Origin of the sequence: Rothia mucilaginosa ATCC 25296 (genome assembly GCF_000175615.1) — a bacterium.
Taxonomy (GTDB): Bacteria; Actinomycetota; Actinomycetes; order Actinomycetales; family Micrococcaceae; genus Rothia; species Rothia mucilaginosa.
Genome location: NZ_ACVO01000007.1, coordinates 1 through 57,671 on the forward strand (window position 1 = coordinate 1; position 57,671 = coordinate 57,671).

At 59.3% G+C, this 57,671-nt stretch carries 46 protein-coding genes (1 of these 46 running past the window's edge); 5 read left to right on the forward strand and 41 right to left on the reverse strand.

What is annotated here, in order from left to right; all coding sequences use genetic code 11:
• Positions 1 to 752 precede the first annotated feature (752 nt).
• From tyrS to infC, 16 genes are all read right to left on the reverse strand, one after another.
• Entirely contained in the window at positions 753 to 2,057 is a 1,305-nt protein-coding gene (gene tyrS, locus ROTMU0001_RS02025) for a tyrosine--tRNA ligase (RefSeq protein ID WP_005507861.1), read from the reverse strand.
• Positions 2,058 to 2,223: 166 nt separating this feature from the next.
• The gene (locus ROTMU0001_RS02030; protein ID WP_005507863.1) at positions 2,224 to 4,518 is read right to left on the reverse strand and encodes a HelD family protein; all 2,295 of its coding nucleotides are present in this window, start codon (positions 4,516 to 4,518) and stop codon (positions 2,224 to 2,226) included.
• 226 nt (positions 4,519 to 4,744) lie between these two features.
• Complete coding sequence (locus ROTMU0001_RS02035) at positions 4,745 to 5,320, reverse strand: adenine phosphoribosyltransferase (protein ID WP_005507865.1); 576 nt, start codon at positions 5,318 to 5,320, stop codon at positions 4,745 to 4,747.
• 133 nt (positions 5,321 to 5,453) lie between these two features.
• Positions 5,454 to 7,076 (reverse strand): AMP-binding protein, encoded by a 1,623-nt coding sequence (locus ROTMU0001_RS02040; protein ID WP_005507866.1) that lies wholly within the window; start codon positions 7,074 to 7,076, stop codon positions 5,454 to 5,456.
• Positions 7,077 to 7,229: 153 nt separating this feature from the next.
• A complete protein-coding gene (locus ROTMU0001_RS02045; protein ID WP_005507867.1) occupies positions 7,230 to 7,790 on the reverse strand; it encodes an arginine repressor in 561 nt (186 codons plus the stop codon).
• Positions 7,791 to 8,188: 398 nt separating this feature from the next.
• On the reverse strand, positions 8,189 to 8,965 hold the full coding sequence (locus ROTMU0001_RS02050) for a hypothetical protein (RefSeq protein WP_005507868.1): 777 nt from the start codon (positions 8,963 to 8,965) through the stop codon (positions 8,189 to 8,191).
• A 192-nt stretch (positions 8,966 to 9,157) separates the two neighbouring features.
• A complete protein-coding gene (pheT, locus tag ROTMU0001_RS02055; RefSeq protein WP_005507869.1) occupies positions 9,158 to 11,728 on the reverse strand; it encodes a phenylalanine--tRNA ligase subunit beta in 2,571 nt (856 codons plus the stop codon).
• A gap of 3 nt (positions 11,729 to 11,731) precedes the next feature.
• A complete protein-coding gene (gene pheS / locus ROTMU0001_RS02060) occupies positions 11,732 to 12,859 on the reverse strand; it encodes a phenylalanine--tRNA ligase subunit alpha (RefSeq protein ID WP_005507870.1) in 1,128 nt (375 codons plus the stop codon).
• A 238-nt stretch (positions 12,860 to 13,097) separates the two neighbouring features.
• Entirely contained in the window at positions 13,098 to 13,619 is a 522-nt protein-coding gene (locus ROTMU0001_RS02065) for a hypothetical protein (RefSeq protein ID WP_005507133.1), read from the reverse strand.
• Between the two features lie 313 nt (positions 13,620 to 13,932).
• Positions 13,933 to 14,415 (reverse strand): (deoxy)nucleoside triphosphate pyrophosphohydrolase, encoded by a 483-nt coding sequence (locus ROTMU0001_RS02070; protein WP_044142241.1) that lies wholly within the window; start codon positions 14,413 to 14,415, stop codon positions 13,933 to 13,935.
• 16 nt (positions 14,416 to 14,431) lie between these two features.
• Positions 14,432 to 15,247, reverse strand: coding sequence for a DUF421 domain-containing protein (locus ROTMU0001_RS02075; RefSeq protein WP_005507872.1), 816 nt, complete (start codon positions 15,245 to 15,247; stop codon positions 14,432 to 14,434).
• Between the two features lie 18 nt (positions 15,248 to 15,265).
• Complete coding sequence (locus ROTMU0001_RS02080) at positions 15,266 to 16,186, reverse strand: cation diffusion facilitator family transporter (RefSeq protein WP_005507873.1); 921 nt, start codon at positions 16,184 to 16,186, stop codon at positions 15,266 to 15,268.
• 101 nt (positions 16,187 to 16,287) lie between these two features.
• Positions 16,288 to 17,289 (reverse strand): TrmH family RNA methyltransferase, encoded by a 1,002-nt coding sequence (locus tag ROTMU0001_RS02085; protein WP_005507874.1) that lies wholly within the window; start codon positions 17,287 to 17,289, stop codon positions 16,288 to 16,290.
• A 118-nt stretch (positions 17,290 to 17,407) separates the two neighbouring features.
• Positions 17,408 to 17,788, reverse strand: a complete 381-nt coding sequence (gene rplT, locus ROTMU0001_RS02090) for a 50S ribosomal protein L20 (protein ID WP_005507127.1) — start codon at positions 17,786 to 17,788, stop codon at positions 17,408 to 17,410.
• 114 nt (positions 17,789 to 17,902) lie between these two features.
• Positions 17,903 to 18,097, reverse strand: a complete 195-nt coding sequence (rpmI, locus tag ROTMU0001_RS02095; protein WP_004006287.1) for a 50S ribosomal protein L35 — start codon at positions 18,095 to 18,097, stop codon at positions 17,903 to 17,905.
• 197 nt (positions 18,098 to 18,294) lie between these two features.
• Positions 18,295 to 18,996 carry a translation initiation factor IF-3 gene (gene infC, locus ROTMU0001_RS02100; RefSeq protein ID WP_005507875.1) on the reverse strand — a complete coding sequence of 234 codons (702 nt, stop codon included), beginning with the start codon at positions 18,994 to 18,996 and terminating at the stop codon, positions 18,295 to 18,297.
• 293 nt (positions 18,997 to 19,289) lie between these two features.
• Here infC and ROTMU0001_RS02105 point away from each other — a divergent pair, with 293 nt between their 5' ends.
• The gene (locus ROTMU0001_RS02105; protein ID WP_005507876.1) at positions 19,290 to 19,712 is read left to right on the forward strand and encodes a DUF1844 domain-containing protein; all 423 of its coding nucleotides are present in this window, start codon (positions 19,290 to 19,292) and stop codon (positions 19,710 to 19,712) included.
• 103 nt (positions 19,713 to 19,815) lie between these two features.
• Here ROTMU0001_RS02105 and ROTMU0001_RS02110 read toward each other — a convergent pair whose 3' ends face one another.
• The 3 genes from ROTMU0001_RS02110 to ROTMU0001_RS08955 all read right to left on the reverse strand — a co-directional run bounded on the left by ROTMU0001_RS02110 (position 19,816) and on the right by ROTMU0001_RS08955 (position 22,093).
• Positions 19,816 to 20,598: a HisA/HisF-related TIM barrel protein gene (locus ROTMU0001_RS02110; protein WP_005507877.1), complete on the reverse strand. Its 783-nt coding sequence runs from the start codon at positions 20,596 to 20,598 to the stop codon at positions 19,816 to 19,818.
• Positions 20,598 to 21,350: a type 1 glutamine amidotransferase family protein gene (locus ROTMU0001_RS02115; protein ID WP_005507878.1), complete on the reverse strand. Its 753-nt coding sequence runs from the start codon at positions 21,348 to 21,350 to the stop codon at positions 20,598 to 20,600. Before ROTMU0001_RS02115 ends, ROTMU0001_RS02110 begins: the two co-directional genes overlap by 1 nt.
• Positions 21,351 to 21,469: 119 nt before the next feature.
• Positions 21,470 to 22,093: a LysM peptidoglycan-binding domain-containing protein gene (locus ROTMU0001_RS08955; protein ID WP_005507879.1), complete on the reverse strand. Its 624-nt coding sequence runs from the start codon at positions 22,091 to 22,093 to the stop codon at positions 21,470 to 21,472.
• A gap of 838 nt (positions 22,094 to 22,931) precedes the next feature.
• Between ROTMU0001_RS08955 and lexA the strand changes: the two genes are divergently transcribed.
• The gene (gene lexA / locus ROTMU0001_RS02125; RefSeq protein ID WP_005507880.1) at positions 22,932 to 23,606 is read left to right on the forward strand and encodes a transcriptional repressor LexA; all 675 of its coding nucleotides are present in this window, start codon (positions 22,932 to 22,934) and stop codon (positions 23,604 to 23,606) included.
• 197 nt (positions 23,607 to 23,803) lie between these two features.
• Here lexA and ROTMU0001_RS02130 read toward each other — a convergent pair whose 3' ends face one another.
• Positions 23,804 to 25,876 carry an ATP-dependent DNA helicase gene (locus ROTMU0001_RS02130; RefSeq protein WP_005507881.1) on the reverse strand — a complete coding sequence of 691 codons (2,073 nt, stop codon included), beginning with the start codon at positions 25,874 to 25,876 and terminating at the stop codon, positions 23,804 to 23,806.
• 6 nt (positions 25,877 to 25,882) lie between these two features.
• Complete coding sequence (gene hflX, locus ROTMU0001_RS02135) at positions 25,883 to 27,595, reverse strand: GTPase HflX (protein ID WP_005507882.1); 1,713 nt, start codon at positions 27,593 to 27,595, stop codon at positions 25,883 to 25,885.
• A 143-nt stretch (positions 27,596 to 27,738) separates the two neighbouring features.
• On the opposite strand from hflX, the gene ROTMU0001_RS02140 reads away from it, so the two are divergent.
• The gene (locus ROTMU0001_RS02140) at positions 27,739 to 28,362 is read left to right on the forward strand and encodes a class I SAM-dependent methyltransferase (RefSeq protein ID WP_005507883.1); all 624 of its coding nucleotides are present in this window, start codon (positions 27,739 to 27,741) and stop codon (positions 28,360 to 28,362) included.
• A 138-nt stretch (positions 28,363 to 28,500) separates the two neighbouring features.
• On the opposite strand, the gene dapF is transcribed toward ROTMU0001_RS02140, so the two are convergent.
• From dapF to miaB, 4 genes are all read right to left on the reverse strand, one after another.
• On the reverse strand, positions 28,501 to 29,436 hold the full coding sequence (gene dapF, locus ROTMU0001_RS02145) for a diaminopimelate epimerase (RefSeq protein WP_005507884.1): 936 nt from the start codon (positions 29,434 to 29,436) through the stop codon (positions 28,501 to 28,503).
• 162 nt (positions 29,437 to 29,598) lie between these two features.
• Positions 29,599 to 30,747, reverse strand: coding sequence for an acyltransferase family protein (locus tag ROTMU0001_RS02150; RefSeq protein WP_005507886.1), 1,149 nt, complete (start codon positions 30,745 to 30,747; stop codon positions 29,599 to 29,601).
• Positions 30,748 to 30,824: 77 nt separating this feature from the next.
• Positions 30,825 to 31,733, reverse strand: a complete 909-nt coding sequence (gene miaA, locus ROTMU0001_RS02155; protein ID WP_005507887.1) for a tRNA (adenosine(37)-N6)-dimethylallyltransferase MiaA — start codon at positions 31,731 to 31,733, stop codon at positions 30,825 to 30,827.
• Positions 31,734 to 31,817: 84 nt separating this feature from the next.
• Positions 31,818 to 33,332 carry a tRNA (N6-isopentenyl adenosine(37)-C2)-methylthiotransferase MiaB gene (miaB, locus tag ROTMU0001_RS02160; RefSeq protein ID WP_005507888.1) on the reverse strand — a complete coding sequence of 505 codons (1,515 nt, stop codon included), beginning with the start codon at positions 33,330 to 33,332 and terminating at the stop codon, positions 31,818 to 31,820.
• A gap of 35 nt (positions 33,333 to 33,367) precedes the next feature.
• On the opposite strand from miaB, the gene ROTMU0001_RS02165 reads away from it, so the two are divergent.
• The gene (locus ROTMU0001_RS02165; protein WP_005507889.1) at positions 33,368 to 34,750 is read left to right on the forward strand and encodes a hypothetical protein; all 1,383 of its coding nucleotides are present in this window, start codon (positions 33,368 to 33,370) and stop codon (positions 34,748 to 34,750) included.
• 211 nt (positions 34,751 to 34,961) lie between these two features.
• Here the strand turns inward: ROTMU0001_RS02165 and ROTMU0001_RS02170 are convergent, their stop codons facing one another.
• The 11 genes from ROTMU0001_RS02170 to dapB form a co-directional block, all read right to left on the reverse strand.
• Positions 34,962 to 36,779 carry a regulatory protein RecX gene (locus ROTMU0001_RS02170; protein WP_005507890.1) on the reverse strand — a complete coding sequence of 606 codons (1,818 nt, stop codon included), beginning with the start codon at positions 36,777 to 36,779 and terminating at the stop codon, positions 34,962 to 34,964.
• A 226-nt stretch (positions 36,780 to 37,005) separates the two neighbouring features.
• Positions 37,006 to 38,109: a recombinase RecA gene (gene recA, locus ROTMU0001_RS02175; RefSeq protein ID WP_005507111.1), complete on the reverse strand. Its 1,104-nt coding sequence runs from the start codon at positions 38,107 to 38,109 to the stop codon at positions 37,006 to 37,008.
• Between the two features lie 390 nt (positions 38,110 to 38,499).
• Positions 38,500 to 38,721 carry a DUF3046 domain-containing protein gene (locus ROTMU0001_RS02180; protein ID WP_005507110.1) on the reverse strand — a complete coding sequence of 74 codons (222 nt, stop codon included), beginning with the start codon at positions 38,719 to 38,721 and terminating at the stop codon, positions 38,500 to 38,502.
• 167 nt (positions 38,722 to 38,888) lie between these two features.
• Complete coding sequence (locus ROTMU0001_RS02185; RefSeq protein WP_005507109.1) at positions 38,889 to 39,296, reverse strand: helix-turn-helix domain-containing protein; 408 nt, start codon at positions 39,294 to 39,296, stop codon at positions 38,889 to 38,891.
• Between the two features lie 284 nt (positions 39,297 to 39,580).
• Positions 39,581 to 40,171 carry a CinA family protein gene (locus ROTMU0001_RS02190; RefSeq protein ID WP_005507891.1) on the reverse strand — a complete coding sequence of 197 codons (591 nt, stop codon included), beginning with the start codon at positions 40,169 to 40,171 and terminating at the stop codon, positions 39,581 to 39,583.
• A gap of 100 nt (positions 40,172 to 40,271) precedes the next feature.
• Positions 40,272 to 40,919: a CDP-diacylglycerol--glycerol-3-phosphate 3-phosphatidyltransferase gene (pgsA, locus tag ROTMU0001_RS02195; RefSeq protein ID WP_005507892.1), complete on the reverse strand. Its 648-nt coding sequence runs from the start codon at positions 40,917 to 40,919 to the stop codon at positions 40,272 to 40,274.
• Positions 40,920 to 41,119: 200 nt separating this feature from the next.
• The gene (locus tag ROTMU0001_RS02200; protein WP_005507893.1) at positions 41,120 to 44,314 is read right to left on the reverse strand and encodes an FtsK/SpoIIIE family DNA translocase; all 3,195 of its coding nucleotides are present in this window, start codon (positions 44,312 to 44,314) and stop codon (positions 41,120 to 41,122) included.
• 246 nt (positions 44,315 to 44,560) lie between these two features.
• Positions 44,561 to 46,276 (reverse strand): ribonuclease J, encoded by a 1,716-nt coding sequence (locus tag ROTMU0001_RS02205; protein ID WP_005507894.1) that lies wholly within the window; start codon positions 46,274 to 46,276, stop codon positions 44,561 to 44,563.
• Between the two features lie 389 nt (positions 46,277 to 46,665).
• Complete coding sequence (gene dapA / locus ROTMU0001_RS02210; protein ID WP_005507895.1) at positions 46,666 to 47,601, reverse strand: 4-hydroxy-tetrahydrodipicolinate synthase; 936 nt, start codon at positions 47,599 to 47,601, stop codon at positions 46,666 to 46,668.
• A gap of 193 nt (positions 47,602 to 47,794) precedes the next feature.
• On the reverse strand, positions 47,795 to 48,457 hold the full coding sequence (locus ROTMU0001_RS02215) for a tetratricopeptide repeat protein (RefSeq protein ID WP_005507896.1): 663 nt from the start codon (positions 48,455 to 48,457) through the stop codon (positions 47,795 to 47,797).
• 9 nt (positions 48,458 to 48,466) lie between these two features.
• The gene (gene dapB, locus ROTMU0001_RS02220) at positions 48,467 to 49,237 is read right to left on the reverse strand and encodes a 4-hydroxy-tetrahydrodipicolinate reductase (protein ID WP_005507897.1); all 771 of its coding nucleotides are present in this window, start codon (positions 49,235 to 49,237) and stop codon (positions 48,467 to 48,469) included.
• 252 nt (positions 49,238 to 49,489) lie between these two features.
• Between dapB and ROTMU0001_RS02225 the strand changes: the two genes are divergently transcribed.
• Positions 49,490 to 51,436, forward strand: coding sequence for an acyltransferase family protein (locus ROTMU0001_RS02225; protein ID WP_005507898.1), 1,947 nt, complete (start codon positions 49,490 to 49,492; stop codon positions 51,434 to 51,436).
• A gap of 191 nt (positions 51,437 to 51,627) precedes the next feature.
• Here ROTMU0001_RS02225 and ROTMU0001_RS02230 read toward each other — a convergent pair whose 3' ends face one another.
• From ROTMU0001_RS02230 to ROTMU0001_RS02250, 5 genes are all read right to left on the reverse strand, one after another.
• A complete protein-coding gene (locus ROTMU0001_RS02230; protein WP_005507899.1) occupies positions 51,628 to 52,959 on the reverse strand; it encodes a M16 family metallopeptidase in 1,332 nt (443 codons plus the stop codon).
• Positions 52,960 to 52,984: 25 nt separating this feature from the next.
• Positions 52,985 to 54,031, reverse strand: a complete 1,047-nt coding sequence (locus ROTMU0001_RS02235; protein WP_162013008.1) for an acyltransferase family protein — start codon at positions 54,029 to 54,031, stop codon at positions 52,985 to 52,987.
• Positions 54,032 to 54,178: 147 nt separating this feature from the next.
• Entirely contained in the window at positions 54,179 to 56,398 is a 2,220-nt protein-coding gene (locus ROTMU0001_RS02240) for a polyribonucleotide nucleotidyltransferase (RefSeq protein WP_005507901.1), read from the reverse strand.
• Positions 56,399 to 56,804: 406 nt separating this feature from the next.
• The gene (gene rpsO / locus ROTMU0001_RS02245) at positions 56,805 to 57,074 is read right to left on the reverse strand and encodes a 30S ribosomal protein S15 (protein WP_005507098.1); all 270 of its coding nucleotides are present in this window, start codon (positions 57,072 to 57,074) and stop codon (positions 56,805 to 56,807) included.
• A 290-nt stretch (positions 57,075 to 57,364) separates the two neighbouring features.
• Positions 57,365 to 57,671, reverse strand: the end of a protein-coding gene (locus tag ROTMU0001_RS02250) for an amino acid permease (RefSeq protein ID WP_005507902.1). It continues 1,103 nt past the right edge of the window; 307 of the gene's 1,410 nt are visible here — the last part of the coding sequence; its start codon lies beyond the right edge, outside the window; the stop codon is at positions 57,365 to 57,367.

Genomic DNA, 57,671 nt, shown 5'->3' on the forward strand with positions numbered 1-57,671 from the left:
TTGACCCCTTCATTCGAAGGACGTCTTACCGTTGAACGGTCATTCATGTTATTTCGTTATCACCACGTTCCCGCGGCAACTCAATCAACTATACCAGCGTTTTGTGTGTCATGCAAATCCGTTTTCCGTGATTCACACCACAAAGTTTCTTTCCTAAACTCCTCCAACATCACCATTCAGATGACCAAGAATCTTCTAAGCAAGAAACCAAAACACTATACAATTGAAAGACAGTCAAACCGCTTCTGACTAGGAGAAACACCGAAGAAGTTCTTCGTTTTTTCCTCCTCGCCGCGGCGACTCATACAACTATACAGATGCCGAAATGGGTCTGCAACCCGAAATAGGGTGAAGTGGGACACAAACAGGGCCTCGAAAGGGTCCCAAACACCCTCACAAACAACAAACTACCTAGTCAGTGCGTTTTATGGGTGCTAAAAAATCTTCAAAAAACTTCCAAAAAACCTCAAAAATCTGCGAATTCCCCTCTCGGGAGCCCCAAAACAGGGTCGAAAGGCGTTTAAAGCCCTCGCCAACAAAGACAAACCACGAAAACCCAGAGCCAGAAGAGGGCAGCAGAACGATACAAGAAGAGCCCCTCCTGACGGAGGGGCTCTCTGTGCATATAGGGAACGTATATCGGGAACAGAAAAGGAGGGGCACTCCCCCACCGAACATTCAGTAATGAATACTTCAGTAGAGAAGAACCCCTCCCCATCTATATGTATCGAGAAGACTAAATCAGCTCTGTATTAGATCAGCTCTACAGCGCCCTGGTTCTTCTTGCCACGGCGAACCATCGCAAAACGACCGTGTAGCAAATCATCCTTAGAAATAGCTGCGTCCTCGCCCTGAACCTTCACACCGTTCACCGAAGCGCCGCCCTCCTTCAGAATGCGACGAGCCTCAGAGTTAGACTTCGCAAAGCCCAGCTCAGTCAGAACAGAAATCATATCCAGGCGGTCCTCGGACAGCTTAGCCGAAGGAAGCTCAGCAACCACAGACTCCAAGGTAGCCTCATCCAGAGCAGCGAAATCGCCCTTACCGAACAGAGCCTCCGAAGCAGCCACAGCCTGATCAGTAGCCTCAGTACCGTGAACCAGCGAAGTCACCAGGTACGCCAGAGTCTTCTGAGCCTCACGCTTAAACGGCTCCTTCTCAACCTTCTCCGCAAACTCAGCAATCTCAGCACGAGTCAAGAAAGTGAACACCTTCAGGCGATCCAGCACATCCGCATCCGCAGTGTTCAGCCAGAACTGGTAGAAAGCGTACGGCGAGCACATCTGCGGGTTCAGCCAAATAGCGTTACCCTCGCTCTTACCGAACTTAGTGCCATCAGAGTTAGTAATCAGCGGAGTACCAATAGCGTGAACGCTCTTACCCTCCACCTTACGAATCAGCTCAGTACCGCTCGTCAGGTTACCCCACTGATCAGAACCACCGGTCTGCAGAGTACAACCGAAACGACGGTTCAGCTCCAAGAAGTCCAAGCCCTGCAGAATCTGGTACGAGAACTCGGTGTACGAAATACCCTCATCAGAGTTCAGGCGCTTCGCAACAATCTCCTTCTTCACCATGGTGCCCACGCGGAAATGCTTACCAACATCGCGCAGCAGCTGCAGAGCAGACATCTGACCGCTCCAGTCCAAGTTATTCACCATGCGGGCAGCGTTCTCACCCTCGAAAGACAGGAAACGCTCAATCTGAGCACGCAGAGACTTAACCCACTCAGCAACAACCTCAGGAGAGTTCAGCACACGCTCAGAAGTCTGACGCGGATCACCAATCAAACCGGTGAAACCACCCACCAGACCCAGCGGCTTGTGACCAGCCAGCTGCAGACGACGCATCACCAGCAGCTGCACCAAGTGACCCAGGTGCAAAGAAGCCGCAGTCGGATCATAACCCGTATAGAAAGTCAGGCTCTCCTCGCTCAGCGCCTTCTCCAGAGCAGCCTCATCAGTGCTCACGTGCACCAGGCCGCGCCACTTCAGCTCCTGCCAAATATTCTCGAAGGTATCGTCATTATGCTGCGCGTTGAGGATCTCGGCAGACATGCTTCTCCCATTCACAAGGTAACAACGCCCGAAGGCGCTCGAACAAAATATGTAACAAGCCTAGCACCGCACCAGCCCAAACGCTCAGAAAAACCCAAGCGAGCGCTCAAACCGGTGCGGCACCGGCTCAAAGAAATAACAGATAGAGGCTACACAAGCCACAAGGCTACAGACCCGCGGGCATCCGCGAACCCACCATGTGCAGGCGCTGAGTCGGACGAGTCATCGACACGTACAAATCGCCCACAGCACCATCAGCATCATCAATCAGCTGCTGTGGCTCAACAATCACCACGACATCAAACTCCAGGCCCTTCGCCTCCCACGGAGTCAGAACCAGCACCTGATTCTCCAACGCAGTCTGCGCGGTACCCGTACGATCAGCATGAGCACGAGCCACAGCCTGAGCCGTCTGAACATACAGGCTCGGCGGGCACACCACACCAATCAGAGCGCCGCCCGAATGAGCGACCTCCTCGCTGACCACAGACACGGTCTGCTCCACCACAGACTCGGCGGCAACCTCATGAACCAGCGGAGGCCACTGGCCCTCACGCACCGCACGAGGCGCAGACACCTCATAACCAGCAGCCTGAGCAACCGACACCGCCGCCTCAGCAATCTGAGCCGGAGTACGGTAATTAATCGTCAGCTCCTCCAGAGTGAAACGCTCACCCACAAACGGCTCCAACGCCTGCGACCACGAAGAAGCAGCCGCAGCAGAAGACGCCTGAGCAATATCGCCCACAATCGTGAACGACTTCATCGGGCAACGACGCATCAGCAGACGCCACTGCATGGGCGAGAGCTCCTGAGCCTCATCCACCACAATATGGCCATACGCCCACGTACGATCAGCAGAAGCCGCAGCCGCAGCAGTCATACGTTCGCCACGAACCTCATTCATCATCGCAATCTGCTCAGGAGTAATCACGCCATCAGCGCCAATATCCTCCAGCGACTGGTGAACATTCTCCAGCGCCTTCGCCGCATTCTCAAGGTTCGCGCGATGCTCCGCCGCAGCACGAGCCGCAGCAGCCGCACCGGTCACCTTCGAAAAATCGCCCAGAAGCTCAGCAGCCTCATCCAGCAGCGGAACATCAGCCTCCGTGAAGGGGGCATCCGCCGGGCGAGCCAGCAGCTCACGCTCAGCCTTCGACAACTCACGAGTCGCAGACTCCAGATAGTGCGGCTTCGAAAACAGCGAGCGCAACAGAGTCTCAGGCGACAGCGGCATCCACGCCAGGTTCAAGGCACGGCGCACATCCATCGAAGCACGCACGTCATCCTGCAGATACGGACGCTCCACCACACGACCCGCCGCACGGTTCAGCTGATCATCCAGCTTCGCGGTCAACTCCTTCAACAGAATCTTCACGAACGTCTCACGAGCCTCATTATGCGGCTTACCCGTCGAACGAGCACGAGAACGAGCCGAACGAACCATCTCCGGAGTCAGCTCAACATCGGTACCCTCAACATTCAGACGCTGAACCTGAGCCGGCACCTTCTGACGATCCGCCACCGCACGCTTAATAACCTTCACCATGCGCAAATCGCCCTTCAGGGCGGCAACCGCACGGTCCTTCTCAGGCACAGCACGCAGACCCGGGTACAGGGTCGCCAGCGAAGACATCACCACGCCGGTCTCACCCAGCGAAGGAAGCACACGCTCGATATACCACATGAACGAATTCGACGGACCAACCACCAGCACGCCAGCCTTCGACAGGCGCTCACGGTTCGTGTACAGCAGGTACGCCGCACGATGCAGCGCCACAGCAGTCTTACCGGTACCCGGGCCACCCTGCACAACACGCACACCCGGCAGCTCCGAGCGGATAATCGCATCCTGCTCAGCCTGAATAGTCGCCACAATATCGCCCATGCGGCCGGTACGCTTCTTATTCAACGCCGCCAACAGAGCACCCTCACCGTGGAGGGTGTCCTCATCCTGCAGCATCTCCGAATCGAAGACCTCATCCTCAATATTTACGACAGTGCGGCCCTCAAGCATCAGGTGACGGCGGCGGCGCACACCCATCGAGTGGAAAGCAGTCGCCTGATAGAACGTACCCGCCTCCGGGGCACGCCAGTCCATCAGCAGACGCTGCTGATTGCTATCCGTAATACCAATACGACCGATATAACGCACCGCATCAGCGCCCTCACGGTCCATATCCAGTCGGCCAAACGTCAGACGAGAATCCACAGCATTCAGCTGCGCCAAACGATCCTCATAGTGAGTAGCAAAAGAGTCACGCTCCGAACGGTTCTGATGACCGCCCACCGCCTGATTCTTACGCACAGCAGCCAGCTTCTCAGCCGTCTCCTCACGGAGCTCATCCAGGCGAGCATACACGCGAGCAACATACTCACGCTCCGCAGCCATCTGCTCAGCAAACAGCTTCTCAGCCGCCGAAGAATCAGCAGACTGCTGGGGTAGAGATTCAGATGACACGTAAGCTCCTTAAACCTATGGTGTCTCAAAGACAGGGTGCGACAGACACCCAAAAATACGGGTCACTATTTTACAGGACAGGCTCCGAAGGGCAGAAATATTACCCCCGTAGAAAACCCGCACCGGCCCATACAGAAAAGTGCCCCACCGGCTCAACCGGCAGGGCACCCCTCATCACTATCAGCTACACACGCCCAACCGGCGGTACACCTCAAACTCTATAAAACTACTTCGACGGCAGCGGGTACTCAGACACCAAGCTCAGCGTCTCAAGACGGTAACCGTCCAGCGCCTCACGACCGCCCAGACCCTCCAGCTCCAGAAGAGCACCAACGCCGGCAACCTTCAGGTTCGCACGCTCCACCAGCTTCGCGGCAGCCACCAGGGTACCGCCAGTCGCCAGCAGATCATCCAGCAGAAGCACACGAGTACCCGGAGCGAAATCATTACAGTGAATCTCAATCGCCGCGCTACCGTACTCCAGCGCATACTCCTCACGGTACGTCTCACGCGGAAGCTTACCCGCCTTACGAACCGTCATCACGCCAGTGCCGGTAGCGTACGCGAGCGCAGAAGCCAGCAAGAAACCGCGAGCCTCAACACCAGCCACCACATCAAACTGACCCTCAAAACGAGTAGCCAGCTCATCAATGCACGCCTTGAACACCTCAGCATTAGCGAAGAGAGTGGTCACATCGTAAAAGAGGATACCCTCATGCGGGTAATTCGGAATCGTAGCGCAAGCAGCCGGAATCAACTGCTCAATAGGGGTTCGCGAAGCCTCAGAAGCGGGAACGCTCATGCTCTCTCTTTCGTGAAGGGGATAGTCCCGAAAAAACACCCGGGAACAATAACGCGGTAGAAGCCGCCTACAAAATTCTACCCTCTTCACCCGCGCTTGTCCTCAGATGAGCGACAAGAACCATCTGCCGGGATTAGCCTCTCTGAATCACAACCCGCAAGTCACGCTTAAGAATCTTGCCGGTCGGCCCCAGCGGCATGCTCTCCACCATCACGTAGCGGCGAGGATACTTATACGCCGCCAAACGAGTACGCGCCAACGCATTCAACTCCGCCTGCAGCACGCCCTCATCAGCACCCGGACGCGGCATCACCACGGCGACAATCTCCTCGCCCACGCGCTCATCCGGCACGCCCAACACAGCTACCGACTGCACCTGCTCATGGGTATAGAGAACATCCTCAATCTCACGCGGATACACCGAATAGCCGTTACGCAGAACCATGTCCTTAATACGGTCCACAATAAAAATATTGCCCTGCTCATCAACACGAGCAACGTCGCCGGTCGCAAACCACTCGCCGTCAAAAACCTCAGCAGTAGCCGCAGGATTATTCCAGTAGCCAGCCATCACATTCTCGCCGCGCACCCACAGCTGACCGCTCACACCCGGCGCGCACTCGGAACCCTGCGGGCAACGGACCTGCACCTGCACGCCCGGCAACACACGACCCACCGAACCGAGCACCATGCCAAACTCCGCCTGATTAAACGAAACCACCGGCGACGTCTCACTCAAACCGTAGCCCTCATACACCGGGCACTCAATCAGCGTTTTCAACGCAGAATGCACCGGCGCAGGCAGCGGCGAACCACCCGAAATACCGAAGCGGATGCGACCACGCAGCGAGCGCGCACGCTCAGGCTCAGCCTCCAGTGCCGCCACCAATGACACATACATGCTCGGGACCGCAGCCAACACCGACACCCCGGCACGCTCCATCAGATTCAGCGCGCCATCAGGGGTAAAACGTGGCAGCAAAGCCACCGTAGCCGACGCCGCAAACGCCGCGTTCATCGACACCGTCTGACCAAACGCATGGAACAGCGGAAGACCACCAAAAATGACATCCTCAGCGGTGAATCCAAAAACACTCACACAGCTACGAGCATTCGAGAGGATATTCGCATGAGTCAGCGTTGCGCCCTTAGGTTTGCCCGTAGTACCCGAAGTGTAGAGAATAATCGCCGGATCACTCGCCGCCACCGGGACAGGCTCCAGAACAGCAGCTGACGGAACAGCATCCGACAGCGCACTATCGGCAGGCGCATCAAAAGGAGCCACCGGTGAACCCTCTCCCCCGGTGAAAATCTCGCAACGAACCGAACCGTTCTTCACCGGCACCGTCGAAAGTGCCTCCGACGCCAGACGAGTACCCGCAAAAGCAAAAAGCACCTTCGCCCCGCTATCGCGCAGATGATACTCCAGCTCAGCACCCGACAACAGCGGATTCAACGGAACACAAATAGCACCCGCAGCCACAATGCCGTAATACAACGCCGGCATCAACGCCACATTCGGCATAGACAACGCCACCCGGTCACCACGCTCAACGCCCAGCCCCACCAGATGACGCTGAGCCTGCGTAGCAGCAGAGGCCAACTGCACGTAGCTCACCACCTGCATATCAGCAGAGTCAGAAGCCGGAATCGCCAAAGCCGCCTTAGCCCCAGAATCAGAAGCAGAACCGGAATCAGAAGCAGCCTCCGCCAAAAGGTAGGCAATATTGTTCGCTGAATCGTGCATTTCAGACATGATAGAAAACTCTCACAACAGAAAAATCGGTATATCTAGAAAAAGAGAAGCCAAGCTAGAAGCCCGCAAAAAGAGCCCGAAGACAGCAGAAGGGCGTACCTTCAACCGCTCTCCCGAAACTTCAGAAGAACAGCGCAAGATACGCCCCAACTACTACTGAGCAGCAGACCAATCCAAGAAGCTCTCGGCAAGCGCAGCCCCACCATTGGGGTCACGAGTAATCACTATTACCGTATCGTCACCGGCAATAGTGCCCATAATCGCTTCAAGACCGCCCTGATCAATAGACGAAGCCAAGAACTGTGCAGCACCCGGAGGAGTACGCAGAACCGTAATATTCGCCGAACCCTCAGCGGTAATCAGCAGCTCCTTAAACAGGGAAATCATACGGGCATCAGGTGCAGTCCTGGGCGTTCGGCAGTTCGCTCTTGATTGCCGCGGCGCCTTAAACAGGGAAATCATACGGGCATCAGGTGCAGTACCGCCGCCACGACGAGCAGGGTAATTCGGCACAGCATAAATCAAGCCGGCGCCTTCATCACGGATGCGCTCAGCGCCAATTTCAACAAGATCACGGGAAAGGGTCGCCTGAGTAACCTTCATACCATCATCGGTCAGGTACTGCGCCAGTTCAGCCTGGGAGCGGACACGTCGGGTCTGCAGCAATTCAACGATGCGTGCCTGACGCGCGATCTTGGTCGAGGGGAAAGGCATAATATCTCTTCTTCCTACGGTGCCAATCACGAATTCAGAACGGAGCTGCCCAACGGTGGCGCAGCGCAACATTCTTTACTACCCAAGATAATACATATGCACATAAATATGCGCGCCAAATATGGATTATTCCAAGATATGGGGGAAATTTCAGGGTTTATCTCACCAGCTGTCACACAAAACGCCGCGAATGTAGCGTGTATCTACACATTCGGGCGCATAACCTCGCAATGAATGCATAGCGTGCAAGAACATTGTGGGCTGACGCGTTACGCCGGTCAAGAGACCTTCCGGCAGGCGAGCGCGAAAAAGGAGCCCGCCTCCAGCAACACCACGTGCGCCAGAAACAGGCTCCTCAACAAAACGTCAACCGGTCAATCCTCAAGATTCAGAAACGCCTAGCGCTCATCCTCCACCAGACCATCCAGGTCCTCATACTCGACATCACGCGAACGGCGGTTCAGCCACACAGCAAAACCCAGACCCAGCAGAAGCACCAGCACCGCACCAACAATACTTGCGATACCGGCAAAACGCTCAGCATTCACGCTGTCCTCAGTCACAGGCTTCAACGTGCCCTTCTCAGCAGTGTAGACGACCTCAAGAGTGCCGCCCTTCTCCACCAACAGGCCATCCACCTCACGCGGGAACTCGGAAGGAACGTCACCAGTCTGCGAACCACGGAACTCAATCGGAGCACCCGAAGTCACTTGATACTTATCCTTCAGGTTCGACACATACGTCTTACCGTTCAGCGCGTCATCAGCCGGCAAGTTGCCCTTATAACGAGCAACATTGCCCTTCGTAATCAGGTCAGGAGTCAAATCCTGGTAGGTGCCCTGAATGACCCAGCTCTTACCGGCATACTCGGCGTTATTATTCACCGACGCAAAAGCACGGACACCCGCAATAGCCAAAACAATGGAAAGAATAACCGCGACAGCAGCAGAAAGAACCGACAGCCAGTTCACGCCCGGACGGTCATCCAGCTCTTCCTCACTCATCGCGAAAAGGGAGGAGTTCTCTTCCTCATCGTCGTAATCCTCGTACTCGTCGTACTCGTCGTACTCCTCATATTCAGAATCCTCGTACTCAGAATCCTCAAAGTAGGTTTCTTCGACCTCAGTAGACTGCGACAGCTCATCCTGTTCGCGCGAGTTCTCTCGATTAGCCATTACTCTCTCCCTCACTTCATCTATCTTCTAGGGTACCCATAACCACATGAGTTCACCACTGAAAGCGCTTATCAACGCTTCATAAACCAACCCAACAGGTATACCCACGACGCAACACCAAAAGCTATGGGGTGGGAGCCAGCGACTCCCACCCCGTCAGCACTAGGCATTACGCCATAGGGTTAGACCCGGTTAGACACGCGGTTCCGCACCCAGCTGCTCAATAGTCGCAGCCACAGCAGCCTCACGAGCAGCCGACGCCTCATCAGCAGTCAGCGTACGATCCGGCGCGCGGAAACGCAGTGCAAACGCCAGGGACTTCTTCGAGTCATCAATGCCGGTACCGCGGTAATCATCGAACACGCGGATATCCTCCAGCAGCTCGCCAGCGCCCTCACGCAGAACACGCTCCACCTCAGAAGCAGGCAGATTGCGGTCCACCAGAAGCGCCACATCCTGAGTAGCAGCCGGGAAAGTCAGCACCGGAGTAGCCTGACGCGCCTCAACACGACCAGCGAACAGCGCCGAGAAATCCAGCTCAAACGCGCAAGTACGCTCAGGCAGGTTCAGCTCCTGCAGAAGCTTCGGGTGCAGCTCACCAGCAAAACCAACACGCTCACCGGCAACGTTCAGAACCTCAGCCACACGGCCCGGGTGGAACGCAGTGTGCACACCGTTACGGACCTGAATCTCAGCCGAAACAGCGGCAGCCACCAGACGCACAGCGTCCAGAGCGTCACGCCAATCGAAAGCGCGCGGAGCAGCGCCCGGCATCACCTCATGCTCAGTACCTGCAAACAAGCCAGCAATAAAAGTGGGCTGCTGCGGAATACCGGCATTCAAATCAGCCAGAACCTCATCCGACGGGCGAGCACCCAGCGGCGGAATAGACTCCGAACCCAGCTGCTCACCCGGAATGAACACGTGACCCGCCTCAAAAATAGCCAGGTTCTTGAAACCGCGAGACAGGTTACGCTTCAGAACCTCAACCAAGCCCGGCAGTAGCGAACGGCGCATCCAGCCCTCAGCCGAAGAAATCGGGTTCTCCAGGCGAACCGAAGGAACCTCAGTCACCGGGTTCTCAGGGGTGCTCACCCACGGAGCCGACCACAGGTTGTTCGCATCAGCCGACACGAAGGGGTACGCGAACACCTCAGTCAGACCGGAAGCCGCCAGCGCATTCAGCGCACGACGCTTACCCGCCTGCTCCGGAGTGTAACCGCGTCCCGCAGGAGCCACCGGCAGAGTCGAGGGGATGTTCTCGTAACCGTCAATACGTGCGATTTCCTCAGTCAGGTCCTCCTTCGCACGCAGGTCAGTACGCCACGACGGGACAGTCACCGCGTAACCAGACTCGGTACGCTCCACCGAGCAACCAATCTCACGCAGGCAAGACTCAATCTGCTCCGGCGAGTAATCCACGCCAATACGACCAGCAGTGTAATCAGCAGGCAGATCAATCACGACCGGCTCATAGCCGAGCGACACATCAGTAACGCCCGGCTCAACCTGAGCACCAGCCAGCCCAACCAGCAACTCAACCGCACGCTGAGCAGCCGCAGCCTGAATCTGCGGATCCACGCCACGCTCAAAACGCTTCGAGGACTCAGAAATCAGCTTGTGACGGCGAGCAGTACGAGCCACCGATACCTCATCAAAACGAGCAGACTCCACCAGAATGCGGGTAGTCGAATCGGTCACCTCAGTCGAGGCGCCACCCATCACACCGGCAAGACCAATCACGCCGGAATCATCAGCAATGACGATATCCTCGGGGTGCAGAGTACGCTCAACACCATCCAGGGTCACCAGCTTCTCGCCAGCAGCGGCGCGACGCACCACAATCTCACCCTGAACCTTGTCAGCATCGTAGAAGTGCAGCGGCTGACCGGTCTCCAGCATCACGTAGTTCGAAATATCCACCGGAAGCGACAGCGAGCGCACACCCGCCAGACGCAGACGCGAAGACATCCAGGTCGGAACCGGCGCATCTGCCTTCACGCCCGACACCTCACGCATCACGAAACGCACGCAACCCGGGTTACCGTGAATCGGGGCGTCATCACGCAGAACAACCGGGTGACCGGCGTCGTTAGCCTCCGGGGCGCGCTCGCCGTACGCCAGCACAAAATCCTCGAAGGAAGAACCGGTAGCGTGGCACCACTCGCGAGCAATACCGCGCAGAGAGAACGCGTAACCGCGGTCCGGGGTCACGTTCACCTCGGCAGCCTGATCGTACAGACCCAGCAGCTCCATCGCATCGGTGCCAAGCTCCGGGTCCAGGCCCAGGGTCGAAAGCACCAGGATGCCGCCGTGATCATCGCCAATACCCAGCTCACGAGTCGAAGCAATCATGCCAGCCGACTTGTGACCGTAAGTCTTACGAGCGGTAATCTCAAAACCACCGGGCAGAACAGCGCCGGGCAGGGTCACAACAACCTTGTCGCCGGGCTTGAAATTGTGGGCACCACAAATAATGCCCTGAACGCCGGAAGGCTCAATGCCCTTACCGGTCAGAGTCTGCTCCTGGCCCTCCGGAACCACACGCACCTGGCACCAGTTCACGGTCTTGCCGTTCGAGTGGGTCTCCGGCTCCATGGAGAGCACCTGACCAACCACAATCGGGCCGGACAGCTCATCAGAGGGGCGGTGAACGTCTTCTTCTTCCAGGCCAACCTTCACCAGGGTTGCCATCAAATCTTCAGCCGAAGCATCCTCAGCTACAGGCACGAACTCGCGCAGCCATGACAGGGGTACACGCATAATTTAGATCTCCATCCCGAACTGCTCAGAGAAACGGATGTCGCCTTCAACCATGTCATGCATGTCAGCGACGTTGTTACGGAACATGAGGGTACGTTCAATACCCATACCGAAAGCGAAGCCCGAGTACTCCTCAGGATCAATACCCGCAGCACGCAGAACATTCGGGTTCACCATGCCGCAGCCGCCCCACTCAATCCACTGCGGGCCGCCCTTAGCGTTCGGGTGCCACAAATCCAGCTCAGCGGAAGGCTCAGTGAACGGGAAGAAGTTCGGGCGCAGGCGAATCTTAGCGTCCTCACCGAACATGGCGCGTGCCATGTACTCCAGGGTGCCCTTCAGGTCAGCCATCGTCAGGCCCTTATCCACGGCAAGGCCCTCAATCTGGTGGAAGACCGGGGTGTGGGTCGCGTCCAGCTCATCGGTGCGGTACACCTGGCCCGGGCACACAATGTACAGCGGCAAATCACGCGAAAGCAGCGAGCGCATCTGCACCGGCGACGTGTGAGTGCGCAGCAGCAGGTGAGCGTTCTTCGGCTCAACGTAGAAAGTATCCTGCATTTCGCGTGCCGGGTGGTCCGGCTTAATGTTCAGAGCGTCAAAGTTGTACCACTCAGACTCCAGCTCCGGGCCGTCAGCAACTTCCCAACCCATACCGACGAAAATGTCAGTCAGGCGCTCCTGCATCAGAGCGATCGGGTGGCGGCCGCCCAGAGAACGGCGAGGCGAAGCAGCAGAAACGTCCACAGCCTCCTCAGCCAGGATGCGAGCCTCACGCTCAGCCTCCAGCTCAGCGGTACGAGCCTCAATAGCCTCAGTCAGGGCTGCACGAGCCTGACCCATCAGCTTACCCACCGGGCCCTTGTGCTGGTTCTGAAGATCACGCATCTGGCGGTTAGCGATGCTCATGATGCCCTTCTCACCGAAGAAGCTCAGGCGCACCTCCTTGAGGCTGTCAAAGTCCTTAGCCTTCTCGCGAATCTCATGCTTGGCACGCTCATGCTCAGCCTCAAAAGCCTCACGGATAGCGTCCAAACCGTTCTCGGGGTTCTCCTCCAGAACCTGCGCAATGCGGGCGAGAACCTGAGCCGGGCCGTTAAGACCCTCGTGTTCCTGCACGGAATCGGTCATTGTCACTCTTCTCTGCATACCACCGGCACTATGCCGGCTGGCTCGTTATACACCTTAGGTAGCACCGTCTGCTCTCCCCCGGCTACCCACACAGGGTGCGGAACAGGGGGGAAGGCGACGGGCGCATATCCTATCCATTTTAGACCAGAGAAGGAATCGTAAACAGCAGAACGCCCGGATAGTCCATCCGGGCGTTCTAGAGTATATCTTTTCAATAACAGGGTTGAAGAGAGCGCTTCTACTTCAGAGCCTGCTTCACAGCCGGGTCAAAAGAAGCACGAATCCACAGCACGTTCGCAATGAACCATGCCGCGTACAGGGGCACGAAGCCGTAGCGCTGAGCGTCAATGACATTACCAATCAGAGACATAATCGCCACGAACGCACCCAGAATTGCAAAAATCAGACCAACGGTCAGGCCCAGACGCTTGCCCTTCTGAATCGTGAAGTACACCCAAATGTACACAACCGCAGAAACAACCAGCAGGCCGATACCGCCTGCAACGCCGAACTCCGGCAGACCCTTCAGCGGGGACAGGTTATCCGGTGCGAACGAGGAAATAACACCGTGGATCAAGCAGAGCAGCGCGGAGACAATCATAATCTCCTGCAGACGCAGAATCTTCGGGTGCTTGGTCGGCGAGTGGAACAGAATTCCGCGCGGCTCAGCGCCGCCTTCCTGAATATAAATAGCTTGAGTGTCCGAGGGAACCGCGTCGGAGCGGTAGGCACCCGGATCAAACGGGGGTTGAGCAGTCATCATTGTCTCCCAATACGTATGTGATTTCTCCCTCAATACTACCCGCCTACCGATTGGTTTCCAAAGTATGTATCCGTGTCGAACCCATATATGACAAAATCCTCTCCCCAACAAATACACAAGTCAAAATCATATGGCGCATAAATCGCCCTCAAAATATGAATAAAGGCGGGACTCCCCACAGGGAATCCCGCCTTCAAACAGTGTCAAAAAAGATAGAGAAAATTTATCCTGTTACCGCCGCGAACGTGTCACACAACGGCGAATTAGCCTCGCAACGAACTAGCGCAGAGCATTAGGTCAGACCTTGGGTCTAGGCCTCACCAGTGCCAGTGTCCTGCAGCTGCTGCAGAAGAGTCACAACAATCGGCAAATCCGCCGGAATCCACGGCAAACCCAGCAAATCATCGTACGCCTGCGCGTCATCCTTAGACTTCGGCAACGGCATCCACCGCAGCGCGCTGTGATCTTCCAAAGTATCCGGAGTACCCGAAAGAATCTCCGCAAAGAACACGCGCATCGCCAGACGCTCGCTCAGACGCCAGCCCTGCGGGTACGCGCCGGGCACCTCAGCACCCAAACGCGCCTGCACGCCCAGCTCCTCCTTCAGCTCACGCACCAGCGCCTGCTCGCAGCTCTCCCCCGGCTCGACCTTACCGCCCGGGAACTCCCACATGCCGGCAACAGTCTGCGGCTCAGAACGCTGAGCCACCAGCATACGGGTCGGAGCCTCCAAAGAATCAACCACGGCGGCGCCAACCACCTGAACCTCAAACGAGGGCGACACTTCACTCATCTTTCTCTACCTTCTTCTACGCTTTAGAATCCTTCGTCGGATGCGCATCCTCAGCAGCGTGCTCCGCTACTTCCTTCTTAGCATCCTCAGTATCCTCCGGCTCAGGAGCTTCCTCCACGCCTTCCTGCCACTCTTCTTCCGTATTATTCATGTTCGAGGCCTCAGCCACCTCACGGCGAATATTAGTGCCGTCATTCAGCAGAATCAGAAGGCGGTTACCGTTCTTGAACTCCATGAGGAAGACATCCTCAAGCTCGACCTCAGCGGCACGCAACTGTAGGTACACCCAATCCTCGGTCTTGTGCGCATCCGCGATATCGCGAGTGACCAAGCTACCCTTCACAATCAGAGCAAAGTTCGGCACACCGTCACCCTTACGGATCACGCTCAGCGCACCGTTCGGTTCAATCTGAGCGAACTCAATGTCTTCCAGGTCGTAAATACCCTGCGCACGAAGGTCAGCAATCAGGCGCATCGGATCAAGAACCACATCTGCCTGCTGGAAGCTCTTAATATCGATATCACCATCCGTAATGACCGGCACGCGCTGCTCACGCACCGCCATATGCAGAAAACGAATCTTCGTGGTCGCCACGTTCAGCAGCTGAATCATGCACAGCGTAAACACCATGTAGATGACAAAGTAGAACAGGCTAATCTGCTTGCTGTACAACACGCCACCGAACACACCACCGATGACAAAGTTACCGATGGTATCAATCGGGGTCTGGTGCCCCGCCTGAGAACGGTGAGTCAGACGCAGGTACACCAAAAGAATGATCAGGCCAACGAAAATCTTTAGCAAACCATCAACGATCATCTCAACGGTCATAACAAAAATCTCCTAGAGCTAGGCCCGGAAAATATCCGGTTCCAGATAAATGATGCGTGCCGCAGGAACAGCCTCGCGAATACGAACCTCAGCCGCGTCAATCTCATCAGCCACAGCGCGGCCGGTGTCGGCATCGTGAATACGAATCTTCGCCGCCACCAGAATCTCCTCGGGACCCAAGTGCACGGTCTTAATGTGGATAATGCGCTCGCTATCGCCATCCTCAATCGCCGCACGAATCTTCGCCAAATCCTCCGGAGAAGCCGCCTCACCCAAAATCAGAGACTTCATCTCCACCGCAAGGAACACGGCAATAAAGACCAGCAGCACGCCAATAGCCAGGGTGCCGAATGCATCCCACAGACCATTACCGGTCAACAGAGTCAGACCCACGCCAAAGAGCGCGAAAATCAGACCCAGCAGCGCACCCGCATCCTCCAGCAGAAGCACCGGAAGCTCCGGGTTCTTCGAAGTACGCAAGAAACGCATCCAGCTCTGCTTGCCCTTCAGATCACGCGACTCCTTCACCGCCACGCGGAACGAATTACCCTCCAGCAGGATCGAACCAACCAGAACAGCCACCGGAACCCACTGCCACTCAGTAATACCGTGCGGGTCATGTAGCTTCTCATAACCCTCATACAGAGCGAACAAGCCACCCAGGGCAAAGATAATAATCGAAACAATAAACGCGTAAATATAGCGGTTACGGCCATAACCAAACGGATGTTCCTCATCAGCCTGCTTCTGCGAAGCGCGACCGCCCAGAAGAAGCAAAAGCTGATTACCCGAGTCAGCCACCGAGTGAATAGCCTCCGCCAACATCGACGAAGAACGAGTCAGCGCAAAAGCCAAAAACTTCAGCACCGCAATACCCAGATTCGCACCCAGCGCGGCAATAATCGCGCCCGAACCCGAATGACCAGAAGGAGCAGACATATTTTCCCTTTCTCAGCCCTAAACTAAAACTCTAAAACCTATGAGGCTAAGGCGGCCCGCCGCTATGCCACAGCCGCGAACCGCCCAAAACCTAGAAAAATCTAGCGAGAAACGCCGCGCTGAGCCATCGCCGAAGCATACAGGCACACAGCAGCAGCCGTACCCACATTCAAAGACTCAGCCGAACCATAGACAGGAACAGCCACGCGCATCGTGGCGGCAGCCTTCTCTTCAGCGTTCAAGCCCTGCGCCTCATTACCGAAAAGCCACATGGTCGGCTTAGAAAGATCAAAATTACCCTTCACACCGGACGGGGCACTCGCCTCCACACCGGCACGACGAGCCGCAGTGTACTCACTCAGCTCCTGCAGATTCACCGCACCATAGCCGTCAGCAGCCAGCACAGCAGTACCCTGAGACTTCACATCCTCCGCGAAATCCTCCAGCTGCACGCCCTGAATAATCGGCACATGGAATAGCGAACCCGCGGTAGAACGCACCGTCTTCGGGTTATACAAATCCACCGAACCCTTAGTCGTAATCACCAAGTCAGCACCGGCCGCATCAGCCACGCGAAGAATAGTGCCCGCATTACCTGGATCCTGCACGCGAGACAGCACAGCAATCAACTTCGGGTTCAACGCGCCCTCACCCCACAGCAGCGAGAACGACGCATCCACCATAAAGGAAACCGCAATAATACCCTGCGGGCTCACCGAATCAGCCATCGCCTCCAGCACCTCATCGGTCACCACACGCATAAAGACGCGGCGACCCTCCTCCGGGGTAGGAGTGCCGTACACCTGCTCCAGCAGCTCAGCAATATCCTCATGACGGTCAAAAGCCGCCTCCGTAACGTAGACAGCATCCAGAATCGGCTTCTTCAGATGCGCCTTCAACGCCTCACGCACAGCCTGCGGGCCTTCCACCAGGAACTGGCCCTTCTTCGTGCGAGCAGCGCGGGTACGCAGCTTCGCAATATCGCGCACACGATCTGCCTGCGGATTGGACATCACAACGGGGGTACTAATACGTTCAAAAAAGTTCACTCTTAAAGGGTACAGGCAAAGGCACACCCAAAAACGCAGAACAGCCACAAGCACAATCCCCAGATACGCAGAAAGCGGCCGCCCACACTCAAAAGTGCAGACGGCCGCTCACGACGCTTAAGCATCCTACCCCGAACCTAGATCTTCGAGGTAAGAACACAACCTAGGCTAATTAAGCCTTGGGAGCCGAGGTGTCCTCGGGCAGGTTGTTCTTAGCAATCTCAACCAGTGCGTTGAAGGCAGCGGGCTCGTTAACAGCCAGCTCAGCCAGCATACGGCGGTCAACCTCAACACCAGCAGCCTTCAGGCCCTGGATGAAGCGGTTGTAGGTCAGGCCCTGTGCGCGGGAAGCAGCGTTAATACGCTGAATCCACAGGCGACGGAAGTCACCCTTCTTCTTACGACGGTGGTCGTAGCTATAAACCAGCGAGTGAGTGACCTGCTCCTTAGCCTTACGGTACAGGCGAGAACGCTGACCGCGGTAGCCGGATGCACGATCGAGAATAGTACGGCGCTTCTTGTGCGCGTTAACCGCGCGCTTCACACGTGCCACGTGTGTCTCCTTCGTCTTATGTCCTGAACAGCTCACATATCACGCTGAACAGGAGCGAGTCTTTAATCAGTGCGCACCACTATCAGTGCGCCAGGTGCAGAGAGTAAGCGTTGCTTACTTACCCAGCATCTTCTTGACAACCTTTGCCTGGCCGCCGGTAACGATCTGGTCAGAAGCCAGACGACGGGTCAGACGAGAGGACTTGTGCTCCAGGTAGTGGCGACGGTTCGCCTGCTGGCGCTTAACCTTGCCGCTACCGGTGAGCTTGAAGCGCTTCTTAGCACCAGAGTGGGTCTTCTGCTTCGGCATAGCTGCCGTTCTCCTTACATTCATCCCCCGCCACAACAGCGGGGTAGCTTAGTGGGGTTGAGCGATACACGCATCAGCCCCAAGGACCAAAGGTGAGGCACCCCTGACGAGGTGCCTCGGAACCGGCACCGGGTGAACCCGCAACACCCACCCAACGGTGGAGGCACGTGCCCATCCTAAAGTGACGACCCGGTTCCCTACTCGGCAGAAGCCTGTGCCTTCAACTCGGCAGGCATAGCGTCTGCCAAAGAATTAGTTACGGGCTTCGCCTTGGTCGTGTCAATACGCTCGCGACCCTTGCGACCGCCGGCGCCCTGCTCACGGCGAGCCTCTGCCTTACCGCGAAGCGGAGCCAGAACCATCACCATGTTGCGGCCATCCTGACGGGGGCGAGACTCAACGGTGCTCACCTCAGCCAGTTCAGCCGCCAGACGCTCCAGCAGACGCACACCCATCTCGGGGCGCTGCTGCTCACGACCACGGAACTGAATCATTGCCTTGACCTTGTCACCACCGGAAAGGAAACGACGAGCGTGTCCAACCTTGGTTTCGTAGTCGTGGGTATCAATCTTCAGGCGGAAACGGATCTCCTTCAGAACGGCATTAGCCTGCTTCTTGCGGGATTCACGAGCCTTGATTGCGGCTTCGTACTTGTACTTACCGTAATCCATGAGCTTGCACACGGGCGGCTTCGCGTTCGGGGCAACCTCGACCAGGTCGAGTTCGGCGTCCTCAGCCAGACGCAGAGCGTCCTTCAGAGGGACAACGCCTACCTGCTCGCCACCGGGACCGACAAGACGGACCTCGGGAACGCGGATACGATCGTTAATGCGTGGTTCGCTAATGACTAGCTCCTGTGCTCTGTGGGTTTCCCCGTGAATACTATCCGTTGCGGGCACTAAAAAAGCCCCCGCAGTTACACAAGCGGAGGCACAAACCAGCGTACGCCGAAAGCGGCGGACAAACCCGTTCACCTCAAAACTCGCAAACTAACGCCTGCGGCGGTCAACCGGGTGGGAGGCATGCTCCACTTGCAAACTGCCTACAACCATACCGCAGAATCCCCGACAGACGCAAGGAAATAGACGCAAAACACCATAAAAATTGCGGGGACTCCTCCAGAAAGTCCCCAGAAGTGCCCACTCTTAAGGACGCATTTACCGAAACAAACGAAATATGAGATTCTAAGACTATGAGCACTGAAAACACGAACTTCCGCTTCACCGCGGAAGAAGAAACCCCCGTACACGGCCACACCGAACTCACCGAAGAGCAGGTCGAAGCCGTCAACGAACAGCTGCGCGACATCGCAGACGTACCCGCCATCGAAATCATCAGCTCCGCAGCCATCCACATGATGAGCGCCGCAGCCGTCAAGTGCGGCCTGGCAGCAGACGAAAACGCCGACGACCTCAAGGACCTCGACGAAGCACGCAAGCTCATCACCGCACTGGCAGGCCTCGTCACCTCCGCAGCACCCGAAATCGGCTCCCAGCACGCAGCACCCCTGCGCGACGGCCTGCGCACCCTGCAGCTCGCATTCCGCGAAGCATCCCCCTTCCCGGACGAGCCCGGCAAGGGCCCCGGCGAAAAGCTCACCGGCCCGGTCTACTAAACCGTACCCGGTCTATTCACAGCGAAGCCCCGTCTCCCTCACACTGAGGAAGATGGGGCTTCGTTACGTATAAAGTCTGTGCGGGTTAGCGGGAGCGGTATCTTTAGCGGAAGCCAGCAGCCTCAAGAGCCTGCTCAAAACTAAAGTTACCCACATACAGCGCCTTACCCAGCACCACGCCCTCCAAACCATAAGGCACCATGGAACGCAGCTTCTCAAGATCAGCCAGCGACGCCACACCACCGGACGCCACCACCCGGCAGGCAGTCTGAGCCAGCACCTCATCCAGCAGCTCCGCACCGGGACCAGCCAGGGAACCGTCCTTGCTCACATCCGTAACGATATAGCGGCGCACGCCCGCACTCTCCAGCCACGCCAGCGCCTCCGCCAGGTCAGGGCCCGACCAGTCGGTACCGCGAGCCACAGTCACCCAGCCCCGCTCAGGGTTATAGCGGGCATCGAGCCCAAGAGCCAGAAGATCAGAATCGGCATAACGAGCCAGAGTGCTTTCAAGCCAGGAAGAATCCGCCAGAGCCGCACTGGTCACGTTCACGCGATCCGGGTTCAGGCTCAGGGCGCGCTCCAGACTCTCAGCATTACGCACACCGCCGCTGACCTGAATACGAACCGGAGCGGAGTCGCGGGCATTCTCGGCACGGACGGCAGCAACCACCTCAGCCAGAACCTCAGTATTCGTGCCGCGACCAAACGCCAAATCAAGGTCAACCAGGTGAATCCAGCGAGCACCAGCCTTCACCCAGGTCAGAGCCGCCTCAACAGGGTCAAGGCGCTGCTCACCACCGGACAGGGTGCCACCCACCGGGCGCACCGCATAGCCTTCAGAAATATCAACAGCGGGCAGAAGTTCAAGAACGGGTGCAGACATTAGTTACCTCCCGCAGCAGTAGCGGAGTCGCCAGAAAACAGGCGACCGGTCACCGTCAGGGACGCAACCCAGCGGCGCATAAACTCCGCCCCCAGCTCGCCAGAACCTACCGGACAGAACTGCACCGCCGTCAGCGGACCGTTCTCAACCGCCGCGATATAGGCGGGCTCGGTGACAGTCCAAGTCACCGCCGGAGGGGCAATATATTCAATGCTCTGATCAAAAGCCCACTCAAAAACGCCGTGCTCAGACTTGAAGTGAGCCTCGCCCTCAAGATCCTTGAGCAGCACACTATCGGAGGAAGAACGCAGGGCAGAAACACCGGGCACCAAGTCGCGGGTAGAAAGCTCCACGCTCTCGCCGGGCCACTCCCCCATGCACTGAACCTGAACCTGCCCCATCTGCGGATGCTCCACCGTAACCGAATCGAAGAGGCAACTCAGTGCTGCACCGGCAACCAACACCGGACGACCACCGGCAACACGGCGACCAATCACACGCTCAGCGTCCTTAGCTTTCAGGTCTTCATACGCCTCAAGAGAGCTCGCACCGCCGGTAACCACCATGCCGTCAGCCTCACGCAGCTGATCGGGCACAGCGGTCACGATGACCTCCGCCCCCGCATCCTGAAGAAGCTTCACCAGGGCGCCACGAGTTCCGGGTTCCCCCAAAACGGCAACCACAGGACGAGCAGTCTGAGCATTCTGTACAGATTCAGTTTCGACGGGTGCGGATTCAACGGGAACAGGCATCGGTGCGCTCCTATTTCATAGGCTCAAGAATTCGGCTCAAGCGCTCTAGCTTGAGAGATAGCGGATTCGGAGTCAAGACATCAAGCTCATGCAGAAGCCAACCACACGCGGGTCCATGCTTAGCGCTGAGTCTGAGGAATTTCCAGACGCTGACCGGCATCAACAGAGGTGCTGGTCAACGAGTTCAACTCCATAATACGAACCACAGTATCACGGGTGTCACCCTGCGGATCCACCGCCTGAGCAATATCCCACAGGGTCTCTCCGTGCTTGACCACAACGACGGTTCGAGTCACCGAAGCGTTCTCCACGGAGGCAGAAGCCGCCGGACCAAAGAAGCTAATAGCGCCGAGCACAATCAGTGCCGCCAAAGTCAGCAGAGGCAGACCCTTCAGGAAACCGCGCACAGTGCCAAGACGACGAATAGAAGAGGGAACCGCGCGCAGAAGCTCGCCACCCTTAGCCAGAAGAGCACTCTTCGCGCCAGGCGCCTGAGCCGCAGAAGATGTCTGAGCAGAAACGGCGGGAGCGTGGGCGGTCTGAGCCACCTGAGCAGGACGGGGTGTATGAGCCGCACGAGAAGAGCGAACAGACTGCGAAGACACAGTCACACGAGAACGCCCCTGCACGGTGCGGGCGGACACGGTGCTGGCGGACGCAGTGCGGGCGGGGTGAAGTACCACCAAACCTGCCGGAAGGTGTGCAGAAGTGCCACGAGAAGCAATAGGTGCTGCAGTAGTCATTGTGGTTCCTTTCTCTCAGCTCGCCCCGGGGTTACCCCGCGGGTCTAGCAATGCCGAGCGATGCCCGCTCGGAGGTCCTAGTTGAGTGATAACTATGGAGTGGTGATTGTTAGGCGATAACTATTGGGTAGCTATTCTCTAGTTAGGTCAGAGCGTCGGGTGTACCGGGCTGCGCGGGGTCGCACTGGGTGACCTCGGAACCCCATCCCCTGCGCTCTCTCTTCGCCAGATGCTCCCTAGAGCATCCGAGGTAGATCATGCGAAGAGAGAGGCAGAGGATTCGAATACATTCGAACACTCATTCACTCTCGTCTCCCGGAAGGCTCCGGGTCGAATCTTCGAATATTTTTCGAACATTCACCCGTAAATCCTGAATTTCAGGAGAGATTCAAGAGTATATACGAACTCTTGTTCTAAAGTCTAGCAGAGATGTACTAAAAATTTCTTCGAGTTTCGAAGAAAAAATCTAGAATATTTGTTTGAGTTTTTCGGTGTAGTGTTCTACACTGGTGTCAAGAGACGTTCCACACGCTCCTGATGAGTCCTACTCACAGCAGGTTTCTGTACCCGTTACAGCTTGGTTCTGTATCGAATGCAGGTGCTGCTGACTGAGTTTTATAGGGCGGAGGCGCATACTCGTTGCCTGCATATCGCTCCGGCACGGCTAGAATTCCTCCACCCCCTGACGAGATAAGACCCATTTCGGCAGAACCAAAAAATTTTTAGGACTTCACCAGAAAACGTGTAAAGCACCCATCCGTGCCCCGACCGGACTGTGTCTCATACAGACTGCAGAGACCGGAATACAGAAATCGGGGCACAGACCGAAGGAAAAGAAATGGCAACAGCACCCCGTCCGGCGCTGACCGCGCGCCAGCAGAAGATTCTTGACGCGATCCGCACCGAGATTGAACAAAAGGGTTACCCGCCGTCCATGCGCCAGATTGGTGACATGGTGGGTCTTGCGTCCCTGTCCTCGGTCACTCACCAGCTCGGTCGCCTCGAGACCATGGGCTACATTCGCCGCGACCCCAAGCTCCCCCGCGCCATTGAGGTGCTGGATGAGAACGGCGTCGGCATCCACGGTAGCGCTTCCTCTTCCCTGCCCGAGCTGCCGAACTTCGAAGTCGGCGATGAAGACCTCGTACCCGTTCCCCTGGTTGGACGAATTGCAGCGGGCGGCCCCATTACCGCCGAGCAGTCCGTGGAGGATGTGCTCGCTCTGCCCCGCCAGCTGGTCGGTAGCGGCAAGCTCTTCATGCTCAAGGTCAAGGGCGATTCCATGATTGACGCCGCGATTTGCGACGGTGACTGGGTGGTCGTCCGCGAACAGCACACCGCTGACAATGGCGATATCGTTGCCGCTCTGCTTGACGATGAAGCAACCGTGAAGGTGTTCCGTCAGGTCGACGGTCACACCTGGCTCATGCCGCGCAACTCCAACTACGAGCCGATTATGGGCGACCGCGCAACCGTCATGGGTAAGGTCGTCTCCGTGCTGCGCAGTCTCTAAACAGCCACAGCTTCTAAAAGACATAGCCGCGAGGCTTTTAGCTCTATATAAAAATCACCCCGGTGATACGTGAACATTTACGTATCACCGGGGTGATTTCTATATTTCTACAGCGAATATTTTCAAAGCGGCTATTTCCACAGCGGATATTCCTAAATCAGAGCGCGGCGCTGCCAGGATGGATCTTCTTACCCGAGCTAACGCTCAATACTCGCCGAAAGACGAGCCAGCGCACCAATCACGGCTGCCTTATTCTGCGTTGACCACATCGGCGGCATCGCCTTCATCAAGAAACCGCCGTAGCGTTTAGTCGCCACGCGAGAATCCAGCACAGCCACCACGCCGCGGTCAGACACCGAACGGATCAGACGGCCCGCCCCCTGCGCCATACGAATCGCCGCATGGTGAGCAGAAACCGCCATAAAGCCGTTACCGCGGTGACGGTTCACCGCCTCCGTACGAGCCTGCGCAATCGGGTCATCCGGGCGGGGGAACGGGATGCGGTCCATCACCACCAGGCGGCAAGAGTCACCGGGAACGTCCACGCCCTGCCACAGGCTCATCGTTCCGAACAGGCATGAGTCAACGTCCTCGCTGAACTCCTCCACCAGAGCCTTGAGCGAAGACTCACCCTGCAGAAGAACGTTCAGGTCGCTGTGCTCACGCATGTACTCGGCGGCACGCTCGGCGGCACGCTTCGAGGAGAACAGTCCCAGGGCGCCGCCCTCCGAGGCCTCGCACAGCTCACGCAGGCGCTCCAGCTGACCCTCGTGCACACCGAATCCCGGAGGTTTCAAATCCCCGGCGACGTACATGATGCCCTGCTTGCGGTAGTCGAAAGGCGAACCTACGTCGATGCTCGTCCAGCGCGGCGCGCCCTCGCCCTGCAGTCCCAGGGCACCGGCGGCAACGTCAAAAGAGTCACCCACCGTCAGGGTTGCACTCGTCAGAATCACGGTGCGGTCAGCGAACAGGCCGTCACGTAGCTGCAGGCCAACGCTCAACGGGGCGATGTTCAGGGTCGCCGGGTCGGTATCAGAAGCAGCCACGTAGCGGCCGTTCTCCCAACCACCCTGACGAGAAATCCACAGCACGTCCTGCTCGCCCGAAGCCTCCAGAATGCGGCTACTCATATCGTGCACCTCAGAGACACGCGAGCGCGCCATCTGCAGGCCGGCATCAACGTCCTGACCGTCCGGTTTGGTATCGGACAGGGCGGTGCGGGAGGCATCGTTGACCGCAGAAATAGCGGTCAAAAGGCGACCATCCAGGCCCTTCAGCAGGCCCTCGGCAAGACCCTCGAACGCGGTCTCCAGGGTGCCGGCAGCCATTTCCAGTGCGCCGGAATCAGCCTTCGAATGCTTCTTCACGCTACGCGCCGCACGGCGAACCATCGCAACCGTCAAAGAACCAGACACGGCACCGGTCACCCGGTCCACCAGCTCATGAGCCTCATCAATAATGACCGTCTCATGTTCGGGCAGAACCTTCATGCCTTCAAAAGCGTTAATCGCCAGCAGGGAGTGGTTCGTAATGACAATATCAGCCTCAGCGGCACGGCTACGCGCCATCTCGCTAAAGCACTCTTCCACCAGCGGGCAGCGGCGACCCAGACACTCGGCGGCGCTGACCGATACCTGAGCCCATGCGCGGTCAGAGACGCCGGGCTTCAGCTCGTCACGGTCGCCGGTCTCAGTGCGGTCCGCCCACTCGCGCAGGCGCATCACTTCCTCACCCACGCGCGAGGTCGAAGAAGGCATGTCAAAGAGAGCATCCGGCTCGTCTTCCGGGTAGCCGCCCTCCAGCTTGTGCAGGCAGAGGTAGTTGTTGCGGCCCTTAAGCAGAGCCACCTGCGCCTGCGACTCCGGGCGCGGCTCCAGCGCTTGTAGAAGACGCGGAATATCGCGGTTCACAATCTGCGCCTGCAGGGCAAGAGTCGCCGTCGCAACCACAATCGGCTGGTCCGACTCCCCCACCCGCGCCAGGGCAGGCACCAGGTAGCCCAGGGACTTACCGGTACCGGTACCCGCCTGAACCAGCAGGTGACGCTGCAGTTCAAGAGCCTGCGCCACATACGCCACCATGGTGCGCTGACCGGCACGATTCTGACCGCCAGTGGCGGCAACCGCCTCGTCCAGCAGGGTCAGGGCATCCTTCGCACCGGGCAGGGTCTCAAGCTCCTGCCCGGTGAATCGGGTGCTGTCGGTCGCCGGTCCGGGCAAAGTTCCCGGGGCGTTTTTGGGCGCGTTGATGCTCTCGGTCACGCTCATACGCTCCTAGAGAGCCTCAGAGATGGAGGACTGTTCGGAAACAGAAGCGGCAGCTTCAGCCAGGGCGTGTGCCTCCGCAAGTTCCTCTTCCAGGACCTCCAGCAGGTCGCCCTCCAGCACATACTCGGACAGTTCGGAGGCGACATCCTCACGGACCAGAGCCACCACGAAGGTGCCGTCCGATACGAAATCGGTGCTCTTAATTTCGGCATCCCATTCGTGCAGGCGCGAAATAATCTCACCGTGCGAGTATGGAATCAGCAGCTTCACCTCAATGGAGGGACGCGGAATGGTGTCCGCAATCTTCTGCTTCAGCTCCTCAATACCCTCACCGGTACGCGCCGAAACGATCACGTGCTCCGGCTCGCGCTGGCGCATACGCTCCAGCACGAACGGGTCGGCGGCATCCGCCTTATTCAGCACAATAATCTCGGGGATATGGCGGGCGTCAACCTCCGCGATGACCTCGCGGACAGCACGAATCTGCCCCTCCGGGTCCGGGTGCGAAGCATCCACCACGTGCAGGATGACGTCAGCGTCAGCGACCTCTTCCAGGGTGGAGCGGAACGCCTCCACCAGCTGGGTCGGCAGCGAACGCACGAAACCCACCGTGTCAGAGAGGGTGTAGCCGATACCGTCCGGGGTCTGAGCCTTACGGACGGTCGGGTCCAGCGTCGCAAACAGGGCGTTCTCCACAAGCACGCCGGCATCGGTCAGACGGTTCAGCAGGGAGGACTTACCCGCATTCGTGTAGCCAGCGATAGCCACCGAAGGCACACGGTTACGGCGACGGTTCAGACGCTTCGTCTCACGCGCCGGCGCCATCGCAGCGATCTCACGCTTAAGCTTCGCCATGCGAGCGCGCAGGCGGCGGCGGTCCATCTCAATCTTGGTTTCACCGGGACCACGCGAACCGATACCCTCACCGGCTGCGGCGCGGCCACCCGCCTGACGAGACAGGGAGGCACCCCAACCACGCAGACGCGGCAACATGTACTCCAGCTGAGCCAGCTCAACCTGCGCCTTACCCTCGCGGGACTTAGCGTGCTGAGCGAAAATGTCGAGAATCAGGGCGGTTCGGTCAATGACCTTGACCTTCACAATGTCTTCAAGGGCACGACGCTGCGAGGGAGCCAATTCCGAGTCGACGATGACGGTGTCGGCGCCGGTCGCCTCGACAATGTCCTTGAGTTCCAGCGCCTTACCTGAGCCGAGGAAGGTGCCGGGGTCCGGCTTGAGGCGGCGCTGAACCAGGCCGTCCAGAACCTCGGAACCTGCGGTTTCAGCCAGTGCCGCGAGCTCACGTAGGGAGTTCTCTGCGTCCTCTACGGTGCCTTCAGTCCATAGACCAGCCAGCACCACGCGTTCCAGACGCAGCTGGCGGTACTCGACCTCGGTGACGTCTTCAAGTTCGGTGGAGAGGTTCGCGATACGGCGCAGTGCACGGCGCTCAGCGAGGTCTTCCTGGTCACCGTCATATTCGGAATGCTCGCGCTGAACGTCAGAAATTTCACGCGCGCGAGTATCCAGCACACGGCGGCTATTGTTGCCGTGAGCGCTGGAGGAGTTATCGCTGTGATGCGCGGTACCGGCAGCGTCATAAGTAGTGACGGAGGCGGCGGCCTGGGAGCGGCCCAGAACGCGGTCTACGGTGCGGCGCAGCTGCTCATCGCTGGGCAGCTTTTCGGTATCAGATACGGGGGTGTTCTTAGAATTCATACGACTATAATTCTACCGCCGTTGCCCGCATCGGGTAGGGGGTTCGGTCGCCTGTGCGCTCAGGGCGTGCAAGCTACCAACCCGCCCCGTGCATTCTCTGCCCGTGTGCGGCGGGTTCTTGCCCTACCGGTACACTGGATAGCATGAGCGAGCAGCATTATTTCTCTGAAACCCCCGAGACCGAATTCAAGCCCCGTCCCGTGCAGGTGGAGCTTGCCGGCCGCAAGGTCACCGTCACCACAGCTAACGGCATTTTCAGCCCCTCCGGCATTGATAAGGGCACCGCTATTTTGCTGCAGGAAGCACCCGACCCGCAGGGCGAACGCATGCTTGACATCGGCTGCGGTTGGGGCCCCATCACCCTGACTTTGGCGATGCTCGCACCGGACGCGCAGGTGCACGCGGTGGACGTGAACTCCCGCTCCATTAGCTTGACCGAACGCAACGCCGCCGCTCTCGGCCTGCCCAACGTTACCGTGGGAACCCCCGAGTCGGTTGACCCCGAACTGCGTTTTGACACCATCTGGTCGAACCCGCCGATTCGTGTGGGCAAGGAGGTTCTGCACGAGATCCTGCTGACCTGGCTACCGCGCCTGGCGCCCGGCGGTGACGCCTACCTGGTGGTCCAGAAGAACCTGGGCTCCGATTCTTTGCAGAAGTGGATGGACGCGCAGCTTGGACAGCTGCACCCCGGCGAGTTTGAGGTGTCGCGCTATGCGACCTCGAAGGGCTTCCGTATTCTGCAGGTGCACCGCTACGAGGATTAAACCTCTGGCGCTAAATCCTCTGGCGCTAATTGCTTAAAATATAAAAGCGGCGGGTGTTTTCTGAATGTGTTATCAGAAAACATCCGCCGCTTTTCTCTATAAAATCTCTGCTCTAAGACTGCTCGCTATCGCTACAGGCTATCGCAGCACGACGGTCGAAACCATCTGCGCCGGACCAGCCAGAACAACATGTTCCAGGTCGTCCGGGCCCAGCACGAAAGTCACCGCGAGGGTACCGCCGGGCACATGCACCAGCCACTCATCCGGTGCTTCCTCGCCGCCCCAGAAACGGGTCGCCGCAGCCGCCGCACACGCGCCGGTACCGCACGACAGAGTCTCGCCCACGCCGCGTTCGTGCACGCGCATACGGATAGCGCCCACCTGCGCGCCGCTCTCAACGTCCAGGTCGACCGGCACCACAAACTCAACGTTCGTACCGTTGACCGGGGCGGGGTTCACCTGAGGCAGGCTGTGCAGGTCCAGGCCGTCCAGCTTACCGTCGGAGCCGAGCATCACCACGGTGTGCGGGTTACCCATCGAAATGGACAGGCCAGCACGCGGAGTCTTCAGGCCGCGAGCAGACACCAGGCAGTCCTCGCCACCCTCACGGGCAGCCTCACCGTGAATGAAGCTCCACGGACCCATATCAATCGCGTAGCCCTCTTCGGTGCGCGCCACAGTCTTCACGCCGGCACGGGTACCAATCTTGACGGTCTCGCCCACCTCAAGCTCAACCAGGCCCTCAGTGCGCAGGTACTCCACGAACGCGCGCACACCGTTGCCGCACATTTCAGCGATAGAGCCGTCACCGTTGCGGTAGTCCATGAACCAGACAGCGTCCGGGTGCTCCTCGAGCAGCTTCTGACCCGCGCGGGAGGCGGTGCTACGGGCAGCACGAATGAAGCCGTCCGCGCCAATGCCGAAGTGTCGGTCGCAGGCACGGGCTACCAGCTCGGGGGTGAGGGCAATTTCTGCGTTCTCATCCGTCAGAAAGATGAAGTCGTTACCGGTGCCGTGACCCTTGGTGAGGGTCAGGCCTGCCAGCTCGCCCCAGATGGAAGGGTTCTCGCTCATATGCTGTCCTTAAGGTTGGTGACCTGTCCGTTTATGATTTTACCGCGCCAGATGGTGAACCAGGCATTCTTCCTCGGAAATACTTCTGCGGCTCCCGGTTCACTTGATGAGTTCGTCAAGATTACCGAAAGCCGCAGAAATAGGCGGGATACTTTTACCGGTTTATGAAGATGCCGCTACGGCGTCTGCAGAGCGATCGCGACGAATACGCAGAAGCTTGCGGTCCTTCAAAGCCAGCGCCGGCTTCTCAACATACAGCCAAGACAGCCACGCCAGACCAATGGTAATCACGAAAGTGATGATGGCATTCAGAACCCAGCCCAGCGATGCACTACCGAAAATTGTCAACATAATCTGCACTGGGAACGCGTAGATGTACACGCCATACGAAATATCGTTATGTCGGCACAGGTCGGTCTTAATCGCAGCGCTGAGAGCCAGGATTCCGTAAGCCACAGGCAGGTGCATGTACTGGGCAATACCAGGTGCAAACCATTGCAGAGCAAATCCTAGAATCGTGACCACAATAGCCACAGTAGCGTTATAACGAATACGCTTACCCCACATGTACAGGAGGGTACCAGCGAAGAAGTATGCGTGCAGGCGGAGAATGCCCTCTACAAAGTGATTGGGCTCGCGACCCATCAGCTCAAAAATCTGGTGCCCGAAAAATAGCCCAGCATAGATGACAGGAACCAGCCATTTTGCGTTCTTACGAATAAACCCAATGTAGAAAATCGGGATAAGTGCTAGGTAAGCGAGGAATTCAAAGCTGAGGGTCCAGGCTGACCCATTCCATGCGTGGGTGAAAGGGATGCCAGTGGGGCCACCGAAAAGGGGGTATTGCAGGTTGAAAAGATCAAAGTTGCGGATGATGTATCCGCCTGCACCCTTAATGGAGAAAGGGTCTGCAGTGTGTCCGGTTACGACGGCGATGGGCCCACACAGAAAAACAACAAAAAGGATAGAGACCCAGTAACCGGGGAAAATGCGCAGAATACGACGCTTCAGATAGCCAGTGATGGTTCCTCGCTGAGCGCTGTGAGCAATCAAGAAACCGGAAATGCAGAAGAACATATTTACGGCCCAATGCCCCAGCGAGTCGATACCGTGAGGCGCAGGGATACCCAGAAAGCCAGTAGTAAAGCCAACGAGCGGCGCGGAATGCGCAATAATGACGAGCGTCGCCATAGAAAGGCGAATGAAGTTCAGCGAATTCGTTCCGCCTAGAATGGCATCGTAGAGGGAACGCGGAGTGGATTCTGTCGCGGACAGAGTGGCAGAATTTTTCGTATGTGATGTGAGTGACATATTTCCTCTGTAGTTGAGTTGAATATGTCCTAGACTAACCTCAATTTCCCAGCTTTGATACGTCTATTCGCTTATTTTTACAAAATTGTAGCCAATGCCTCATCGGCAAGGGTAGGTGAGAGCGCATCCAGCCAGTGCACGCGCGGGTCCGCACGGAACCAGGTCAGCTGGCGGCGCGCAAACTGGCGGGTCGCAATCGTCGTATCCTCAATCGCCTGCTCCACGCTGTACTCCGAATCATCAAGGGCGCGAGCGAACTGCGCGTAACCAATCGCGCGGGAAGCAGTCTTACCCTCCTGCAACCCCTGCGTATTCAGGGTGCGAATCTCATCGAGCAGACCCTGCTCGTGCATCAGCTCCACACGGCGGTGCAGACGCTCGTGCAGCAGGGCACGATCCATATCCAGACCAATCTGAATACTCTCCGTCACGTACTCGCGCACCGGCATGAACGCCGAGAACGGGCGGCCCGTCACCTCGAATACCTCCAGGGCTCGAATAATACGGCGCTCATCCTTCACCCGCGCAGCCGACTCCGGGTCGACCTCCGCCAGGCGGGCGTGCAGAACACCAATACCCTCGGTACGCGCCTGCGCCTCCAGACGCTCACGCACCCGCGCATCCGTGCCGGGGAACTCCAACTTATCCAGGGCGGCACGCACATACAGGCCGGAACCACCCACCAGAATCGGGTAGCGGCCACGACCGCGAATCTGCTCAATCAGCTCACGGCTACGCTCCTGAAACTCCGCTACGGAGGCCTCGTCCCGCACGTCCATGATGTCCAGCAGGTGGTGCGGAACACCGCGCATCTCCTCCGCCGTGATTTTTGCGGTGCCGATATCCATGCCCCGGTAGAACTGCATAGAATCAGCGTTAATGCACTCACCGTTCAGACGCAGAGCCAGCTCAATGGCGAGCGCGCTCTTACCGGTGCCGGTCGGGCCCACAATAGCGATAACGGGCAGAGTTTCGGAGATAGTCATGCGCCCCATTCTACCGGTTCCCCCACCCCCACTTGCGGTGGCGGCAAGAGCCCGAAGAACAGGGCGCATGATTCGATATAGGTTTTAGGGGCGCAGACCGATGGTCGGCATGCCCAGACCCACCGGCGCACCGGGCACCTGGGTGGTGCCGGTACCGCAAGAGTCAGCCTGGGAGCGGTCCCACGCGTCACCGGCGCGGGTGCGGCGCAGCTGGTACTGCTCGGCGGTCGGGTCAGAAATCAGGTGGAAGGAACCAGCCTCGGTAATCGGTACGGTGACCATGTCGCCGGGGCGCGGAGTCTCGCAGCCCTCGGGCACGGAGAAGTGCACGAGGCGCTGGTCCGGGCCACGACCGGAGAGGCGGTGAGTCTGCTCAGCCTTACGACCTGCCTCCGCAACGACCATCAGCTCAACGGTCTTACCGAGCTGCTTGCGGTTCTCTTCACCCGCAATGCGGTCCTGCAGGGCAATCAGACGTTCGTAGCGTTCCTGCACGACCTCCTTCGGGATCTGGTTCTCCATGGTTGCCGCGGGGGTGCCGGGGCGGATCGAGTACTGGAAGGTGAACGCGGAGGAGAAACGAGCCTGCTCCACAACCTTCAGGGTGTCCTGGAAGTCCTCTTCAGTCTCGCCGGGGAAGCCCACAATGATGTCGGTGGTAATCACGGCATTCGGGATGCGCTCGCGCACCTTGTCCAGAATGTTCAGGAACTTCTTGGAACGGTAGGAGCGGCGCATGTCCTTGAGCACCTTGTCAGAGCCGGACTGCAGCGGCATGTGCAGCACGGGCATAACGTTCGGGGTCTCGGCCATCGCGTCGATCACGTCGTCGGTGAACATTGCCGGGTGCGGGGAGGTGAAGCGTACACGCTCCAGGCCCTCAATCTCACCGCAGGCACGCAGCAGCTTGGAGAATGCCTGACGGTCGCCGAACTCCACGCCGTAGGAGTTCACGTTCTGACCGAGCAGAGTCACCTCAATAGCGCCGTCATCGACCAGCGCCTGAACCTCAGCGAGAATGTCGCCGGGGCGGCGGTCCTTCTCCTTACCGCGCAGAGACGGCACGATGCAGAAGGTGCAGGTGTTGTTACAGCCAACCGAGATGGACACCCAGCCGGAGTACACGTGGTCGCGCTTAGTGGGCAGGGTGGAGGGGAAAACTTCGAGGGATTCGAGCAGTTCTGCCTGCGCCTCGTGGTTGTGGCGGGCACGCTCCAGCAGGGTGGGGAGGGCACCAATGTTGTGGGTACCGAACACTACGTCCACCCAGGGTGCCTTCTCAATGATGGCGTCCTGGTCTTTCTGCGCCAGGCAGCCGCCCACGGCGATCTGCATGCCCTTGTGGGCGCGCTTGACCGGTGCCAGCTGACCGAGGTTGCCGTAGAGGCGGTTGGAAGCGTTTTCGCGGACTGCGCAGGTGTTGAAAACCACCAGGTCGGGCTGGGTGCCTTCCTCAGCGCGAACGTAGCCGTTAGCCTCCAGCAGGCCGGACATTCGTTCGGAGTCGTGCACGTTCATCTGGCAGCCGAAAGTGCGCACTTCGTAGGTGCGGGGGCTGGTTTCGGGGGTCTGGGCGGAATCGCTGAGGGTCGAAGTCATGCCCTATAGGGTATCCGATGGGGGATAATGGCTCTATGCAGGTTTCCCTTAGTAGTAACTTTCCGGCTCTGTCACCGAACAATTCTTCCTCTCCCGCCCCTGACGGGGAGCTTCTGAGCACCCTCATTGAGGAGGCGATTGCCGCCTACTCTCCCGTGCCGCCTCAGGCGAGCGCTGATTCTGCCTCGATGCGTCAGACCCTGATGCAGCTGCTCAGCTGGGCGCATTCTTTGGAGCAGGTAGCTGCCCGTGCGGTTGAGCGCGTGCAGATTCTGGGCACCGGCATGCGTTCCGTTGTGGTGCGTGTCGTGTATGAGCCTGCCGCCGAGTCTGCACAGTCTTTCGAGTCTACACAGTCTTTGCCGACCTCGATTATTGTGAAGCGTTACCGCCGTAAGGATTCGACGGTGAACGCGGGCGGTTTCGGGTACCTGCGTGAGCGCTACGGTTTGGAGGCGCTGAACCGGCAGGTTCCGGGTCTGTTCCCGCAGCTCTACGGCGCGGATCCTGAGCTGCGCGTGCTGGCGCTGGAAGATGTGAGCGCCGGAACCGTTGAGGGCGAGCAGTATTCGGTCGCCCACGCCCTACTGGAAGGCACCGAACAGCAGGCGCTGGATGCGCTGAACTACTACATTGAGGCGTACCGTTCCCTTGCCGCCAGCGGCATTATGGGCGAGGCGGTGGAGGATTACCGCCTGAACCTGGCGCGTGCCGACCGCAAGGCACAGTTCCCGGGCGCTATTGCCTCGCCGGGTTTGGCTGAGCGCGGTTTGAAGAAGCTGTACGGTGTGGCTGATGAGGCGCGCACCCCCGAGCACGATGCTGACAGCCCGGCTTCCAGCTCTGCCGCGCATGAGGACGCGCCTGTTCTTCCCGCCGCCGTTGAGGAGCTGTCCTTCCGTTTCCGCCGCGTTCTGCAGCCTTTCTTTACCAAGCGCCCGCCGGTACCCGAGCAGTTCAAGCTCAACCGCGGCAGGGTATATATGCTCTCTTCGGGCGATTTTTCGCCGCAGAACGTGCTGATTGGTTCGGCGGACGGCGCGCAGGTGCGCATGGTCGATGCGGAGGGCACCTGCCTGCATCACCGCGGCTTCCCGTTTGTTGAGGCGATGCTGGGCTTCCCTTCCTCGCCGGAGTACCCGCGCTACCGGGTGGACCGCAAGAAGGCGCTGCCGGCGCTGTACTCTGCCCTCTTTGAGGACGCCCCGCTGGATGAGCACCTGGCGGAGGATTTGGCGGTGTGCACGGCGGTGACCGTGTGCGCCCTGTTGGAGCTGTACTCTTCTTCGGCGCGTTCCGATCTGTTGCCTCGTATTCGCCGTGAAGGTGCGCAGCTGATGCGCCTGCTCCTTGAGATTGCCGGTTCTCAGGATGCAACCCTCGCCGAGTTCGCGGACCGTCTGGGAGCCGCTGAATAAGCAGCGGAGTAAACAGCGGATATAGCCTTCGACAAGGTGTTTTATAAAACTCAAAAGCGTAAAGGGTGAGCCCGCCACAGAGTATGTCTGTAGCGGGCTCACCCTTTTAGCTCACTTGCAGAGAGTTATTGACGGAGGCTCTTTGGAGGAGGCTTTTTGACAGTGGCTCGTTGAAGGTGCGTACCTGCTCGTCCTCTACCGGAGCTGCAACCTACCAGAGCTCGTCCTCCGCACCGTAGGCAGCAAGTTCCTCACGAATCACCGACATCGACACCGAAGAGGAGTACCCGCGGCGAGCCAGCATCCCCAGCAGTCGGCGGGTCACCCTATCCTTTTCGGCGCGGTCGCTCAGATCCATGCCGGGGCGCAGCTTCTTACGCACCAGCTCGGCGGCGTCCTCACGTTCCTGCTCGTCGGTACGCTGAGCCAAGGCGTTCTCCGCCTCTTCACCGTGCACCCCGCGTTCAGCAAGCTCACGGCGCAGCGCGGCGCGGGAGAGCTTCTTGGTGCGGCTCTTCTGCGCCACGAACGTTTGGGCGTATTCGGCGTCGTCAATGAGTTTTGCAGCCTCGAACTTATCGAGCAGCGGCTCAATAAGCTCCGCGTCAAAGCCTTCTGCCTGCAGCTTCTTACGCAGCTGACCTCGGGTTTTTGCCGAGTACGCCAGTTGGTTGTACACGATGGTTTTAGCGCGCGTGTAGGGGTCGGTTTCTTCCGCGGCTCGGGCGGCACGCACCTTCTGCTTCCAGGAGGTCACAGCGCCTTCCGCCTGTGAGGAAGCGCTTCCCTTCTGAAAACCGCGTGTCGGAGAACCGCCCTTTGGGGATCCAGCCGAAGCGGCACGGCGCTTGCCAATACCGACGCCCTGTGCTTCCTCCTCGGCAATACCGCGAATGAGTGCTTCTTCGGCGGGGGTGAGTTCTTCGTTCAAGCTACTTCCCTCCCTAAATAGGTTGCTCCCCGAGCCGCGGCCCGCAGGACTCTTGCGGGTTTCCTCGTCGTCATTTCGAGCCCCGAAGGCGGGCGCGTAGGGCGAGCGGCTCCGCATTTTCTCTTGCTGCGCCGCACTCATGCGGCGGAACCCGCGCTTGTAGTCGGTGTTCTTGGAGGCGCGCGAAGACTTGCGTTTCTTCTGCTTATCCCGCTGAGCGGCTTGCCTCTCGATTTCTTCCTTCTCTTCGGCGGTGAGCCCCGATCCGATGGAGGCGGCACCGGCTCGACTCATGCGCCCCGCCGCCATAGGGCGCGGCTCGGCACCGCCGGGGGTGAAGGCACGAGCGGGCGCTTCGTCAATGGAGACGGCGGGTAGGTTCGGGTCAACGAGCAGGCTACGGCGCGGCGATTCGCCATCCTCCCCAGAACTGCCATCTTCAAAGTTGCCGGGCACAGCCTGCAGGGGCAGCTCGGGTACGCGGAACTCCCCGGCGTAGTCGCCGCCGTTATCGCGGGCGATGCTTTCTTCAACAAAGCCGTGCGAGGCGGGGTGCCAGTCCGGGAACTCCTCGGCGGCTATCGAATCCGCGACCCTGTTCCGCACCCACTTTTTGGGTGCGTTTTCTGCGGACGCTGGCTTCTCCGCTACCGTTTCTGCGGGTACCGCTTCGTCCGAGGGTACCCAATATTCCCCCGCATAATATTCCCCTGTGTACTCTGCTTCAGGGTACAAAGGCTCTGCCGGATAGGGAGGTTCGTCCTCATAGGGAGGTTCACCCTCATAGGGAGGCTCATCAGGGTATGGGGGCTCTTCCTCATACGGGGGCTCTTCAACAGCGGGAACAGTAGCCTGCGGCGCCTCCCAGGTGAGGGTGGGCTCCGCCAGGGCGGCAGGTGCCTCAAAATTGAGTACCTCGAAGCCGCCTACCTCAACCGGCGGGGCAACAGGCTCAAAGGAAACAGAGTTACCAAGCGCTGAGGAGCCGAAGTGCGGTTCGGTCGCATCCAGCGCCGCAAAACCGGCGTCGCCGTCACGCGCGCTGTTTCGCTCGTGCTCTTCATGGCCGTTCTGTTCCGTCATGCGCTGCTCCGTCATGCTCAGTTCCTCCTCTCCCCTGTGTTGGCTCGTTTGATGAGTTGGGTCACTGATGACCCGTGCGCCCGGCTATACGGCGCTTCCCCATTGTAACGAGGCGCTGTCTCAGTGCCCGCTCTTACTCCATTTAACGTGCTCCCGTTAACGACAGATTGCCGTGCACCGTGCGGAATGCACAGCACACGGCAATCAGTCGTGGCGTTAGCAAGAAGCTACGCGGGCGGGTTTAGAACTCCTCAGCCAGCTCGTCCAGCGGGTCGTTGCCCTCGGACTCAGCAGCTGCCTGCTCGTCAGCTTCTTCCTCAATGATGCCCAGCTTCACCAGAACCTTGTACTGCAGTTCCTCGGTGAGCTCGGGGTTGTCCTTGAGCAGCTTACGAACGTTCTCGCGGCCCTGGCCCAGCTGCTCACCGTCGTAGGTGAACCATGCGCCGGACTTCTTGACGATGTCGTTCTCCACCGCCAGGTCCAGGATGCCACCCTCAACGGAGATGCCCTCACCGTAGAGGATGTCGAACTCAGCCTGCTTGAAGGGCGGAGCCATCTTGTTCTTCACGATCTTGGCGCGGGTTCGGTTACCGATCGGGTTAGCGCCGTCCTTGAGGGTCTCAATGCGGCGGATGTCGATACGGACCGAAGCGTAGAACTTCAGCGCCTTACCACCGGTGGTGGTTTCGGGAGAGCCGAAGAAGACGCCAATCTTCTCACGCAGCTGGTTGATGAAGATTGCGGTGGTGCCGGTTGCGGAGAGGCGGCCGGTAATCTTACGCAGCGCCTGGCTCATGAGGCGAGCCTGCAGACCCACGTGGGAGTCACCCATGTCGCCTTCAATTTCGGCGCGGGGAACCAGCGCGGCAACGGAGTCGACGACCACGATATCAACGGCGCCGGAACCAACCAGCATGTCCATAATTTCCAGTGCCTGCTCACCGGTGTCGGGCTGAGAGACCAGCAGCTGGTCGATGTCCACGCCCAGCTTAGCCGCGTAAATCGGGTCCAGTGCGTGCTCGGCGTCAATGAATGCTGCCACGCCGCCTGCCTTCTGAACGTTCGCTACAGCGTGCAGCGCAACGGTGGTCTTACCGGAGGACTCGGGACCGTAAATCTCGATGACGCGGCCGCGGGGCAGACCGCCAATACCCAAAGCGGCATCCAGGGCGATAGCGCCGGTGGAGATAACCTCGGTCTTGGTGATTTCCTTATCGCCCAGGCGCATGACTGCACCCTTGCCGTAGTTCTTGTCGATCTGTGCCATCACGGCTTCAAGTGCCTTGGCGCGACCCTCTTCGGGAACGCGAGCTACGCTCTGAGACTTGGTGTTCTTAGCCACGGTAGTACCTCGTTCTTTGTGTTGTCAGTGGTTGACGGGAGTAATGTTTCTTCGGAATCGGTGGGACTCGTGATCGAGACCTTGAAGGTTTTGGCCTACCGGTTCCTTCTGAGACTACTCTAGGGTCACAGCCTGACAGGATAAGGCCATTTTTTAAAATCTGTGGAAAACTTTGAAGATTTTTCCGAAAAATTCCTGATGTGGAAAAGTCTAGCATGAGTCGAACAAAATTACGACACGGTTTCGAATAAATCGGATAGGGTTTCGGCATATATTTTCGAAAATCCCCGGATTATCGGCTAATTATTCGAAAATACCTCCCGCGCAGGCGCTAGCACTCGAACAAACGGTAGGCCCCGCCCCTACGCGAGAAAGCGCCAGACTCACCGACTAGCGCAATGGCTCCTTATCGGGGCCCAGGCGACGCTCCTGCGGAATCTCCTGCTCCTCACAGATCGCAAGCCACACATCCTTCGGGTTAACCCCCTGGTCCAGCGCCTCCGCAGCGGTCACATGACCCAGCGAACCCAGCACCAAGTCACGCGCCAGCACCGGTGCATACCCGGCACCGAACTCATACTCCATGCACGCCCAAAATTCGCTCAGCTTCACAAGCACTCCTTACGCTTCACTGCTAGTTCGCTTCATAATTCGTCACATCGCCCGAGAGTACCCCCCCCCCCCCAGAATAAACCCGAGAATAAGCGATGCCGCACACCCCCACTTTACGGGGATGCACGGCATCGCTTCACGTTTAGCGCGGCATGTGCCGCCTCTCGTTACTTCGAGAGAATGTAGTAATCGCTCTTGTACTGCTCAGACATCTCAGCCGGAACAGTATCCGGAATCTGAACGCCCTCGAGAACCGCCATACGGTCGGCAACCTCACGCAGCATCTGGGACATCGGAATGTCCAGAGCCTGGCAAATCCACGCCAGCAGTTCGGAGGAAGCTTCCTTCTGACCGCGCTCAACTTCGCTCAGGTAACCGAGGGAAACACGGGCACGCTGGGAAACCTCGCGCAGGGTGCGGCCCTGACGCTGGCGAACATCGCGAAGAACCTCACCGATTGCCTGTCGCAGGGGAACAACCTTAGCTTCCTCAACGACCGGGGCGACCTGTCGGGGGGTCTCCTCGATTTCCTTCCACTTAGTAATGCCATTAATCGATACGCGCTGCTTAGCCATGAGCTTCTATATCACTTTCCTGAGTAGGTATTCCCGACCTGCGGGACTGTACAGAGTTAAGCCTAACTGATTTTTGGAGCGTGAGCTAGGGGCCCCGCCATTTTCGTCCTCTTCTTACGGCTTGTATCTATTCAAACAGGCGAACCTATGCCTTTATTCCTGTGGAGCTGAAAGAACCCTGTGAATATATTTGAACCGTAAATTTTTCTCAGGTAGGCGCCGCACAGACGACTACACAGCCGTTCCAGGCACCGCACAGCCCAGCCCAGTCCAGCCCTAGCACGCTACGCCAGCTCGTCCTTCAGAACCCCACCGGCACCGCCGCGCACCGCACGCGCCAGCAAAGCAATCGCATCCGCGCTCGCCGCTGCACGAATCTGCGCCCGATCCCCCGAATAATGGCGCTCAAACACTTCAGAACCGCCCGGGGAACACACACCGATATAGACCGTACCCACCGGCTGACCATCCGCAGGATCAGGACCGGCAACACCCGTGGTCGACACCGCATAATCGGCACCGCACACACGCGCCGCACCGACCGCCATCTGCACCGCCACCGCAGGATGCACCGCGCCCTCACGCGCCAGCAGCTGAGCGTCCACGCCCAGCACCTGAGCCTTCACCTCGTAGGCGTACGAAATCACGCCGCCGCGGTAATACGCGGATGCGCCCGGCACCGTACAAATCGCGCCACCCACATCCCCGCCGGTCAGCGACTCAGCCGTCGCCACCTGCACCGGCCCCTCCTGGGCGGCGCGCAACTGCACCGCATCACGTAGCAGTAGCGCCGCCGCCTCCGGGGTACCGGTGAAAACCTCAGCGGAGGAAAGCTCAAGGGACAGAGCATCTTCAAGTACGAGGGGAACCATCATTCTCTCCTTTCAGCGACGAACCGCCGCCCAAAACCTCACGCGGCACACAACGCGCCGCAGGTACAGCGAAGGGGAGCAGCACACGCCACTCCCCTCGCCTCTACTGACCGCCGCCCTGGGAGGCCTGAGCCTGCAACCAGTTACGACGCAAAATATACGCATCACGCACATACACCAGGCCGGTCCACACGGTAATCGCGGTGACCGCGCCCATCAGAACCCAACCAGGAATCAGCCAGCCAAGACCCAGCTGGCCCAGCGGCAGAAGCATCAGCACCAGCGCCACCGTCTGCAGCACGGTCTTAATCTTGCCGCCCTTACTAGCAGCCATCACACCGTACTTAATGACGAACAGACGCATGATCGTAATACCCCACTCGCGCAGCAGAATCACAATCGTGACCCACCACCACAGCTCACCCAGCGCCGACAGCACAATGAACGCCGCGCCGGTCAGGAACTTATCGGCAATCGGGTCAGCAATCTTACCGAAGCTCGTAATCAGATTACGCGAGCGCGCCAGGTAGCCGTCCGCCCAGTCCGTGAGCATGGCAAGAATGAAAATAATCCACGCCAGCCAGCGGTGCGTCGGATCAGCGGCACCAAAAGTACCGCCCGCAACCAGGGCAACAATGAAGAAAGGAACCGCAATAATACGCAGAACCGTCAACACATTCGGCACATTCCAGTTCGAAGGCTTCGCTGTGCTGACCGCACCGGCGGATGCGGAATTGCGAGCTTCACTCATAACGGCTCCTTACGGGTAGATGGCTTTCGACGGTGAGAGACCGCGTACGCACCGACACCTAAACGTATCGGGGATACGCAAACACCCCGTACCGTCCATTATACGTGTGCCGTAGCAGACATCACAGGGACGGTACGGGGTGCATGTCGCGCACTCACTCAGCCGAGTGGACTCAGCCGAATGGATAGGGCGCTGAAGGACTAGCGGCCGGTCAGCTGCCAGGCGTCCTCCGAGCCCTCATCATCGGGCTCATCGAAATAGTCGGTGACCGGCTCGCCCGGGTCCACCGCATTCGCGTACGGGTCGGCAGCCGGAGGCTCCTCACCGCGAATACGCGCCAGGGTCGCCTGCAGGTCGTCCGGGCGGATAAGCACCTCACGTGCCTTCGAGCCCTCCGAGGGGCCCACCACGCCCTGCGACTCCAGCAGGTCCATGATGCGTCCGGCCTTCGCGAAGCCCATGCGTAGCTTACGCTGCAGCATCGAGGTTGAACCGAACTGGGTCGTAATCACAATCTCCGCCGCCTGCAGCAGATCGTCGAGGTCATCGCCGATTTCCTCATCAATCTGCTTCTTCGCGGCAGAGACCATCACGTCCTCACGGTAGATGGTCGGCGCCTGCTTCTTCACGTGCTCAACCACGGCGTGAATCTCAGACTCAGACACCCACGCGCCCTGAACACGCATCGGCTTCGAGGCACCCATCGGCAGGAAGAGCGCGTCACCCTGACCGATCAGCTTCTCCGCGCCGGGCTGATCCAGCACCACGCGAGAGTCAGTGACCGAGGAGGTCGCAAACGCCATACGAGACGGAACGTTCGCCTTAATCAGACCGGTCACCACATCCACCGACGGACGCTGGGTCGCCAGCACCAGGTGAATACCCGCCGCACGCGCCAGCTGCGTAATACGAACAATCGCCTCTTCCACGTCACGCGGGGCGACCATCATCAGGTCGGCGAGCTCGTCAACAATCACCAGCAGGTACGGGTACTCGTGCACCGTGCGCTTGCTACCGGGATCGGGCTGAACCTTACCCTCACGCACCGCCTTGTTGAAGTCGTCTACGTGCTTGTAGCCGTAGTGGGCGAGGTCGTCGTAGCGGGCGTCCATCTCACGAACCACCCACTGAAGAGCCTCAGCGGCCTTCTTCGGGTTCGTAATGATGGGCGTAATCAGGTGCGGAATACCCTCATAGGCGGTCAGCTCCACACGCTTCGGGTCAACCATCACCAGGCGCACCTGGTCGGGGGTTGCGCGCATCAGAATCGAGGTAATCATCGAGTTCACGAACGAAGACTTACCGGCACCGGTCGCACCAGCGACCAGCATATGCGGCATCTTCGCGAGGTTCGCCAGCACGAAACCGCCCTCAACGTCCTTACCCACACCCATGACCATCGGGTGCTGGTTCGCGTGAGCCTGCGGGGAACGCAGCACATCACCCAGGGCAACGGTCTCACGGTCCGTATTCGGAATCTCAATACCAATCGCGGACTTACCCGGAATCGGGGACAGAATACGAACATCCGGGCTCGCCACAGCGTACGCAATGTTCTTGCTCAGCGCGGTCACACGCTCCACCTTCGTGGCGGGACCCAGCTCAATCTCGTAACGGGTCACGGTCGGGCCGCGCGAGAAGCCGGTGACCTGCGCATCCACCTTGAACTGCTCCAGCACATTCGTCAGAGCCTCAACCACGTGCTCGTTGACCTCGGAGGATTCCTTAGCGGGCGGGCCAGAAACCAGCATCTCCTCAGAAGGCAGCACGTACGCGCCGCGGGAGGACTGCACAACCTGCTCGCCGCGCGCCTGCTCGGTGGTCGCCACCTGAGTATTGTTCTGCAGCGGGCGGGATGCGCCAGCCTCGGGCGCTCGCGAAGCCGCGGGAGCCGCGTTCTTCGGGTGCGCGCCGGGCGAGTGCATGCGGGTCGGAATCGGAGGCTGAGCCGCGGGTGCGGCAGGAGCCTGGGACGCGGAAGCCGGAGCGGCAGACTGTGCAGGGTTCACCATCTGGTGCGGCTTCGTCTGCGGTGCAGCTTCCTCAGCGGCGCCGAAGCCGTCGTATGCCTCAACGTCAAAGAGAGGCTCCTCGCCAGGAATACGGTTCACGCGGCCGTTCGCCACAGCGGCGCGCTGCACCTGATCCAGGCGGGCTGCGGGCGCATCCGACGCCTCAACGTCAAAGAGGTCAGGGCTGCTCGAATAAGCGCCGTTCTGTGCAGAGGTACCCTGGGCGGACGCACCCTGCGCGGCCGGTGCCTGATTGAGGCGACCGGGCAGACGGGACAGACGGTTCGGCTTAGCCGCCGGGCGCGTCTGCTGAGCGGATGCCTGCGCAGAATCCTGTGCAGAGTCCTCCGGCTGTACCGGCATCTGCGTGGTCTCCGGGTGAGTCTCATCCACCACGGCGCTCACGAATGCTTCATCACCGGCGTACTCGTCCAGGGAAGAATCGGTCGACGCAGCGGGAGCAATGCCCAACCAGCCGCGCAGACGAGCGAACAGGCCGCCAGACTTCTGAGGCGTGCGTGCCGGCTTCTCGTCCTCGTACAGGTAGCTGCGGTCATGCTCCTCAGCGTTCAGGTCCACGGTCTGAGTCGCATCCGAAGGGCTATCCTTCGCGGAGGTTCGAGTCGTGCCGTTCGGCTTCTCACCCAGAGCCAGACCGACCAGGTGCAAAGTACGCGGCACCACCTGACGAATCGGGGTATTCGTCAGAACCATCAGACCGGCAATACCCAGAAGCAGGTGAATCAGAATCTCAACGAACGCAATACCGCCGCTCACACGCACAATGGGGGTGCCCAGCAGCACGCCAGCCACACCACCACCAGCCCAGACGGCGTCAAAACCATCCGCGAAGGTCGGGTGACCCGCATGGCGAGCAAAGAACAGGGAGGTCGCCACCAGGATGATGAAGGAGCCCAACGCCACGCGGTTATTACGTTTAATCAGGTCGGGTCCACGGAAAACGCACCACGCCATGATGAGGCAGAACACCGGGACCAGCAGGGCGCCCTGACCGAAGATACCGCCCAGCATCGTGTGCCAGGCGTCCAGGGGCGCACGCAACAAACCGAGGGAGGTGTGGGCACGCCAGTTGTACCATTCCACTCCGGCGCTGATGAGGCCGAACAGCAGAATGGTGAGCGCGCCGCCGTCACGGCGGTCTTCGGGCGCAAGGTCGGTGCGCACCGCGCCAATGGAGCGGAAGAGCCCACCGATAGCGTGAGCGATGCTCAGCCAGACGGAGGAAATAGCGCCCGCTACAGGGTTCGCCGCGTTGGCACCGCGCTGGGCACCGCCTCGGGAGGTGGTGCGCTTGCGGGTGGTCTTCTTAGTGTTTGCTTTAGTAGAGGTCGTGTTACGACCCTTCGTGGTCCGTGGAGCCATACCTTTTAGGGTATCAACCTTCCCGTTAATGTATCGATTCTTTCGTTATCAGTGAGCTAAAAAGTGTGCCCCGCCCTGTCTCTGTGAGGGCATTGATAGGGCGCTGATGAGGCGCTTCTCCCCTACCGCATTCGCTTTCACGTAGCTTTCCGCCCGTACATTCTGCAGATACACAGCAGGCGGGGCCGACACAACGTATCGACCCCGCCTTTTCGCTATGACAGGCGACTAGCCTCGCGCAGAGTATTAGTTCTTCGCGGCCTTCGAGGTGTTCTCAACAACCACGGGAACAATCATGGGCTTGCGGCGCAGACGGCGAGAAATCCAGGCACCGATGGTGCGGCGCACAATCTGCTGCAGCTGCTGCACGGTGTGCACCTTCTCGGGTGCGCGGTGCAGAGCATCCTCCAGGGCGGCGGTAATCTTCGGAACAATCTCGTCGAATACCGCGTCGTCCTCCGCGATACCGCGAGCGTGAATATCCGGGCCAGTCACCACGCGCTTGGTTGCGCGGTCCACGACGGTCACGATGGACACGAAGCCCTCTTCGCCCAGGATGCGGCGGTCCTTCAGGTCGCTCTCGGTGACCTCACCGACGGAGCGGCCGTCAACGTACAGGTACTCGCAGGGAACCTCGCCCACCACGGACGCCACGCCATCGCGCAGATCCACGACGGTGCCGGACTCGCAGAGCAGCACGTTCTTCTTCGGAACGCCGGTCTCCATCGCCAGGTCACCGCTAGCGATCAGGTGGCGAACCTCGCCGTGAACCGGCATAACGTTCTTCGGCTTGAGAATGTTGTAGCAGTACAGCAGCTCACCCGCGGCAGCGTGACCGGAAACGTGAACCTTCGCATTGCCCTTGTGCACCACGTTAGCGCCCAGCTTCATGAGGGCGTTAATGATGCGGAAGACGCTGGTCTCGTTACCGGGAATCAGCGAGGAGGCGAGCACCACGGTGTCGCCGGGCTCAATCTGAATCTTGTGGTCACCGTTCGCCATGCGCGACAGTGCCGCCATCGGCTCACCCTGCGAACCGGTGCACATCATCACGATCTGGTCGGGGCGGTAGTCGTCAACCTTCTTCAGGTCCACCAGCACGTTAGCGGGGACCTTCAGGTAGCCCAGCTTCTCGGCAATGGTCATGTTACGCACCATGGAGCGGCCCACGAGCACGACCTTGCGGCCACGCTCAGCGGCTGCGTCCAGTACCTGCTGCACGCGGTGAACGTGCGAGGAGAAGGACGCCACAATGATGCGGCCGCTTGCGTCGCGGAAAACGTTCGACAGCACCGGACCGATGTGCTTCTCGGTCGGGGTGAAGCCGGGAACCTCAGCGTTGGTGGAGTCCGGCAGGAACAGGTCCACGCCCTCCTCGCCCAGGCGAGCAAAGTGGCGCAGGTCGGTGATGCGACCATCCAGCGGTAGCTGGTCCATCTTGAAGTCACCGGTGTGCAGAACCTTGCCTGCCTTGGTGCGGATGTAGACAGCCAGCGCATCCGGAATCGAGTGGTTCACAGCAACGAACTCACACTCGAACGGACCGAAACGCTCCACCTGGTGCTCCTTCACCGCGAGGGTGTAGGGCTTGATGCGGTGCTCGGCGAGCTTCGCCTCAACCAGTGCCAGGGTCAGTTCGGAACCGACCAGGGGGATGTCGGGGCGGCGGCGCAGCAGGTAGGGAACCGCGCCGATGTGGTCCTCGTGGCCGTGGGTCAGTACCATGGCAACCACGTCGTCCAGACGGTCGACAATGTAGCTGAAGTCGGGCAGGATCAGGTCCACGCCGGGCTGGGACTCTTCGGGGAAGAGCACGCCGCAGTCAACAATCAGCAGCTTGCCGTTGATTTCGTACACGGTCATGTTACGACCGACTTCGCCCAGGCCGCCCAGGGGCACCACGCGCAGGGTGTCCTTCTTCAGGCGGGGAGGGAGGGGAAGATTCGCTTCAAAGACGCTCATCGTGTGTCTCCTCTTTCTTCTATGTTTTCTTGTGATGTCTGTGATTCGTAGGCGACGCTTCGTACCGCAAGCGCTCCCGCCGGTTCGGCTCTCACATGCCGAGGAGGTGGGGTGCTGCCGGTGCGTCCAAATCACCGAAAGTATTCAAAAGTATTTGGGGTGTAGTGCGCGGGTGCCTCTACCTAAGCTGGGCCCCTGTCTGAGTGGTGGGCCGAATCATCGACGGTAAACCGCGGCAATACGCCAGAGCGGACCCCTCACCTAGTGTTAGGTGTGGAGTCCGCGTCCGTTGGCTACATCATGCGCCCCGAAGTCGGGGTGGACGGTAGCCGAAGTCCTCTATATATACGCTCCCCGCGCTATTGCATACGCTGGGTCAGCGTTAAAGTTTAGGCGTTCTTCAGGGTGTGAGCGATGCTCGAGGAGAGCAGGTCAGCTCGCATAGCCTGGGCAACCTCCGGTTCGGAGAGTACGTGCGGCAGGCGAACAACGGGCTCATCCAGCACACCCTGCCAGGAAAGAATTTCCTTGGCGGCAACGCAACCGGGGGCACGGCCCATAGTTGCTCGGACAATCGGAGTCAGTTCCAGGTGAAGACGCTGAGCCTCCACCAGGTCCTGTGCAACGACAGCATCAATCAGGGCACGGAAGAGTGCGGGTGCCACATGTGCGGTCACCGAAACGAGGCCGACGGCACCCATTGCCATCCAGGGAAGGGTCAGTCCGTCGTCGCCGCTGTAGTAGTGCAGGTCGGTGGTTGCCATGACCTCGGTTGCGGCACCAAAGTCTGCCTTGGCGTCTTTCACCGCTACAATACTATCAATTTCTGCAAGGCGGCGGTAGGTTTCGGGTGCGATGGGGATGCCTGCACGACCCGGAATATCGTAAAGCATGACGGGGGTCTCAGTTGCTTGAGCAACGGTCGCAAAATGGGCGTAGACACCCGGCTGAGTCGGCTTGTTGTAGTAGGGGGTCACAACCAGCAGGCCGTCCACGCCAACCTTTTCGGCACGGTGTGCCAGCTCAATGGTGTGCGCGGTGTCGTTCGAACCAACACCGGCAATAATCTTCGCACGAGAACCGACGGTATCCTTCACAATCTGGAAGACGCGCTCGTTCTCGTCATCGGTCATGGTGGAGTACTCACCGGTGGTACCGCAGACCACCAGGCCGTCGTGGCCGTTCTCCACAAGGTAGTTCGCCAGGTCTGCGACCTGCTTTTCATCAACGGAGCCGTCCTTCGCGAAGGGGGTCACCATTGCGGTCAGGAGGCGACCAAAGACAGGCTCAACAAAAGTACCGGGGTTCGAAAGGTTCTCAGACATATGTCCAGAGTACGCCCGAAATGCAGATTTTTGCTACAGAACGCATAAGTTTTCATGCGTGTTCTACAATTCGGACTCTTTCAAACCCGCGGTACTTCCACGAGAGCCTATGAAACCGGGCACATAGCCTCGGCGTTATCAGTCTCATACCGAAAATAAATGTGGCATTGACTAGGGATCGCAGCGCTAGCGCCTAACGCATGCCCTTCGCCTGACCGCCCGAACGCAACGCCCACGCGTTGCGCATCGCCGCACGAGCACGCTTACGCTCGCCGCCCGCATCATACATGCACGCCAGGTTGAACCATGCCTTCCAGTTATTCGGCTCCTGCTCCACCGCCGCGGCGAAGCTCTCGAACTCCACCGCCGCAGCCTCACGGTCCACACGACCCGCCGGGGTGCGAGGCAGGGTATCCTCCGCAAGCTCACCCGAAGCAGCCAGCTCCTGAGCCATACGCTGAATACAAGCGCCGAAAAGCACCTCACGCACCAGCGCCCACGCACCCAGAATCGGGAGCAGGATCATACCCGCGCCAAGAACAATGCCAGCCACAGAACCGGAAGTGAGCATCACGAAGCCCTGCTGCGCAATATGCACCAGGTACAGGGTCAGCAGCGCGCAGGTCAGCGCCGCGAAGGTCTTGCCGAATCCGCCAGCATCCACCGTCACAAAGACAGCACTAAAAATCAGCACACCCATAATAGAGGCACGCGCCGCCAAAGGCAGTGGCAGAATCAGCACGGTCAGCACCATCAGCACGCAGGCGCAGACAGTCCACAGACGCAGCGAAGTCCACCAGGGGCTACGAGCCTCGGAAGATACCGGCGAGGCGTCGGGTGAAGTCTGTTCAGACATAACGCTCCCCTACGACAAATCCATGTAGGCGTCCAAGCCCACGCTCAAACCCGGATGCGCCGCCACCTCACGCACACCCAGCAGAACACCGGGCATGAAGGAGGCACGGTCAAAGGAATCGTGACGAATCACGAGCTGCTGACCGGGATCGCCCAGCAGAATCTCCTGATGCGCCACCATGCCGCGCAGACGCACCGCATGTACGTGAATATCGTCGATTACGGCGCCGCGCGAACCCAAAGGGTCGGAGGTGGTGGCATCCGGGCTTGCGCCCACGCCAGCCTCCGCGCGGGCGGCAGCCACCTTGCGGGCGGTGTGCACAGCGGTACCGGAGGGGGCGTCTACCTTATTCGGGTGGTGAATCTCGATAATTTCTACCGATTCGAAGTAGCGTGCCGCCTTCGCCGCGAACTCGGTGGCGAGAATCGAACCAATCGCAAAGTTCGGGGCGATGAGCACACCCACCTCGGGGTGCTCAGCCAGCAGTTCGCGCAGGGAGTTCAGACGCTCGGGGGTCCAACCGGTCGTACCAACCACCGCGTGCATACCGTGCTCCACCGCGAAACGCACATTCGCCTCGCTGGATTCGGGAACGGTCAGGTCAATAACAATCTCTGCGCCGGCATCGACCAGCTCCTGCAGGTCGTCGCCGCGGCCCAGTGCCGCCACCAGGTCCATGTCTGCGGAGGTGTTGACGGCGCGCACCGCCTCAGAACCCATACGGCCCGCGGCACCGAGTACCGCTACCTTCCAGATTTTTTCGTTACCCTCGCGGGCCATCTTCTCTCCTCCGTAACTTATGAGCACCCCGACGATGGGGCAGACGCTGTGACGTACAGCCTCTATTATCCCCGTGTGAGCGCGGTGCACGCCATCGCACACACTGGGTGAGATGCCCCACGGAACCTCAACGGCATAAAAAGCGCAATAATCTAACCGTCATATAAGCCGTTTAATACGCTATCTATAGATAGCAACCATATAATTAGGAAGTATTTCTCTATTTTCCATCCTACGGAGTGCTTTCACAGTATGAAGTCCCTCTTTACCTCCTCCGTGCGTCCAGATGAGGCTAACCGGCGATATATTCTGCCGGGTCTGGACGGCCTGCGAGCAATCGCTGTGCTCCTCGTGATGGTGTACCATTTCTGGCCCACCGTACTACCCGGCGGCATGATCGGCGTGGATATTTTCTTCGTCATCTCCGGTTTCCTGATTACCTCCCTGCTTCTGCGTGAAGGTGCTCTCACCGGCAAAATTGCCCTGGGCAACTTCTGGATTCGCCGTGCCCGCCGACTGCTTCCCGCCATTACCCTGCTGATTCTGGTCATGGGACCGGTCAGCCTGCTCATTGGCGGCGATATTCAGGTGAACCTCGGCCGACAGCTCGCCGGTGCGGCGACCTTCTCGTCCAACTGGATTTCCATTTTTGCCGGTAATGACTACTTCGCGCAGACCTCCCCGGAGCTCTTCACAAACTTCTGGTCCCTGGCAGTGGAAGAACAGTTCTACGTGGTGTGGCCGCTGCTCATTGTTGGCGCTGGCGTGCTGTTGCGCCGTTCGTGGCGTCGCTTCAGCGTGGTTATGGTGCTGGGCATTATTGCGTCACTGAGCGTTGCTACCGCTCTTCTGATGTCCGGCGCACCCATTAGCCGCGTCTACTACGGCACCGACACTCACCTGTACGGCCTGCTACTCGGCGCCCTGCTGGCGTTTGCGCGCCCCTGGTCGCTGTACCCGCCGCTGCAGCAGTCCGTGCTGTACCGCGTGGCTCAGCCCTTCGGCCTGGTCGCCTTCGCCCGCGTCATGATCAGCTGGCTGTCCCTGTTCGCGCTGATTCCCTACGCAATCCTCATTCCTGAGTCCGCACCCGGTGCGATTCCCTGGGGCCTGTTTGGCGCCTCCCTGCTGGCACTGGGCGTGATTCAGGGCATGCTTCCCGACATGCTTGCTGGCGCTTCCGAGGTGCTGCGCCGCCTGCTGAACTTCGCTCCCCTACGCTGGGTGGGCGAACGTTCCTACGGCCTGTACCTGTGGCACTGGCCGCTCGCCGTGGTCATGCACTACGCCCTGGGCGCTGACCGCTCCCCGCTGGTAAACGTGGGCGTTCTGGTGGCGACCTTCGCTATTGCGGAGATGTCGTACCGCTGGGTTGAGACCCCGATTCGCCGCTACGGTTTCCGCGGTAGCGCTAACCGTGTGGTGGCGGCTTTCCAGTCCTCGCGCACTAAGTTCCTGCCGGTTTCGGTGGCTCTTGCCGCTGTTGTGGCGGCTGCTTCGACCGGTCTGGCGGTGCACACCGCTCCGGCGATGACTACCGCCCAGCAGTCTGTTGAGGACGGCAAGCGTGCTGCCGCTGAGCGTATGAAGGCTCGTCAGGAGGCGCAGGCTGCGAGCGCATCGGCAAGCCCGAGCGCTGCAGGTAAGGACGCGAAGGCTTCGGCAAGCCCCTCGGCGTCGAAGGCTTCAACCGGTTCGGTGGATTCTTCGCAGGTGACCATTGTGGGTGACTCCATTGTGGTGGCGGTATCCCCCGAGCTGTACGACAAGATGCCCGAAGCGTCCATCGATGCGGCTGAGGCACGCACCATCGCCAAGGCCCTGCCGATTATTAAGTCCATGGGTGCCAACGGCCAGATTCGTAAGACCTTCGTGCTGTCGGTGACCGCGAACTCGACCATTCTGGACGGTCAGCTCGACGAGGTTCTGGCGGCTATGCCCTCCGATTCTAAGCTGGTGCTGGTCACCGGTTACGGCCCGCGCAACCTGACCTGGATTGACTACTCGAACGGTAAGATTCGTGAGTTTGCGGCTCAGCATTCTGATCGCGTAATTATTGCGGATTGGAACTCTACGATCCGCCAGGCTCTGCAGACTCAGAGCGGTCTGCTGGCCTCTGACGGCGTTCACCCGGAGGCTGCCGGTCAGGAGCTCTACGCCCAGGTGCTGATGGAAGCTATTGCCAAGGCACAGAAGTAGTAGCTCTCAAAGGTAGCTTTTCGGGTTCTGCCGCTCATGCTGAGCGTCAAGAGCATGGGTGGCAGAGCACCCGGAAGCGCTTCTTGGAATCGTCTCTTTGATAGGTGCCGATACATACAAAATGCCCGTTCCCTCCCCCGATTTAGCGGGGTGTGGGAACGGGCATTTTTGTGCCTTATTCGCGTTGAGGGTTAGCGCACGATGGTGGTAATCATCTGCTGCTGCCCCAGGTACGCCGCCAGGTCACGAACCTCCTCCAGGGAGACCGCGCGGATCTTCTCCAGCAGCTCATCGGTGCTGGTGAACAGTCCAGAGTCCAGCTCGGCGCGACCCAGGCGGGACATGCGCGAACCCGAATCCTCGCTACCGAGCACGGTGGAACCAGCCAGCTGGCCGCGGACCTTCGTCAGCTCCTCCTCGGTAATACCGGCGGTGGCGAGCTTATCAAACTCGTAGCCCATAACCTCGCGCACCTGCTCGGTCTTAGCGGGCAGGCAGCCCGCGTACATGCCGAAGTAGCCGGCATCCGAGTACGCACCGGAGAACGCGAACGTGCTGTAGGCCAGACCGCGCTTCTCGCGAATCTCCTGGAACAGGCGCGAGGACATGCCCGCACCGAACGCGCTGGTCAGCACGCTCATCGCGTAGCGGCGGTCGTCACCGGCGATAATGCTCGGGCAGCCCATCACAATGTTGGTCTGTTCGAAGCCCTTCTCCACCTCACGCAGCTCACTCAGCGGAACAATGCCGCTGTCGGTGCGTACGCGACGCGGTGCCGGTGCCACGCCCTCCTGCAGGTTCCAGCCGTAGCGGGTCAGCGCCTCCAGCACGAGGCGGACCATGGTGCTGTGCTCCAGCGAACCTGCGGCAGAAATGACCAGGCGGTCCGGGGTGTAGTAGCGCTTGTAGTGCTCCCACACGGCGTCACGCGGCACCTCGGTAATCTCCTGCGGGGTACCGCCAATGGGGCGGCCCAGCGGGTTCTCACCCATGAGCTGCTCCACGAAGTTCTCGAAAGCAACGTCGGTCGGGTCGTCCTGGTCCATGGCGATTTCTTCAAGGATCACGCCGCGTTCCTGCTCCAGGTGAGCCGGGTCCAGCAGGGCGTTGGTGACCATGTCGGTAATGACGTCCACCGCCATGGGCGCGTCATCGTCGAGCACACGCGCGTAGTAGCAGGTGTGCTCCTTAGCGGTCAGGGCGTTGGATTCGCCGCCTACCGCGTCGAAGGAGGATGCGATGTCCAGGGCGGTGCGGGTGCCGGTGCCCTTGAACAGCAGGTGCTCCAGGAAGTGGGTGGAGCCGAGCATGCCGGGAGCCTCGTCACGCGAGCCCACCCCCACCCAGAAGCCGATGGACACGCCGCGCGTGCCGGGCATCTTCTCGGTAATGACGCGCACGCCACCGGGCAGGATGGAGCGGCGCACCTCGTTGCCGCCCGCACCCTCGTAGATGAGGCGGCCACGCTCGTAGTCGAGCTCCTCGGCGATGGCGTCAAGCTCGACGGGCAGGGAAATAGACATTCAGTGTCCTTCGATGTGAGTTCGGTTAGCTAATCTTTTGTTCAATGGGACGCGGCAGGGTAAAGAGCGGAATCCGGAGCTTTCGTGCGCAGTACCCCAGCAGCAGCGAGGCGAGGATCGCAAAAATCGTACCCCCCACTAGGAACAGAGGTACCGAGAAAAGACCAGACTTCGTCAGTACGAAACGGAAAGCGGCACCGCACACGATGTGCGCGATAAAGATTTCCAGGGAGTGACGTCCCAGGTAGACGAGCCAGCCGCTCCACGGAGCCCGTGCCAGCAGGTAGGAGATCGAGAGCACCGCCAGCGACGACAGCAGGGAGGCGACAATACCGACAGCAATAGCCGCCGGGTTGTTCGCAAAGTACGGCACGACGGTCGGCGGAGCGGCCTGCACATTCACCAGGATGACGGTGTAGACAACCAGACCAACGACCGCGATAACGGCATGAACCGCCAGCGATACAGACTCCATCATAGCCTGGAACTTCTCGTGGCCAAGAGCCACGCCAAGCATGAAGAAGACCGCCAGGGAGATACCCTGCGTTCCCACGTAGTCACCGCTGTAGCCCCAGAACGCAACGGCGAGGATTGCGCATACCGCCACAATAACGTAGGCCTTGACGTCCTTCTGCCAGACGCGCCCCAGCACAGCGATGATGGTGACAATCATGAGCCAGGGGAAGAACCAAAGCTGCCCCTCAGGCTTCCACAGTTCCAGCAGGCTCATCACAGTCGTCTTATCGGAAGAATTAGACGGAAGTACAAGCTTCATACCCACCTGTAGAACCTGCCAAATGACGTACAGGTATCCGAAGAGAACCAGACGTTTCGTCAGGTACGAGGAGGGAGTAGTCTTCAACGCTCCTCGCGACACGAACAGGCCGCTCAGGAAGGCAAAAACTACCAGGTGCCAGAAGTAAACCCCGTAATCCAGCATGAACTTGTAGGGGCGCAGGGCCTCGGTGCCCAACCCTGACGCCCACATTCCTCGATGAATATGACCAAAGACGATCGCGATAATCGCGAGGCCCTTGGCAACGTCAATCGTCGTATCTCGTCGAGTCGACAATTCCGATATTCCTTTCATAGCGAGAACAGCAGTCTGCATTCTGTTGTTCTCTATCCTCATGAAAATGAGGGGCGCCCGGCACACCCGGCGGGGAGTGAACCGCACCGGGTGCGCCGAACGCCCCTCATCACTTAGCGGGGGTTACGACTACTCGTCGTCGCCACCCTCAACGACCGGTGCCAGCGAGAGCTTGCCACGGTCATCAATCTTGGTGATCTCCACCTGGACCTTCTGGCCCACGGAGACAACGTCCTCAGCGTCAACAACGCGCTTGCCGCCGTTGAGCTTACGCATCTCGGAGATGTGCAGCAGGCCGTCCTTACCGGGGGTCAGCGAGATGAACGCGCCGAAGTCGGTCACCTTCACCACGGTACCCAGGTAGCGTTCGCCCACCTCGGGAACCTGCGGGTTAGCGATAGCGTTCACTGCCGCACGGGCAGCCTCGGCGGAGGGGCCGTCAGCTGCGCCGATGTATACGGTGCCGTCGTCCTCAATGGAGATGTCTGCGCCGGTGTCTTCCTGGATCTGGTTGATCATCTTACCCTTGGGGCCGATGACCTCACCGATCTTGGCAACCGGGATCTTCACAGAAATAATGCGCGGTGCGAACTCGCTCATCTCATCCGGTGCGTCAATCGCGCTGACGAGCACCTCGAGGATGTGCAGGCGAGCCTCACGTGCCTGGGTCAGTGCGCCAGCGAGCACGGATGCGGGGATACCGTCGAGCTTGGTGTCCAGCTGGATAGCGGTCACGAACTCGGAGGTACCTGCAACCTTGAAGTCCATATCGCCCAGCGCGTCTTCCGCGCCGAGGATGTCGGTCAGGGCTGCGTAGCGGGTTTCGCCGTCAACCTCGTCAGAGACCAGGCCCATTGCGATACCTGCAACGGGTGCGCGCAGCGGCACACCGGCGTTCAGCAGGGACAGGGTCGATGCGCAGACCGAGCCCATGGAGGTCGAGCCGTTGGAGCCCAGGGCCTCAGAGACCTGACGGATTGCGTAGGGGAACTCTTCGCGGGAGGGCAGCACCGGGGTGATTGCGCGCTCTGCGAGTGCACCGTGGCCGATTTCGCGGCGCTTGGGCGAACCCACGCGGCCGGTCTCACCGGTGGAGTACGGCGGGAAGTTGTAGTGGTGGATGTAGCGCTTGGACTTGACCGGGTGCAGGGAGTCCAGCTGCTGCTCCATCTTGAGCATGTTCAGGGTGGTGATACCCATGATCTGGGTTTCGCCGCGCTCGAAGAGAGCGGAACCGTGAACGCGGGGCAGGATTTCAACCTCAGCGGTGAGCTGGCGGATGTCGGTCAGGCCGCGGCCGTCAATACGGACCTGCTCGGTGAGGATGCGCTGGCGAACCACGTGCTTGGTCAGGGCAGCGAATGCTACGGAGACCTCGTTGGAGCGCTCTTCGAATTCCTTACCTTCGCCGGTGAGAGCTTCCATGAGCTCTTCCTGCAGCTCGGCTGCTGCTGCTTCGCGTTCCTGCTTGCCAGCGATGGAGTACACCTCTGCCAGGCGGTCTGCTGCGAATGCTTCAACTGCTGCGTCGACGTCTTCGCCGTGGCCGCCGAAGAAGGGCAGTTCCAGGGCGGGCTTGCCTGCGCGAGCCACCAGGTCAGCCTGCGCCTTGCACAGTGCTGCGATGAAGGGCTTAGCTGCTTCCAGGCCCTCTGCAACGATCTCTTCGGTGGGAGCGGTCTGGCCGTCTTCCTTGATGAGCTTCCAGGAGTTGTCGGTTGCTTCTGCCTCAACCATCATGATGGCGACGTCTTCGGTACCGTCAGCCTTGGTGACGATACGACCTGCAACAGCCATGTCGAACACTGCGTTTTCCAGCTGGGAGTACTTGGGGAAGCAAACCCACTGGCCGTCGATCAGTGCCATGCGCACGCCACCGATGGGGCCGTTGAACGGCGCACCGGACAGGGAGGTCGATGCGGATGCAGCGTTGATTGCGAAGGTGTTGTAGATTTCGTCCGGCTCGTAGGTCAGGACGGTCACAACGACCTGCACCTCGTTGCGGATGCCCTTGGTGAAGGCGGGACGCAGCGGGCGGTCAATCAGGCGTGCAGCCAGGATTGCTTCGGTGCTGGGGCGGCCTTCGCGGCGGAAGTACGATGCGGGAATCTTGCCGCCTGCGTACATGCGCTCTTCCACGTCCACGGTCAGCGGGAAGAAGTCGAAGCCCTCACGGGGAGACTTGCCGATTGCGGTTGCGGAGAGCAGGGTGGTCTCGTCATCGATGGTGACGAGGACGGAGCCAGCAGCCTGCTTTGCGAGGCGGCCGGTTTCAAAGCGCACGTGGCGCTTACCGTGAATGCCGTTGTCGATTTCGACTTCAGCAAACTTGATTTCGGGACCTTCCACGGTTCCTTCTTTCTTCTTGGCAGGCCGTACGGCGCACGAGTCGGCCTTCGATAGGAAACCACGGCACCTCTCCCCTACCTTTTCGTGTGCCCGACGTGTGTCGGCGCGGTTGTGGGGGTGGTGTTGTTCCGTAATTCGCTACCGAGGACCGCGGCGTGTGTGCCGGTACGGCCTTCTATTCTTTCTTTCAGGTGGGGCGGTGTCTTCTACCGATTTCTCGCTGTGATTCTAGCCTTGGAATCTAGCGTTGGAATCTAGCGAGCGGAAGATGCGCCCCTCAACGCGGCAGTACGGACGCGCTGGCGCTACCCGCCTCCGTGTTGGAGGGTTGGTAGTGCTGACAGCACGTCCGCACACACCGCCTAAAGGCGATTAATCACCACAAAAGCGTCAAGACGCTCCTGTTTTATCGGCGCAGACCCAGGCGCTCGATCAGCGAACGGTAACGCTCGATGTCGACGCTCTTCAGGTAGCCGAGCATGTTGCGGCGACGACCAACGAGGATCATCAGGCCACGACGGGAGTGGTGATCGTGCTTGTGGAACTTCAGGTGCTCGGTCAGGTCGGCGATACGACGAGACAGAACTGCAATCTGAACCTCGGGCGAACCGGTGTCGCCCTCGTGGGTTGCGTATTCCTTGATGATTGCCTGCTTGACAGCGGGATCCAGTGCCACTTTTAACTCCTAGAGTTAGTACCGCATACGTCCCGTACGGACGGTTGCCGCCGGGTGGTGGGCTTACGCCCTGTAATACACGTCGTCTACTGCGGACTGCAGACGCGTTCTTCCCATTCTACGCTACCGGGGCGCTTTCGTGGAAGGGTGAGCAGAAGCCCGGCGACAGGTAGCTCATCACACTACCGGTCGCCGGGCTTCACAGTCGGGTTCTCACGCCGAGTCCTCGCACCGGGCTCTACGTTTATTCAGTGGGCTCTACGTTTATTCGGTGTCTGTGCTTCTGCTCCCTATGCTTCTGCTGCTTCTGCGCGAGCGCGCACAACCACGAGGCGGTAGTAGCCCAGCAGGAACAGGCACCAGAGTGCGCCCATTACCAGCGCCAGCTGGGTGTCCGCGAAGCATCCGAAGAGCACCACGATAAAGATCATGAACGCCAACGCCAGGTAGCTCAGCCACAGGGGCTGGCGCACCGGCTGTGCCTCGGTATCGGCGCCGCTGCGCTTGAAGGCAATGTGCGCCAGCAGAATCATGACCCACACGAATACGGTCGCGAAGGTTGCCAGGGAGGCGACCACCTCGAACGCGTTCTCGAAG

Coding starts and splice junctions, on each gene's coding strand:
- ROTMU0001_RS02185 (WP_005507109.1), bottom strand. CDS start 39,296: ATGGCTAAGCAGCGCGTATCGATTAATGGCATTACTAAGTGGAAGGAA.
- ROTMU0001_RS02110 (WP_005507877.1), bottom strand. CDS start 20,598: ATGTCTGCACCCGTTCTTGAACTTCTGCCCGCTGTTGATATTTCTGAA.
- ROTMU0001_RS02105 (WP_005507876.1), top strand. CDS start 19,290: ATGAGCACTGAAAACACGAACTTCCGCTTCACCGCGGAAGAAGAAACC.
- pheS (WP_005507870.1), bottom strand. CDS start 12,859: ATGACCGATTCCGTGCAGGAACACGAGGGTCTTAACGGCCCGGCTCAG.
- lexA (WP_005507880.1), top strand. CDS start 22,932: ATGGCAACAGCACCCCGTCCGGCGCTGACCGCGCGCCAGCAGAAGATT.
- ROTMU0001_RS02190 (WP_005507891.1), bottom strand. CDS start 40,171: ATGATGGTTCCCCTCGTACTTGAAGATGCTCTGTCCCTTGAGCTTTCC.
- rpmI (WP_004006287.1), bottom strand. CDS start 18,097: ATGCCGAAGCAGAAGACCCACTCTGGTGCTAAGAAGCGCTTCAAGCTC.
- ROTMU0001_RS02205 (WP_005507894.1), bottom strand. CDS start 46,276: ATGAGCGTCTTTGAAGCGAATCTTCCCCTCCCTCCCCGCCTGAAGAAG.
- ROTMU0001_RS02225 (WP_005507898.1), top strand. CDS start 49,490: ATGAAGTCCCTCTTTACCTCCTCCGTGCGTCCAGATGAGGCTAACCGG.
- ROTMU0001_RS08955 (WP_005507879.1), bottom strand. CDS start 22,093: ATGACTACTGCAGCACCTATTGCTTCTCGTGGCACTTCTGCACACCTT.
- ROTMU0001_RS02035 (WP_005507865.1), bottom strand. CDS start 5,320: ATGAGCGTTCCCGCTTCTGAGGCTTCGCGAACCCCTATTGAGCAGTTG.
- ROTMU0001_RS02230 (WP_005507899.1), bottom strand. CDS start 52,959: ATGTCTATTTCCCTGCCCGTCGAGCTTGACGCCATCGCCGAGGAGCTC.
- ROTMU0001_RS02170 (WP_005507890.1), bottom strand. CDS start 36,779: ATGACGGAGCAGCGCATGACGGAACAGAACGGCCATGAAGAGCACGAG.
- dapA (WP_005507895.1), bottom strand. CDS start 47,601: ATGTCTGAGAACCTTTCGAACCCCGGTACTTTTGTTGAGCCTGTCTTT.
- ROTMU0001_RS02045 (WP_005507867.1), bottom strand. CDS start 7,790: ATGCCTTTCCCCTCGACCAAGATCGCGCGTCAGGCACGCATCGTTGAA.
- tyrS (WP_005507861.1), bottom strand. CDS start 2,057: ATGTCTGCCGAGATCCTCAACGCGCAGCATAATGACGATACCTTCGAG.
- ROTMU0001_RS02065 (WP_005507133.1), bottom strand. CDS start 13,619: ATGACTGCTCAACCCCCGTTTGATCCGGGTGCCTACCGCTCCGACGCG.
- pheT (WP_005507869.1), bottom strand. CDS start 11,728: ATGCGTGTACCCCTGTCATGGCTGCGCGAGTTCGTGCCTGTAGCTGAG.
- ROTMU0001_RS02050 (WP_005507868.1), bottom strand. CDS start 8,965: ATGGCTAATCGAGAGAACTCGCGCGAACAGGATGAGCTGTCGCAGTCT.
- ROTMU0001_RS02140 (WP_005507883.1), top strand. CDS start 27,739: ATGAGCGAGCAGCATTATTTCTCTGAAACCCCCGAGACCGAATTCAAG.
- ROTMU0001_RS02040 (WP_005507866.1), bottom strand. CDS start 7,076: ATGTCTGAAATGCACGATTCAGCGAACAATATTGCCTACCTTTTGGCG.
- hflX (WP_005507882.1), bottom strand. CDS start 27,595: ATGAATTCTAAGAACACCCCCGTATCTGATACCGAAAAGCTGCCCAGC.
- dapB (WP_005507897.1), bottom strand. CDS start 49,237: ATGGCCCGCGAGGGTAACGAAAAAATCTGGAAGGTAGCGGTACTCGGT.
- ROTMU0001_RS02150 (WP_005507886.1), bottom strand. CDS start 30,747: ATGTCACTCACATCACATACGAAAAATTCTGCCACTCTGTCCGCGACA.
- ROTMU0001_RS02130 (WP_005507881.1), bottom strand. CDS start 25,876: ATGAGCGTGACCGAGAGCATCAACGCGCCCAAAAACGCCCCGGGAACT.
- ROTMU0001_RS02070 (WP_044142241.1), bottom strand. CDS start 14,415: ATGAGTGAAGTGTCGCCCTCGTTTGAGGTTCAGGTGGTTGGCGCCGCC.
- ROTMU0001_RS02115 (WP_005507878.1), bottom strand. CDS start 21,350: ATGCCTGTTCCCGTTGAATCCGCACCCGTCGAAACTGAATCTGTACAG.
- ROTMU0001_RS02080 (WP_005507873.1), bottom strand. CDS start 16,186: ATGTCTGCTCCTTCTGGTCATTCGGGTTCGGGCGCGATTATTGCCGCG.
- miaB (WP_005507888.1), bottom strand. CDS start 33,332: ATGACTTCGACCCTCAGCGATTCCGCCCAGACCCCCGAAACCAGCCCC.
- dapF (WP_005507884.1), bottom strand. CDS start 29,436: ATGAGCGAGAACCCTTCCATCTGGGGCGAGCTGGCAGGCCTGACCCTC.
- miaA (WP_005507887.1), bottom strand. CDS start 31,733: ATGACTATCTCCGAAACTCTGCCCGTTATCGCTATTGTGGGCCCGACC.
- ROTMU0001_RS02165 (WP_005507889.1), top strand. CDS start 33,368: ATGCAGGTTTCCCTTAGTAGTAACTTTCCGGCTCTGTCACCGAACAAT.
- pgsA (WP_005507892.1), bottom strand. CDS start 40,919: ATGAGTGAAGCTCGCAATTCCGCATCCGCCGGTGCGGTCAGCACAGCG.
- ROTMU0001_RS02075 (WP_005507872.1), bottom strand. CDS start 15,247: ATGACCGTTGAGATGATCGTTGATGGTTTGCTAAAGATTTTCGTTGGC.
- ROTMU0001_RS02215 (WP_005507896.1), bottom strand. CDS start 48,457: ATGTCTGAACAGACTTCACCCGACGCCTCGCCGGTATCTTCCGAGGCT.
- ROTMU0001_RS02200 (WP_005507893.1), bottom strand. CDS start 44,314: ATGGCTCCACGGACCACGAAGGGTCGTAACACGACCTCTACTAAAGCA.